We start from the raw sequence: 57,671 nt of genomic DNA on the forward strand, positions 1-57,671 counted from the left end.
AATTTGATTCACCATTCACCACTCACCACATTGCCATCGTTCACTACATTTGTCATGCTGAGCGTAGTCGAAGCATTGTGCGTTGCCCATCGTTTCCGCGGGCTGCCTGCTTCGTCGACATGACCATGTGGTTATACAAATTTGATTCACCATTCACCACTCACCATTCACCACACTACCATCGTTCACTACATTTGTCATGCTGCGCGTAGTCGAAGCATTGTGCGTTGCCCTTCGTCTCCGCGGGTTGTCTCCTTCGTCGACATGACCATGTGGTTATACAAATTTGATTCACCATTCACCATTCACGATTCACCGCTCACCACATTACCATCGTTCACTCGATATCTCCACCAGCGCTAAAGTACCTTTTACTTTGCCATTTTTATCCGTTTGCTCCGTCAAGGTAAAAGTGATCGTATAATTGTGTGTTCTGTTCATGTGTTCAATCCTTTTTTTCAGGTTCGAAAGCCCCAGCGACTCGTGTTGCGGATCAATGTGACTTGTGTTGTTTGACAGCCCTACGCCATTATCTTCGATCTCTATAAACAGTGATTTGTCTTTTTCATGCACCTTAACCGTTACCAGATTTGAGGTTGATTGTTTCGGCAGCAAACCGTGACGTATCGCGTTTTCCACCAGCGGCTGAATCAGCAATGGCGGGATGAATACATTGTCCAGGTCAAGATCCGGATCTACATCTACGATATAGTTTACAAACTCGTCGAAACGCAGTTTTTCCAATTTCAGATAGTTGACAACCAGGTTTAGCTCCTGTTCCAGCGAAATCGTGTCTTTCGTTACGTTCTGCATGTTTTGGCGGATCAGCCTTGAGAAGGTAACAAAGTATTCATCGGCCTTGTTCTGTTGGTTTTTAAACAGGTTCTGAATATTATTGAGCGTGTTGAAAATGAAGTGCGGATTCATCAGCGCATTGAGTGCTTTAAATTCCATCCGCTGGTATTTCATTTCCGCGTCGTATGCTCTTTGCTTTTTGCGTAGCAGATTACGTGCAAAAGAAAGTGTGATCCACCAGATGAGTGCTACCGCTGCAACGATAACCGTTAGTATAAACCACCAGGTTGCCCAGAATGGCTTCAGAATCGTAAGCTGAAACGTTGCGATGTCGGAATACACGTCAGACAAGGCTTTGGCACGGATGCGGATATTGTAGGTGCCGTAGTGTGACAGGTAAAGGTGGATGTTTGATTCATCGATTACGTGCCATTCATTGCTGCTGTCCTGCGAAATGGAATACTGGCATTGCAGATCGCCACCGCTGTAGGAGAGCGGCATGTAAGAAACCTGCACATCTCCGGTTTCACTGTACGGAATACTGATGGCATTCTGATTCGCTGCATAGAAGTGTTGCTTCGTCTGCAATGAAATAAAATAAACAACAGGTTTGATCAGTGGATTGAACAGACGTTTGCTGTCAAAGCGGGTAATGGTGCCGTTTTTAAAGAAATAACATACACCGGAATCTGCACAGATATATTCTGCCTGGGGTGGCAGAAAACGGGAGGCTACTGTCTGAATGCTGAATCCGCTTTTCTGGCCAGGCTGGGTGAGCGCTACCATGTAGTATTTATCGCTCGAGCTGATTACAATATGTGTACCGTCGATCTGGTAAAAATCATCGAGAATACTATTTGGGTTGATGGTTGTATCTGTGATTAGCTTTTTCTGTTGGTTGAGATGCGCAATCAGCAGTGTGTTGTTGTGCTTATAACCAATGATAAAACCATTCAGGAATGTGAATTTTCTCAGACCGATAGCGCCAAATTGCGGCTGCACGATCATTTTATCTTTGTCCAGTTTGTAAAGACTGTCTACAGTTGAGAACCAAACATCCCCGGCTGCGTCTTTTGCCCAGCCAAACAGCCTGTCATGTTTTCCCTGCTCCGCTTTCAATAAGCGTACCTGCTGGCAGTTTTGGGTTTCCATGGATGTTTTGGGAATGTACAGAATGTCCATGTACGCCTTTATGTAAATGGCATCTTTCGTTACGGCAATGTTTTTATAAGACCCGGAAAATGTAAATGGCAGGGCACGGGCAACATGTGCTTTGCCTGTTTGTAACTGGTCAAAGACTATATTGTCCCAGGATGTAAAATGATAAAAATGCAGACTGTCGTCCAGATAGGAAACATACGGGACTGCGCGGTTTTCTATTGCTCTTCGTCTTGTGCCGGTCATAGATATTCGCTGTTCCGGCATGAAATCAATATTGTAAATGTCAAACGAAGGGTGGTTTTTTATAAACTCGTCTTTATATTGAAACGCATCATGTAGTTTCCGGACGGTATCGTGTATCAGCGTATAAATATTCCCGTTTTCGGTAGTGAAATAAAGCTGATGATTGACAACGTGTGCATACCGGACACGGCCTTTCTCAGGATTGTTGAAGATGCCGAAATGCCGGTCGCCAGCTGCCATGCAGAATATACCCGCATTAGTGGTGGTGATCCAGTAATTACCAACGGTGTCTTTAGTGATAGAAGAAACCTCGCTGTTTCTAAAAAGAATGGTATCGCCGGGAAAAACAAAGAGGCCTCTGGAAGTGCCCATCATGACCCTGTTAAACGCGTTGTCTTCTAATACAGAGAAAACTTTCAGGCTGTCATGTCTGGGAATATGGCAAATGGGACTGTCATTGTGGTAAATTTCGTTTCCCGATATCAGATATCTCTGGCCATTACTGATAAAACCTGCCCAGAAATCCGTCATGGGTGTGGTGGCTGTTTTGCCGGCAGTATCCCAGATAACGCCCGTACTGTCGTAGTAAACATGGTACTTTGCCGGAGCTAGTTTTACAATCTGTTTGAGCCTTCTGGTATCTCGCTTGAATGGCGTTATATTGAGCGTAGTGATCCGTTCATTGTTGATATTCAGGAAATAATTAGATCCTGAAAAGCAGATGGTGACCGTGCCGTCATACTCGTTGTAAATGCTCGAGATCATGGCGTAGTTGACCGGGAGCTTTAAAAATGGTGTATTCGCAGCGGTATGAATGATACCATCTTTATAATAACAGAGGCTGCCGTTGAACGTAGACATCCAGAGCCGGTGATACTTGTCTTCGCAGAAGCCGAAGATTTCATTGTCCGGTAATCCGTCGGCAGTGGAAAATTTTTCGAAGCGCACACCGTTGTACCGGGCAATGCCTTTGTCGGAGCCAAACCAGAGTATGCCTCTGCTGTCTTTGAAAACGTAATAAATGGTGTTGGAAGGGAGCCCGTCAGCTGCGGTATAGTTTCGCATCGGGTACGACTGCGCGCCACCTTGCTGTACGGTGAAAAAAAACAGAAATAATAATAGATAGAGTAGCCGGTCGAGCTTAAGCGACATGCCACTCCTTCGTTTTTAGAAACTCCAGTAAATCCTGATAACGTCTTCTGCCCACGGGGATTTGTACCTTGTTTTTCAGAGATACGTACCAAAGATCGTCTTCTTTCAAGATTTTGTCAATAAAAGTGCAGTTTACAAGGAATGATTTATGCGTCCGGAAGAAAAGGTCGGAAGGAAATATCTCCTGATACTCAGCCACGGATTGCGATACGATGATGTTTTTTTCTACGTTGTCTTTATAAAAAACAACTTTTGAATAGCTGCGCATGGCTTCCACATAGACGATTTTCCGGAACGAAACGATCTCCACATCGCGGTTGTCACGCAGTACAATCTGTTGCTCTCCCGCAGGCGATTTCATTGTTTTCTGCATCTGGCCGAAAGCGATATTGGAATTGGCCTTATACTCCAGATATTCAAACTTTTCTGCCAATTTTTCGATGGCCTTTTTCAGGTCTTCGATATCGATCGGTTTCAGGATATAATCGATTGCATTCAGCTTAAAGGCACGGATCGCGTACTCATCGTAAGCAGTTACAAAAATGACTTCGAAAGGGAATGGTGCGATACGGTTCAGGAACTGGAAGCCGTTTTCGTTGGGCATGTCGATATCCATAAACACAACCTGAGGTTCCGTTCTGGATATCAGCGCTTCTGCTTCGCGTGTGTTATGGGCCACGCCTACAATCTCTGCATGCACGTCCGGGAGCGCCTGTAAAGCACTTTTCAGATTTTCGCAGGCGGTTTTTTCGTCATCAACGATAAGGGCTTTGAAGTGAAATGGCTTCATTTGCTAAAACTAATATGGATCGGTCGTTTTTATAAATATACATTGCCCGCTGCAATTTTCCGTTCCCGGCGGAAAGCCGGAATGGGCTGGAAAAACTGCGGCCGGGAAAGGCTTCTTTCAGAATGTAATGTTACGCCGTTCACCACGATTCTCCTGCACCGATGGTAAACAATGTCAGCCGCTGGTAAAAAAAATTAGAAAATGTTACCAACTCTTTAAATACTTGCATACGTCTTCTAGAAGTATACAACCGATAGCAGCATTTGTTACTATACATAGTCAAAAACTGCCTATTAAACCTTTAAAGAATGAGTATGAAAAAACTTTCATTACCTTATCTACTAACGGCCCTTTTATTTGCGTTCCTGTTGCCCGCTACGGTGAAGGCAACGCACTGCGCCGGTGGAGAACTTACTTATGCATGGCTTCACGACTCCACTTATCAGTTCACCCTCCATTTTTACCGTGATTGTTCCGGTTCGCCGGGCGCTGGTCCGTTCCCGCTTTGTTACTACAATGCGCAAGGCCAGAGTTTTTCTGCGGGCAACATGGCACAGGTGGGTCAGCCGGTGGAGGTATCTACCAGCTGTCCGGGTTATTCTACTACCTGTAGCACACCGGCAGGGGTGTATCCTGGCTATCAGGAGTACATTTATACCGCAACGGTAATACTGCCGTCCAAATCACAATGGACGTTCTATACTTACCTGGGCAACCGTAATACTTCGATCAATACCACCAATCAGCCTTATTTCTACATTGATTGTATGCTTGATAATCTGAATGCGCAGGGACAGTCGTCTCCGTATTTCTCGGTTCGTCCGGTACCTTATATGTGTATCAATCAGCCTTATTCTTATAATAATGGCGCCATTGATCCGAACAATGATTCGCTGGCGTATGAGATGATTGCGCCGAGAGAGATTTTAAATATCTCCTGTAACTCTAATCCGGGAGCCAACAGTATTTTGCTGGCTAATTTTAATCTGACGAATAATCCTTTCCCTACCGGCAATACGTTTGTGCTTTCTCCCACACTCGGACAGATGTCATTTACACCGAGCCAGGCAGGTGCCAGCACGGTTACCATAAAGGTGAAAAAATATAGAAATGGATTGCTTATTGGTACGGTGCTGCGCGATATTCAGCTGGTAGTATTGGGCAACTGTAATGCAGTACAACCGACACTCAGCACTATTTCAAGTACGGTGACAGGCGCCATCACAGATACGCTGGGACGTCTTCTGGGCTGCGCCGGACAACCGCTCCATTTCTGTTTTGATTCCAAATCAAGCGACACTAGCGCCCGTCTGGTTGTATCCAGCAACAATGCAGTCATCGCACCGGGATCAACACTTACTTATAATAATACTTATGCAGACTCTGTCAACACTTGTTTTGACTGGACGCCGGGCATTTTAGATACAGGTGTAAGAAACCTGATCGTTACTGTAAAAGATTCTGCCTGCCATAATCCTGGATTGCTGATGCAGCAAGCCTTCGTAATTCCTATTTACATTGCGCCGATCACGCAGATTTTGAAAGACACTACTATTTGTCCGTACGATTCCGTAAAACTTACAGCTGTGGGTGGATCTTCGTTTACATGGACTGTTTTACCCGGCGGATCTTCGTTGTCAACACTGAGCTGTACTAACTGTAAGAGTCCGGTGGCACGCCCGACAATGACGACACAGTACGTGGTGACTTCAAACAACCTGAGCTATTGTAACCGAAATAAAGATACCGTAACCATCACTGTAGTGACACCTGCAAACATTTCTGCAGGGCCTGATACCACAACCTGTATTAATAATTCGCTGCAGCTGAATATTAATCTGGTACCAAGTCCGGGTACGACGTATAATGTAAAATGGACGCCGTCGACTTATCTGGATAACGACTCCATTCCGAATCCGGTAACGACACCGAAGAACGATATGGTATACTATGTAAAAGTAGCACCAAACGGCCTGAGCGCTTGTGCTTCGTACGATACAATCAGTGTACGTGTGCTGCAGGGATATAAGCTGTACACACCTGATACTGCAATTTGTGCGGGCAGTACGCTGAACGTAAATCTGCTTGGGGATAACCGCTATAATTACAACTGGACACCAAACAACGGTGTGAGCAGCACAACTGATATGGCGCCGTCTATCACGCCTGATACTTCACACCTTTATACTGTGACTGCATCTTATCCTGGTTGCCGCGACAGTGTTTCAAAATTCTTCCTGGATCTGCAACCGATACCAACAGTATATGCTGGTCCTGATCAGACACTGTGTTACGGTGATACGATGACGCTGCGCTGGACAACCGTTTCTCCGTCTTCATATCCTAATTATATCTACGACTGGAACCCTGGTGGCGCATTGAACGATCCTGCTAAAATGTTCCCGCTGTTTACTGCTTATGCAGATGCAACGCTGACATTCACCGCAAGCACACCGGCAGGTTGTAAAGCTTCCGACGATATTAAACTGACTGTAAAACGACCAAAATTCATGACTGTGTCTGCAGATACATTGCTTTGTCCTGGTGATACTGCACAGCTGCATGTGACCGGTGATGCGGTATCCGTAATATGGAATCCAAAATCTTATATCAGCAACGATACTAGTTTTGATCCGACGGTTTATCCGACTGCAACTACAGACTACACTGTTGTGGGACGCGATAAAGATAATTGCGCTGATACGCTGGATGTAAACGTTACAGTGAAACCAATGGCGGTGATTAATCTGCCGGATTCAACAACGATCTTCCCTGGTGAATCTTATCAGATGGATCCCGGAGGTAACTGTTTATACTTCTCCTGGTTCCCGCCACTTGGCCTTTCTGCAACTAATATTCCGAACCCGCTTGCACTGCCTTCCGTAAATACGCGCTACTTCGTGAAAGGTACTACAGAGTATGGTTGTATCGTAAATGATTCAATTGATGTGTTTGTATCGCCAGAATCTTTTATAGATGTACCCAACGCTTTTGCCCCTGGCACCGGTCCTAATAATAAGATCATGCCAGTGCACAGAGGAAACGTAACACTGAAGTCTTTCATTATCTACAACCGCTGGGGTTCGAAGATGTTTGAAACAAACAGACTGGACGATGGATGGGATGGACGTTTTAATGGTCAGACACAACCGATGGGTGTATATGTTTACATGGTGGAAGCTGTAACACCTACCGGCAAAAGATTTTACAAACAAGGAAATATAACGTTGTTACGGTAGGCTCCTGCCGTAGCAACCCAAAACAAAAAACAAAACATAACAATGCCCGTCATCGGAGTGCTGCCCAGGCAATCCCGATTTCAACAAACCGTTTTTCATTCAACTTAAAGGAGACCAACTATGACCTTTAATTCTAGACTTATTACAAAGCTTCTGCTCTGCTTTGCATTTCTCTTCTGTGCCTTTGGCGTGGATAAAGCGCTGGCCTCTCACTTTGCTGCGGCTGACATGTATGTAACCTACATTGGTACTGGCCCTACAGATCTCAAGTACAAAGTGACGCTGGACGTCTACAAGGCTTGTGAGCAAGGCAACTCTGATCTCTACTATCCGGAGTACATCAGTTATCAATCCAATAAACTGGGCGTACTCGTTCAGCAGATTGTGGTGGATACAGTAGGTACTGGTCACCGTAGTGATACACTCGATCAGCTGTGTCCGAACTTCGCACCGATCAACTCCTGCCGTGTGCCCACGTCTATTTTTCCGGGTTTCGTAATGGCAGAGTACACGACGATCATTACTTTGCCGGATAGCAGCGATGACTGGGAAATCATCTGGACGGATGGTAGCCGTAACTCGGGTATTGCGAATCTTTGCGGCGCGGGTGGTATGAATATCACTATCCGTGTGGGCATCAACAACGCCTTCCGCTATAACAATAGTTCTCCGCGTTTTACGGTAAAACCAATTCCATATCTCTGCCAAAACCAACAGGCAGCGTTCTTCAACGGTCCGGTAGATCCGAACGGCGACTCGCTGCGTATAGAAAATAAACAACCTGAGGGTTGCCTCGGTTATCCAAACCCAACAAGCACTTGTCCTTGTGGACCGAATTCGGAAATTCCTTATCAGGGCGTTTATACGCTGGCGAATCCTGTTAACTCTACCAATGGTTATACCGTGAGTCCAACCAGTGGTGTGGCAAGTTTTATTCCACCTTTGACTGGTAAGTATGTAATGGCATTCCGTTGTTACGAGTATGATCGTACTACGGGAACAAGGCTTGGTTATATCACACGTGACGTACAGGTTTCCGTACTGGCTTGTAACTCGCCGGCCCCGGCCATCGATAGTATTCCATCGAATGTGGTCGGTGGAAAATTCAGCTCCACTTCGGGTAACGTAATACTTGGTTGTCCGGGTGCGAATTTCGGTTTTGATATGCAGGCGCATTCACAGTCTGCTACCAACACGGTTAGTTTATATGCTGATACCTCAGGCACTCCGGGTGCACAGTTTACTGTAACTAATAATGGTACAGGCAACCCGATTGGTCACTTCTCCTGGACGCCAACCAACAATGATATCGGCGATCATGTTTTCATTATCCAGGCCGTTGACTCTACTTGTACCAACCAACAGCCGATCGTATTCCGTAGCTACATGGTAGTACTCATCAAGGTCATTACCGGTGTAGACGCAGGACCTGATAAATTTGGTTATTGCGCACTCAATAATAAACCGATTCAATTAGAAGCTTCCGCTGGTATTTCCGGTCTTTCTTATGTTTGGACAGACATCTATGGTGGTCCGGCAATAGGCCTTAATAACCCGAATATTTACAATCCGCAGGCAATCGTGCATGCAACCACATCTTACAGGGTAGCGGTGATCAACAATCAACTGCCGGCCAACTGTAAGCAGATGGATACAATGACGATTCACGTGGATAGTTCCAATACCGTAACAATTAGTCCAGGTACGCCTGTGATCATGTGTCGCCCGGGCTATCAGCCATTCGAATTAAAAACTTCAGGCCCGAACCCACTGAGAAATCTGAGTTGTGGTACACTGGATACGGTAGGATGTATACATCCCGATTCATCAGATGTTGTTCCTGATGGCCTGCCACCGACAGCCAATCTGAACAATAGTAACACTACGCCATTCTACGGATACTATAATACAGCTAAACACCAATACCTGCTGCGCAAAGCAGACTTATTGTTCAGTGGTATTCACTCTGCCACACTGAAAAGCATAGCTTTCAAACTGAAACCAACTGCTTCCGGTCCGGCAACAGTCAACAACCTGAAAATTGCATTGAAATGTACAGGTGCATCAAGCGTGAGCGCAACAACAGGTATGCTTTCTGGTACCACACCGGTATACACGGCAACGGGTCCTGTAACGGTTCAGGCATCTGCAAACGGTTATGTGAAATTTGATTTCGATACGCCATACAGCTGGGATACAACACAGAACCTGATTGTAGAAGTTTGTTACGCAAACTCCAGCACGTTTACACCGATCTACACATACTATGTAAGCACGAGCTATCCGAGCACATTGCTGAACTATTACTATTCAGGTAATGTTTGCGGTAGCAACCCGACATTCTACGGTCCTAATGCTTATAACGAAATGCCACAAATGCGTTTCAACTATTGTGAAGCTGATACAGTTCCGTTTACTTTCACCTGGAGTCCTGGTACGTTCTTGTCCGATTCTACAGCCCGCAATACGGTAGCATATGTTCCGAAAAGCACGAGATATTATGTATCAACAGCAGGTCGCAGTGGTTGTAAAGTAGTTGACTCTGTAGATATCTATGTTCCGGTACACAACGTGATTACATGGCCAAAAGATACCGCAGTTTGTGTGGGTGAATCAGTAATCCTCCATGCACGCAACGGTCATACGTACCAATGGTTTGAAGACAAAAACTTCAATCCGGCAACGAGTCTGAGCTGTGATGATTGTGAAGATCCGCTTGCAACACCACCTGCAGATCGCGATTACTACCTTGTTACAACAGACAGCGTAAATTGTCGTGATACGTTTAAACTGCATGTAACTGCGAAACCATTGCCAAACGTCAACATTCTGAACAACGACACGATCATCAAATACGGACAAAGCGTTCAGCTCCTGGCTTCCGGCGCGTACCTCTACTACTGGTCACCGACAGCAAGTCTGAATAATCCGAGCGTCATTAATCCGATTGCTTCACCAACAGAGCCTACTGTTTATTATCTGACCGGTATTGCCAACAATGGTTGCCGCCAGATCGACAGTGTGAAAGTGAGCATTGACTATCGTGATCACCTGATGGTTCCATCGGCGTTCACTCCGAATGGCGACGGTCGCAACGATGTATTCAAAATCGTAAATCTCACATTCCAGAAAGTACTTGAGTTCCGCGTATTCAACCGCTGGGGTCAGGAAATCTTCAGCACTACAGATAATACCAAAGGCTGGGATGGTACCTGGAAAGGCGTGAATCAGGATATGGCTTCTTACAATTACATCATCCGCGTAGGTTATCCTGACGGTTATGTAGAAACTTACAAAGGCGATGTAACGCTGGTAAGATAAGCGTTAGATTAAGTCTTAAAACCGGCTGCTTTCGAAAGAAGGCAGCCGTTTTTTTTTGTCGCTAGCTTCTGGTCGCGAAATGCTTACGCTCGCTGTATTTTAAATAATCAAGAATTTTTTTTCGGAGAACGATTGCTCGTGTCGAGGCCATAGAACTACAATACGGATGATGCCTCAAAAAGCGACGAACCGTTTTCGGAATAATTTGCCAATCTAGTTTTGTTCATCTTCAAAATTTGATCTTAATTCGTGGTAGGATTTTAACAAAACCATAAGAATTTTCGATGCGTTTTTGATTTCAATCAAAGCAAATATTTAAAAGAATTTCCCCCCTTTCTTTTAAAAGGTCAGATGTTTTTCGACACTGACAATATTCAAACAAAAAAATAATTACACCGTGCAGGAGACTGTATGACTGTACTGTTGTTTTTGCAGTTAAATTTTTCACTGTTGCTACATCCGATGTAGCGACAACATGAGACGCGCTTTACCAAACCTCTAAAGTCTTTAAAACAGAGACCCGATGCGTCATGTCCTTACCTGCCTGGTAACCTTATTCATTGCATTGATGTTTGCTTCTGCTGCACGAGCCCAGGAAGAAGCGACCGGTGTTTATTATAGCAAACGCTATCTGGACCTAAATATCTGTTCGCTCAGTAAGTATCATAAACGACTGGAACGACAGCAGATAATGCTGCTCCATCAACTCAAAAAGGAAGAAGCAAAACTGCAGCGCAAACTAAAGCGTGCAGATTCGGCGGCCTATGCGCGTCTGCAAAATCAGCCTTTTACTTACGATTCTATAAGCAAGCTGTCTCGTGTAGATAGCAGTGCACTGATTACAAAAATCAGTCAGCGGCGTGATGCCGCTATAGACAGTCTGCAAGGCGTTTTAGGATTTATGCAAGACAAATCAGCACTACTTTCTGAAGGAGCGGTCAATAGCAGTCAATACAGCAGCGAATTACAATCCCTGCAGCAAAAAATCAATTATCGCAATTATCTCAACGAGCTCATCACACAGCGCATCAATAATCTGAAATCAATCGTAGGCAAAAACGATCTGAGCGTATTTAATGCACTTCAAAAGAATATACTGGTGGCTAAATCAAAAATGCAGATCTGGAAGCAGGTAGCGGACGATCCCAGTAAGGCTGAGGAAAAGGCGCTCGAATATCTACAAGGTTTTGATGGCTTTGATAAAACGCTTTCACAAAGCACGTCTGTTGGCAGTATGCAGTCAGGTATGAATGCCAGTGATCTCGAAAAAATGGGAATGCAAACCAAAGACCAGCTGAGTAAAGCCTTACAGCAAAAGTTTGGTAATAACATCGGTCAGGTGCAAAATATGATGGGCAGTCAGGTCGCTGAATGGCAAAACAAGGCCCATGATGTAACGAATAAGGTTAAAGAAACCAAACAACAGATAGCTGATGCCCAAAGCGGCTTAACTAAAGTAAAACCGGACCTCATTCATCCCGCAATAAAATTAAAGAACCCAATGCGTGGACTGCCATTCTGGAAACGATTAGAGAAGTCTTACAACTACGCAACATCGCGTGCTACTCCGGCTGGTCAACCCGCAATGCTGCAGGCGGCGGGTATGATCGGTTACAAACAAACGCCTAAAGTCAGTTATGGTATCGGTACTGCACTCAATGTCGGTATGGGCCAGGATTGGAACCACATCAAATTCACGTTCGAAGGGATCGGACTGCGTAGTTACGTGCAAGCTCAATTAGTTTTTGGTATTGCACTTTATGGCGGTTATGAGCGGACTTATAGACAGGCTGCCTTTACCGGACCGCGCACTATTTCGCCGCAAGAAACTTCACTCACTCCCAATAACCACAATACTGCAAAATACTACGAATCGGTGCTGCTTGGCATAGCTAAAACTTACAAAATGAACAGTAAATGGAATGGCCAGATACAGGTACTCTATGATGTATGGTGGCGGGACAAAGGACTGAATAGCCCGGTGGTGCTGCGTTTTGCAACGAGTTCGAAATAATTCACTAATCAAATAAAACAATACAAAACATGAAGAAAACTAAGTACCTAATGATTATCGCTCTTGGGGTTTGCCTTTACAAATCCTATGGGCAAGCCGCTATTCAAGTGCCGTGGCTTAACAATAATGTTGTTAATAAAGACGCACCTGCCGGAGATCTTATTCAAAAGAATTTATTTACAGGAATAGGCACCGTCAACATACCATTGTATTCGTACTCAAACTACAATATCTCAACTGGTGTGAGTTTGGAATATGCAACAGACGGCATTAAAGTCGACAGAATTTCATCAACAGTTGGTATTGGATGGGAACTTTTCACTGGTGGCGAAATAACCCGTCAAGTGGTCGGAGTTGAAGATGAAATAAATATTAATCATTGGTGCGGAACCGTGTTTTATGTGCCTTATTGGGAGCGACGTGGTTATTGGGTCAATAGCAAGGATACCGCTAAAACAGATAATGCGCCCGATATATTTTCTCTCAAATTATCTGACAGAAAAATCAATTTTCAGTTTTCAAAAACCGGAGAACTATTTACAATACCGAAGTCCAGTGTAAAAATCGAGAGATACGTTAATGGTAGTCTTTTATCAGGGCAACTTGATAGTACTACGGATTATACAGGTGATCTTACATTCAAAGTCACCGATGAAAGCGGCAATCAGTATTTCTTCAAAAAAGGCGATGTTGCTAATGATACGAATTCCGTCGATTTAAGCTTTGCATCTCTTCCGTCATGTCAGCAGATTTTTTTCCCTGCAGACAAATGGGTATTAGACAAGATTATCACCTATGACGGCCTTCAGATTGGATACTTCTATGATCAGATTTCATACACTGAGGTACAACATAAATCGCAGGTGCTGAGAGAAGTTAACAATGACTGGTCAAATGTAGAAGAGAAAATTATCAAGAACAGTTACACCGCGCAGCGGTTGACCAGGATAGAATACCCAAATAACATCAATGTTCAATTTTCGTACGATGTTAATTCGAGATGCGATTTAAAAAATTCGTTCAGATTGAAAGAGGTGCTGGTTACAGAGCGAACGCTGACGTATGGATTAGTTCCGCAAACCCAAAAATATGTTTTTAATCAAGCGTATTTCGTCTCTCCAGATTCCTCAATGTCGACACTTTTTAGCAGTTATGGTGAATATCCTATTTCTACCAATTGCAATCAATTTGATGACAAACGTTTTCGTCTCAAGCTAAAGTCGATCGACATGATTGCGCAAAGTCAATCCAGAAATCTTTTCAATTTTGAATATGCAGGGACCGATATCCCTCAAAGAGTTTGCGGAGGGCGTGATCTTTATGGGTATCCGAGTACAGCCGTGCCAATTCTTCAAACCTGCAATAATGGGACATTCAGTTTAATGGTGCCGGTACACCATTGGCCTGATGCTAGTCATTACGCCGGTATGAGTTTGGCTCCCGAGATAGCGACAAAGTTTATTCAAGCGGGCGCTCTTAAAAAGATCATCACGGGGTCCGGTGCCGAATACAAATTGGGTTACGGGCTTAATGCTGTTTCAATTTCCGGACTATCAGGCCTTAGGCTAGATACATTATCTGTTTACGATGGCTACAATCATGACAATGATCTTTACACAACTTTTACCTACGAAGGCCCCGAAGTTTTTGTTCCTGAAAAAGCGATCAACTACACATATTATCAAGAAGGGGGAGAATTTAATCAGCCGGGACATCCTTATTATTTGAATAACGTATGGAGCAGCAGTTCCTGCCTTGTGAATAATAGTCTTGACGGTGCTAACTATGGCTATAAAAAAGTAACAGAATGCAACTGGAACTCGAACGGGCAACAATTAAATAAAACAATTACACAGTTTTCCGGAAGTGGTGCCACAACAGCCGTCAATCAGGGCACGGACAACAATTTGATGGCACCGGCAAATGTCTTTAACGATAACAATTTTTATGTTGGGTTTAGTTTGCCTCCTTATTCAAATAAACAATACCTGCGTAGTTGGGGAATAGGATTACCTATCAGAAGAGAATATTATGACTATAATAATCAGTTGGTGAAAACGGAAGACCTTTCTTACACCGTAACTACTTTGCCAAAGCAGGATGTCAATTTCCGGGCAATTGTAAAGCTACCAAGCAAAAAGAAAAACACCGATGAGCCTCTGGAATTTTACCGTGACGTTTATTATCCCACGACAGGTCTTTCCTATCTCAATTCGATTTTAACAAGGAACTATACTACGGCTACAAGTTATTCAGAATCGAATGTTGCCTATGCCTATGACAGCCACAATAATCTTCAAAATACAATTTTACAAAACAGCCTTTCCCAAAATATCAAAGAGGTCAAATATTACAACTACAATTGGAATGGTAATACACCCAATCCCGGAACTGCAATTAACAAAATGAATCAGGATGGTATAGAAAAATTGATCTATACCGAGACGTGGAAAAGTAATATTGATCTTAGTGGATCTGGTCAATACTCTTTAATTAATTTGGCGACTCCTGCTTTCTCTGTAAATAACAATATTATCCGTCCCCAATACGAATATAGATTAGCAGTCTCCGATCCGTTGCCAAGCTCCATATATACCGGAAATAGTTCGCTTGACATGAACAGTTTGGCTTTAGGAAATACACCGGCAACGAACTTTATCAAAACGGGTGAAAATTCTCTGTTTGACGACAAGGGAAATGTTTTGGAAACAAAGGAGCCGAGATCTAATTTATATTCTGCATCAATATGGGATAATGAAGCAGGTTTCAAATTGGCGGCGGTAAAAAATGCACGTTACAATGAAATTGCCTATTGTGGTTTTGAGTCCAACTATATCCCGGGAACTGATTATCGTAAAGGCAACTGGGATTTTAATATTTCAGGGCTAGCCGGCCAATCTGCCATGTTAGGTAGAGGTTCTTTTCAATTAGGCGCCGGAGGACTTTGGACTACAACAAACTTAACCATCGGCAAGCGTTATGTTGTCTCATTCTGGGTATATCAAGGAGGCTCAGCAGACGCGAATGATGGCGTAACACCATTGAACATTCAACCTTCCGGTGTCTCTTATAACGGATGGAATCTGTATGAAAAGGAATTTACGGCGCAGTCTGCAGGCATAGGTGTCTGGGGTAGTGGATATATAGATGAGGTTCGTCTTTATCCCGCCAATAGTCAGATGATCAACTATAATTTCCTGCCGTTGATCGGTAAAACTGCTGTCGTTGATCCCAATGACAGGATAACTACTTATGAGCACGATGGTTTTGGTCGGGAAACATTAATTCGTGATCAAAACAGGAATATTCTCAACAAGGTCGTTAATGCCGAAAAAGGAAATGATTAATTAATCCAAATCAAAACAACTTATGAATAATAAATATTTTTTAGCCTTTTGCTTGCTTTGGGCATGCATATACAACGCAACTGCTCAGAATCTACCCAATCTTTCCATAACCGGTGTTCCTGGTACAAGTACTCCAATTGTAATTCCGTCGGCCTATAATCAAAATGGTAATAGTCAACCTTATTTATTTAACTATAAAAGGGTTTTCTCACCGCAGGTGCCTTTAACCAATGACGCGGCAATTGACAAGAATACATCAACAAGTCAAGTGTTGATGTCTACCCAATATTATGATGGACTGGGTAGAACGATACAGACGGTTAGCCGCAATAAGAATATCCCTCAAAAAAATTACGTAGAGATAATTGATAACCGTCAATCGAGCACGGAATATAGTTTTCTGCCTTATGGAACAGGGGGGACAGGTGGCTTTCAGATGAGTCCTTTTCAGGATCAGAAAGCATTCTATGATCAGCTTTACACTCAGGAGCAATCAACATCTTACTCCGTGAAGCAACACATTTCGTCCAATAGTACTCGCTCTTTATCGGTGTTTAGCCCGGGAAAATCGACGGCCGGTCAAAGCCGCGGTTTGGTGACTTCATCCACATTGAATAGTGCAAATGATATTGTTATCTGGGCGATTGATCCTGCGACACAATACCCGGCTAAAGTTGGTTTTTATAATGCCGGACAGCTGGCGCGAAGAGTAACAACAGGTAGCGATGGTTCAAACATTGAAGAATTTACTGACAAGGAAGGAAAATTGATTTGTAAAAGGATTCTTGTAAGAATTGATTCCACAAACGTGAGTGGTGTTCCCCCTGTCGACAACGGTGGCTTGTCAATAAACTTATTGGCAGGAGGCGTTGCACAATGGATATACACTCGCTATTATAATACGACCTACTACGTTTACGATAGACTTGGAGGATTAAGATTTACACTTTCTCCGAAAGCAACCGAAAAATTAAAAGCCGCAAACTGGCAGGTGTCTGCGGATATCATCGAAAATCTTTCCGATTATGTAGTATATGACAACAATAATAGGATTAACCTAAAGCATTTCGCCGGCGAGAATGGTGGTGAAGAATTTGTCTATGATCAAAAGAACCGGAAGGTTTTAAGTCGGAACCCTAAGTTATTATCAGCGGGGAAATGGGCATTTGTACTTTATGATGCATTAGATCGACCTACAATTTCCGGTTATGTCACCAACAGTAATTCCAGAGCCGCATGGCAGCAATTAATTGATAACGGTATAGGTTTCTATACCCCGAATGACCTGGAAAACTATATTGTGTTTGGCAATGGCGAAGGCACCTATCCGCAGACGCTATATAACTGCGATATTCAAAGTTATGTATACTACGACAACTATAATTTCAGCGACCCCGTTTTAGCTGCCCTGCCTTATAACGCAAGTTTTTTTAATGGCAATCTGGTGAGCTCGGTTTACTCAGTGGTGCCGACACAATCAAACAGAACCCGGGGATTTCAAACAGGTGCAAAAATCAAAGTGATCAAACCGTCTACCGCGCCGACTATTCCAAACGTAAACGATTGGATATATGCCGTTACTTATTATGATGACTTTGGTCACGTGATTCAAACGGCATCTAAAAATTTTGTATCGGGCAAAGATTATGTTTCATCTCAGTATAATTTCAAAGGTCAGCTTCTTAGAAATATTGTTTACAGTGAAAACCCACTGTGTACAGCCAAACCTTCAACTACCATTGTCAAAGACTATCTGTACGCAAATTACAGTTTTAAGTTATCGGGTGTAAGACAAAAAATTGACAATGGTGATTGGGTTCAGATTTCCGGATACGCATATGATGATCTTGGCAGGGTTATTAGAAAAGCCCTAAATGCGGTAGAAAGTCAGAGTTATGACTACGATATCGCAGGACGGTTGACCGGAATTAATAAAAGCTATGCTGAAACCGGATCAACCGGCAGCAATACAACGTTTGGTGAGTCGATTAAGTATGATTATGGATTCACTAATCCCTTGTACAACGGTAATATTTCCGGCATAGTATGGAAAGGCCCGGGCGCCGCTCCGCAAAAAGCCTACGGATATCAATATGATCTTTCCGGCCGCATGGTTCAGGCCGATTACAGTGAATACAATTCACCAAATGCATATTCATTGGCTTATTGGAATAATGTTAAGAGTGATTATTCAGAGAAAGGGATTCAATACGATGCAAACGGAAACATTACCGCGCTTAAACGTTATGGTCAAGTCGCCGTAAACAACGTGATACAACCGCAGTTAATTGACGATCTTAATTTCCATTACCGTCTTGGGGATCTATCCAATCAATTTGACTATACAACAGACAATGTGACCAACCAAACGCTTACTGACTATGATTTTAAAGACAAAGGAAGCAGTGCGGTAGATTATGTCTATGATCCAAATGGAAATCTGATTTCGGATGACAATAAGAAGATTAACATAGGTTATAATGTGCTTAATAAAGCAGAGCAAATCAATTTTGTCAACACAGGCGATTATATCCGGTACGTATACGATGCAAGCGGAAACAAACTCATGGAATTGTACTATATCGCCGGTGCAAAATATGACTTTAAGTATCTGCCTTCGCTAGTCTATAAAAGCGATGCACTGCAGATGCTCCGCCACGATGAAGGTTACTGTTTGCTGAATGCCAATAATAATTTCGATTACTACTACTATGTCCGTGATCATCTGGGTAACACGAGAAATGTTTTGCAAGCATACCAGGCCCCGATTTCAAGGCAGTATTTGGCGGACCATGAAATAGCTTCTGCAAATCTGGAGAACGTTATTTTTAGCAATATCGATTTAGTACGCGGCGACAAGCCGGGCAGTACTGATCCGAATGATACAAAGGCGGTGATCTTAGACGCAAATGATCCTAACAAAAGAGTAGGCACTGCTATTCTCTTGCAGGTAATGGCCGGAGATCAGTTTAACCTTGCTGCCGACGCCTATTATGAAAAAGCAAATAATGGGAATCCGATTCCGCCGGATCAGGTATTAAGTTCTCTGATAGGTACACTAACAGCAGGGAGTGGCGGAATAGGTGCTACAGAAGCCGGTCAAAGCGAGCGTTTAATTAATCAGATGTTTACTCCGGAAAATTATCTGGGGGTTTATAGTGATCTTGTTCAGTCAGTCACAGATCCGGCATTGCCTCAGGCATATTTAAACTATATAGCGTTTGATGAGAATTTTAAGATAATTCCGGAACAAAGCGGTGCCATTCAACTCAGCGGCGACCCGGGTGCATGGCATACTATCGGTACGCCGGCTCCTTTAACTGCAAGCCGCAATGGCTATCTTTCCGTGTTTCTATCGTCTCAGAGTCCTGTGATTCAACCGGTGTTCGATAAATTCAGAGTTACCCTAACCCGTGGTAATCTTGTAGATGAAAACCATTACTATCCGTTTGGACTAACGGTTAACCTCGCATCCCAAAGCTCGATCTATAACAGGTATTTGTTTTTAGGGAACATGCTAGATAAGACGAACGGGCTCCACTTATACGACTTTAATGCACGACAGTATGATCCTCAGGTTGGTCGTTTCCTTTCAATTGATCCATTGCATGAATACAACAATGGTTATATCTATAGCAAAAACAACCCGGTAGTTTTTCAGGATAAAACGGGATTGAAAGGTAGTGAAAGTGTTTGGAACTCCGGTGTGGGACTTACTTATTGTTGGGGTGCGTCAGGAGTATATGGTGGCGGTGCTGCAGGATTTTCGCTTGATGCAGACCAGCGCAGAGCCGGTAATAACGCGTTTTGGACAACAGTTGGACATGTGGCAATGGGGGTTGGCGGCGCCATACTTACCGGTGGGCTCACGGAAGGGGAAGCAGCTTATGTAGCAGCTCAAAATGAAGCGAGAGCAGCTGCAGAGGCGGCAGCTTTTAGAGAAGGAGCAGAGTCTGTCGCTTCTAGTGTAGCTCGGTTAGGTGGCCTGCCTGGTGGCGCACTTAGAGGGCAGGCGGAAAGAATCATGGCAACTAACGCATTGGGACCTATCGAAACGGCTTTAAGTGATTATAGCGGCACAGCCAGCGGGAAGTTTTTAACCGAATACAGCGCCGTTATGAATACTGCGTCTGCAACGGGAGATGCGGTAAAACCGGTAGCGGCGATTGAGACAAAATCTATGAGTCTCCTTAATGATGATTACACAGCATTCAATGAGGCACTAAAAACAGGGCATAAACAAGCTGGTGCAATACAAAATTTATCGTCATCTTCGATGGTTAGTTTTGAAAGTGGGAGGAGTAATCTCGCATTTGGTATAGGAGATGATCTCTTTAAATTTGCTGAAAGTAAAGGGTTTGACACCTATAGAAATTTCTCTGTGGGATTTCAACAAGATAAGATTTTGGAAGCGATGGAATCATATGATAATATTCATTTTAACACTACAGGGTTTAGCAGGTATAAATTTTCTAAATTTGACCCGGGTGGAATTCTCAATTATAGAAATTATACAAATTGGGAAATGCATACGATAATGAACGATCCATTTTTATTAAATAAGACTACTTTTTATAAAAGTGTTGATGATAGTTACCAAATAATTTCAGATTACAATCCTTATTTTAAATAAATAAAATGATTTATCAATCCAACCGGAAATTTAGACTTTGGGCATACACGGTTAGCCATAGCTCTTTGTTGCTAAGAAGTGAGATGAAATTTGTGGATCAAGAAGACTATTCGGAGAATGTATCGTGGAACATTGATATAGAATTTTGGGCTGTTTCCTATATTGACACTGCGCATGTTTTGCCAGGATTAATTATGTCTGAAATTACGGGAACAATACTGCCTCAACGAATTCGACAGAAAACGACCACTGGGCAAAAAGTATACGAAATCGAATCGGGTGGTGTAAAATATTATATTATTGCAGGGGGAGTGCTAGTTGGTGAAAATAAATGGGAAAATGAAGATCGTATATTTAACTACAGTATGAACCTGAAACATGACAATATTTTAGCGATTGGATAATGTAAAAAGAACCTTTATCCTTTTAATTTTTTTCAAGTAATTGACATGTGAACATTTTGGGAATTCTTTAGAGAAATTTCTGACTAAAAGAAATAGTGTTTATTGGAATGGAGAAAATTTTCTGAAATAATGACCATATATACCGAAATAAGAGAAGCTAACAATATTCTAAAAAAATATTTAGGCGCAAAAGTCCAGGTTTGGATTTTTGACGTAAGTCATAAACGTTTAGCGTTAAAAATTTCTTTACCTACACCGTCAACAGGATATCCTTTGACGGTGTATATCGTTGCGATCACATGTGAACATATTACGGGGGCCTTTTCTTGGAAGAATGGGAATCTCGTAATTAATGAGTGTGTTGATAATAACTTTGGGGAAGTGATAAAGTTAACGGATAGTTCAGCGCATTTTGAATTAATTGCGTCAGGAGGATTTGTTGTCGCCGAAGGAATGGAAGAGGAATTTGGCACTTCCTTTGATAATCTTTTAGGCGGTCATGTGGAATGAACCACATAATTATCTTGTGCCTGGTCCATATAATTTGGGTATTAGCAATAGGATTGTAAATACTGTGCGTACTTTTTTTAATAAGAAAACAAAAAGTTAGTATAGAAGAGGTTTTCGTTAAAAAGCTATGGGATGAAGAAGATATTTTGTTCTATATACATTTTCAAAACGGGCGGGCGATAGAACAAATTGAAGTGAATTCTCAGGGTGCAGTTTTTCTTTCAGAAGATCAACTAAGCAAGGGCGAATCTAAATTGTTTGAACATAGCCTGTCAGATTTGGAATTAGATAGAAATGACTTTATCACCAAAGATGAATTTTATTTGGTTTGGAATAATCAATAAGAGATTGCCCTTTAAAGGGCAATCTCTATTCTTTGAAATTTTCAACTATGACTAAGTTTATTTTTGGATAATTACTTGCGACAAGCTCTATTATAGTTTTTACATTGACCCAGTTTAGACCTCCAAGTCCTGCTCCGATTTTAGGTAATGCAATTTTATTGATTTCTTGTTCGGTAGCGAGATGTAACATGGTTTCAAACGATTTTTCTATGGCCGCAATGTCTGCTGAGGTTCGCCAAGATTTTTGAGTTGCGAGATTAAAAATATTGACGTTTTCTTGATTGTATTCAAAAACGTCCCCCAAAATAAATTTGCCTTCTTTGCAGCGTTTTTTGTATTCAAGATACATGTTGGGGTAACGCTCTTTGAATTGCAGCGCAATTCCTTTTCCCATAGCACCCTGACAATTGCATCCATGCGCATAGCTGGTTACACCGGAAATCTTAAAGATGTCGCCATATTTGACATATGTGATTATGGCTTTTTTTATAAGCAACAAAATAGTAGTAAATAAATATGCTGGACAGATTTAATGAAAATTCCATGCAATTTAGATCATTAATTGCTTCGGCAATGATTACGATTTCTTTATCATCTCACGCCAAAACATGGGAGTCCGCTGCCAAACAAAAAGCAGCCAAGCAAATCTCCCAAAAGTATCCTCATTCAATTTTATGATATGATAATCTTCTCAGATTTAGATAACGATTTTCGAATACTCGACTATTGTATTTCGCACAGCCAGCTATTGATACGTAGTTTACGGAATAAAGATCGAAACTATAACATCGATATTCACTTTAAAGCAGTAGATTTTTTGCATATTCAATCTAGGATAACAGGAATAGAGATATCGCGACTCGATGCAGAAAAATCCGACCAAGTTGGCAAAGAATATACTCTGACTCTTAGAAAAGGTGATTGTGTTTTTTGCTTAAAAGAAGCTTCTGGAAGAAGCTTCTTTATTGTGGCAATGGCCGTGGGCGCGTTCCACAGTGACGTCGACATTTTGGAAACAACCATCGGTCGATTTGGTTATAATTCACCAGGAGAAGGAGTCTTGTGGTATTCAGACAGGGAACCAGGGGATTTTAAAGATTAAATGAATAGGCGTGACAATATTCTTAGATTTAAATAGCGATTTTCGAATACTCGACTATTGTATTTCGACAGCCAGCTATCGATACGCAGCCTGCGAAATAAAGATCGAAACTATAACATAGATATTCACTTTAAAGCAGTATCCTTTTTGCATATTCCATCTAGGATCACAGGAATAGAGATATCACGGCTGGACGAAGAAAAGTCAGCGCATATTCGTAGATAATACGCGCTGACTTTCAGGACGGGAGATTGCCTTTTTTCCGTAAAAGAAGCATCCGGAAGAAGCTTTTTCATTGTAGCAATGGCTATGGGTGTGTACTATAGTGACCTTGATATTTTGGAAACCTCTGCGCTATCGCCAACACATTACCCCGTCAGGACACAACGACGAATGCAAGAATTAATCTATGACATACGAGCAAATGGGGTTCAAGATCCATTGCAGTATGTAATACATGAAGGGCAAAACTATATCGTCGGCGGAAATCATAGATATTTCGTAGCACCCAGATTAGGCATTACAGAAGTTCCTGTTCAACAAGTACAATTACCATTCGAAGGATATAATACTCCGGCCGACCTTCAGATGAGCGGTCATATGCCGACCTATTGGAGATATTTGAAATGGCCGAAATAGAAAAAACATTTAATTTGGTTTCTTGTAGAAAAATCATTTAATGAGATCCGATATTGATGCTATAAATGCCAGCTCTTTTTCTGCAAGAAACCACTAACTATAAAAGTAACTAAAATGGCACTTTGGCAATACGATTTTTATGTTTTACCACGGGCTGCATTTTCAGATAAGCCTGCTGATTTTCGTTTCGATTGGGCAGAAGGTTTTGATACGGCTTCTTATTGGTCAAACCCATCTTACACGCGAAGCTGCTTTGCTGATGTAGCAAGAATTTTGCGCCCAGGGAAATCCTGGAGTAAAAACACAGATCTTTATGGTGATCAGGAATCTAATTCCTTCGAGGTACTTTTTAACGAGGAGGTAATCGAAGACGTTTCTTTGAGGATTGATTTCCGGGCTGACTATAGCAATATTTTGGAAGCGTTTATCGAGTTCTTCTTTACGAATGGTATGGTGATTACCGATTGTGAATTGATGCAAATACCCTTGAACTTAACAAGTATCAGGCATATTATTGAATCCTCGTCCCGATACCGGAATTACGGGATACTTGGTGGATTTCCACCGGGTACTAAATTTTAAAATAAATCAATATGGCACTTTGGCAATACCAATTTTATGTTTACCTCGGGCACCGCTTTGCAACAGACCATCTAATTTTCATTTTGAATGGGAAGAGGGTGTTGACGATAGTTACCAAATAATTTCAGATTACAATCCTTATTTTAAATAAATAAAATGATTTATCAATCCAACCGGAAGTTTAGACTTTGGGCATACATGGTTAGCCATAGCTCTTTGTTGCTAAGGAGGTGGTAACAAAATTGACCTGTTTTGCGACAGCGATTGAGCACTTGGAATAGCGTTTAAAAATTTCCAGCCGCCCCCAAAAAACAAATGGACGACGCATGGTCATCCATTTATTGATAGGCTTTACGGAGCTGAGCTCGGATTGGCTTTTTAACGAACTGATAGTTGGGTCCGGTTATATTTGTTCGTTGACTGTACGAATTAAATACATTGTTTTTGTTCAGTAGTCGATTAGTTGACCAACGGTATATTCAGTTTACCAACGGGCGCTGGAAATCTCTATACTTGCCAAAGTCCCCTTTACACGGCCGTTTTCGCCTTTCAGCTCTACGAGATTAAAAGTGATCACTTCCCGGTGCGTCCGGTTCATGTGTTCAATTCTTTTGCGCAGATTAGAAAGACCCAGCGATTCATGCTGTGGATCAATATGACTCGATTTGCCCTTCAGGCCTATGCCATTGTCTTCAACTTCCACAAAGAGTGACTGGCCTTTTTCGTAAACACGAACCGTCACCTGATTTTGCGGTGATTCTTTTGGCAGGAGTCCGTGGCGGATTGAATTTTCTACAAGCGGCTGAATGAGCAACGGCGGAATAAACACATTGTCGAGATCAAGCTCCGGATCTACATCCATCGTATAGTTGACAAATTCTGCGAAGCGCAGTTTTTCCAGTTTCAGATAATTGGCCACCAGATTTAGTTCCTGCTCCAGCGAGATGGTGTCTTTGGTCACATTCTGCATGTTCTGGCGGATCAGCCTGGAGAAGGTTACAAAATATTCGTCCGCCTTGTTTTGCTGATTTTTAAACAGGTTTTGGATATTGTTGAGTGTATTGAAAATGAAGTGCGGGTTCATCAGCGCATTCAGCGCTTTAAATTCCATTTTCTGGTATTTCATGTCCGCCTCGTAATCTTTCTGTCTTCTTCTCAGTACCCGGCGGGTAATGAAAATAATAATCATCCAGGCCAAAATAAGAGCGGCGATAATGACAAGTGTGATGAACCACCAGGTAGCCCAGAATGGCTTGAGAATATTCAGTTGAAAGGTTACAGTATCGGAATAGCTATCAGCAGCTTCTTTGGCACGGACACGGATATAATAGGTGCCATAATGGGCGAGATAAAGATGGATCGTTGTTTCGTCAATGGTGTGCCAGTCGTTGCTCTCGTTTTGAGAAATGGAGTATTCGCATTGAAGATCGCCTCCTCCGAATGACAACGGCAGATAGGAAATTTGTAAGTCGCCAGTCTCCCGGTAAGGAATGTCTATCGTATTCTGATTAGCAGCGTAGATACTGTCTTTTGTGCGCAGCGAAACAAAATAGACAACTGGTTTGCTCGAAACATCAAAGAGGTGTTTGGTGTCGAGCCGGACGATAGTTCCGTTTTTAAAGAAATAGCTGGACGTGGAATCTGCACAGATATATTCCGTTTGCGGCGGAATAAAACGGGATGCTATCGGTTGTATATGAAAACCATTTTTCGCTCCCGGTTTTGTAAGCGCCACCATGTAGTATTTGTCGCTTGAGCTGATAATAATGTGGCTGCTGTCGATCTGATAAAATCCATCCCAGATGCTGGCGCTGTGAATGATTGTATCTGTTACCGGGTTTTGTTGTTCAAGATGGGAGATCAGTAAGGTGTTGTCATGTTTGTAGCCAATTAAAAATCCGTTGAGCAGACTGAATTTTCTCAGGCCGATAGCTCCATATTCTGGTTGTACAATGATTTTGTCTTTTTCAATTTTATAAAGACTATCTACTGTTGAGACCCATACATTTCCTTCTGAATCTTTTGCCCAGCCAAAAAAGCGTTCATGTTTTTCCGGATTTGATTTGAGCAGACGAACCTGGCTGAAATCGTGACTCTTGATGACCGTTTTGGGGAGGTAAACAATATCGTTGAATCCCTGCAGATAGACAGCACTATCAGTGACCGCCATATTTTTAAAACAGCCAGCGGTATACATCGGCAGCTGCTCGGCTACACGTGCTTTATTCGTTTGCAGCTGGTCCAATATCAGACAATCCCAGGAAGAAAAATGATAGAACTGCAGATTGGTGTCCAGATAAGAAGCTGCGGGCAAGTCTCTGTATTCTAACCTGCGACGCGCGGCCGTCGGCATCGTTTCATAATGACCAAAATCTATGTAGTATAAATAGGGATTGGGCGTGCGGAGCATGATTTCATCTTTGAAAGCATATCCGTCAAACAATTTTTTTACAGTGTCATTTTTTAAGGTGTATATATTGTTGTTCTGTGTAGTAAAATATAGTTGGTTATGGATGATCCGCGCATAGATGATCCGGGTTTTGTCCGGATTATTGAAAATGCCGAAATGCTCATAACCCGCATTTAAACAAAATATCCCTTCGTCGGTCGTAGTCACCCAATAATTTCCAGACGCATCCTTTGTTGCAGAAGATACTACATGGCCCGGAAACAAAAACTTGTTCTGAGGCAGAATCAGCAGCCCTTTCGAAGTACACATCATTATCTGATGCCGCTCTTTGTCTTCCAACATGCCTTGCGTTTTCATGCCACCGCTAGCGGGTGGAATTTTGCATATGGCGGTGTCATTTCTGATGATCTCGTGGTCAGAAATCAGATAGCGCTGATCATTACTGATATAGCCGACCGCCAGCGAATCCGGTATTGTTTTATGAATGCTTTTGCCAGAAGTATCCCAGAGATAGGCGAAGCTTTTATAGAGGATTTCGTATTGAGCGGGCGATCTTTTTACGATTTGCCGCATGCGCCAGGAGTCTTCTTTCAGCGAGGCAATATTGTAGAGATGCACTTTTTCGCCAATGATATTCAGGAAATAAGTGGAGTTGGAAAAACATATGGTGACGCTTCCGTCATACTCATTGAAAATGCTGAAAATAAAAGGGTATTTAGCTGGTAATTTCAGGAAGGGTGTATTAACTGCCGTATGGATAATCCCATCTTTATAATAACAGAGACTTCCGTTGAAAGTACCCATCCAGAGGCGATTGTATTTATCTTCTCCAAAACAGAAGATTTCATTGTCAGGAAGACCGTCGGCAGTGGAGAATTTTTCAAAACGTACGCCATTATACCTGGCAATGCCTTTATCTGTGCCAAACCATAGTGCTCCTTTAGAATCCTTATAAACGCAATAAACAGTATTGGAAGGCAGTCCGTCCTGGATCGTATAATTGCGGATAGGGTACACCTGCGCATTAGCTTGTACAAATACCAGAGTCAACAACAAGAACAGAAGATAGGGGAGCCTGCTGAGTTTGAGCGCCATGCTGCAATGTACAAAAAAGCCTGTAGAGACGTTGCATGCAACGTCTTTAGGAAAGGTGCGTTGTTGCGAGCTGCCGTTCACTGGATAAAATACAGGGGCAGCATTCAAAGCGCTACTATGGAAAGGTAACGCGGGCATGGATTTATTTATTGGTGCGCTAATGGTTTGCCTTGTTTGTGCGGTAATGATCATGGCGACCTAAGTTGAGGGCTTAAGCGTTGAACCGGAAACCTTCAGGCTTTGAGCGTTCGGCGCGTTGATCAGCGGAATATTTTCTCTGCAAACAGATTCAGCACTTCCACCAAAATCAGGATAATGATGATCCATTCCAGCAATGTGCTTTTGCGGTATTGCATGATGTCTTTAAACAATTCCAGGTTTTCCTTCACGATCTGCAGACTTTCCTCAATGCTTTTGAAACGTTCCTGCAAATCAAAAGTCCGTTTCAAGCCGAGGTCGATGCGGTTGAGTTCTTCATCCTCCCAGGTTTCCGGAGGTGAATCCAGGATGTACAGATTTTCGGAGATTCTGTTTTTCAGATTGAGCGTTTTACCGATGAATTTCTGCAGCTTTTTACCAGATACATTTAAAGTGCCTTTCTGTTCCAATGTGCGGGTATGCGCGTTGGTTTCTTCGAGCAGTTTAGCTGTTTGTTCAGAATAATAATCCAGCGCCACTGACTGCGATACATTCAGCATTACCAGTCGCAGTGCATCCACATTCGGATCGATGAGTTCAATAGTATTGTAACCTACTTTATTGGTCTTCGCATAAGGCGCGATCTCAAATTCTTCACTGAGTTCCTTTACGAAGAAAAAGTTTTTGCAGAATGGTGCAACGACCTGGAGAAAAGCGCCTATTTCGTGTTCTGTATGATTGAGGAAACAGACGACGCCATATTTGAACACATAGATAAACTGATGTTCCTGCACCTGAAAAAATAGCTCGTCGGCATCAGCTTTCAGCAATTTCATTTTCACCAATTCCTTTACGCCCCTGATATCGATGCTGTCGGCAACCTGGTATGATAAAACCTGCATCATGGTGTTTTAAGTTAATGAAAATATGGGAGTAAATCAATTCTGTTTTGCCGGATTAAGACTATAGATGAAGGTGTAATGGGTTTGATAGAGTTTTAGTTTTTTGAGTGAACCGCGGCATTCATCGAAATTATTGCACCGGTAATACTGCATATAAGTCATAATGGGCAAGCCGGAAGCTTTTTCAACGATTTCTTTTTTGATCAATCGATCAATTGGCCCTTCTCCAGATAGGATCATGTCGTAATAAAATTGGTAGCAATCAATTTTTCGTCCTTTCCAGGTAATAGTCGTATCGCCGAGCCCAGTCAAAATATTTTGGACGGCGTATGCGCTGTCTTCTCCCCAATAGCCCTGCATTAGCTCACCAGGATGGTTTGTGTACATAAAGACATTAAAGTACTGGTCTTTATACCAAACGCTGTCGTTTTTGATTATAATGTTTTGAGTTGTTGGTGATGGTAATTCCTTTTTGTCTGTATACATTAATTCGGGTAAATGTTCCTTCGTGTATTTTTCGCGTTCTTCGGTAGACGAGAATATTTTGTCTTTCAGCAAATCTGCCTGCACAGAATCCCGCCACTGACTCCATATCAAAAACTTATAATCGCCGCAGCCAATGATTTTTTGGCTGTTAAAATTAGTATCGCAGATAGTGTCCGTCACACAGTATTGCACAAGGTCTATATTGTATCCGTGTGTCACTGCTGAATCTGCAAAGCGGAATTTGGTGTAGCAACCTATTCCTTTCTCTAACTCCGGATTGGTAATGACCTCGGCATATTTTATTTCATTCTTGTAAAAGATAGAATTGGTTTGCGCATTGCTTTTTAAAGAAAACAAGGCAATGATAATGGAAAATAGCAGGGCGAAAAGTTTCATCGTGTTTCTGGAATGGTCTCTCAAGATAACGTTTATATAGACGATTGTAACTTTACAAACCAGCAATTAAAATGAGGTTTTGTACGTTACATTTATACCAAACCTTTATCGAAGATGAGCCGCCTTCGTTTTTATTTGGTGCTGATGTACCTGAGTTTGTTTATCGCTGCCTGCAATGGTCGGCGGGTAAAGGAGCAGATGATTTTTGCGCCAGTTGGAGACTCCCTTGTGAGGCAGCACCTCAATATACTATTTGATGCATCGGGCAATTATTGCATTAACGCGGAAAAAAATGGACTTCACTATTTTTATACAGCGCATGATACATTTGGCGGGTTTAAAACGATTGAATCAATTAGCGGCAGAGGATCGATTCAATGGAATTCGGATTCTTCTGAGCAAGAAAAGGTCTATTTTAAAAATGGAAAAGGAGTAGAAATTTACGGACCAATAAAAGGGAAAATTACCAACTGGACAGATGGGAGCACCACACAGCATCTGGCCGTTATTTCGGTATACAAGGACAGTATATTCTATTATGTGGATAGCTGCCTTGTCGCAGTTAAGAAACTTACTCCCGATATAAACGTAAACCCTTATGATCCCTGGTGCGATTTTTCAGAGAACGGACATAATATCTACTATGTAAAAAGAAGTGCATTATACTATCTGTTTGTCGATAATAAAATGATAGATTCTTCAGTGAAAGAATATGGAAGTCTTGCTGTCAATAACAATGGTAACTATTTTTTTGTTGGCTGCAAACGTAAGCCGGTAGCGAATGATGCATATATGATCCACACATCAGATGGTACAACTGGTCCCGTAATTTCATCGTTCGCAAACCAGTCTGGCCTGATGGAAAATAACGCTTCTTATTTTTTCAATCTCAGTGGTGACGATGACGATGTGGTTTTCAATAATTGTATGGTGAGGGGAACTAAAAACGCAGGAAATTTTACACTCGCGGACAGCAAGAATTTTCTGTTTACCTACACCAATGCAGGGAAATCAATAGTGAAAGTGAATGGTCGCAAGTATGAGTATGATTTTGAGAATATTTACTATCCGAATGTAGATGCAAAGGGCAATTTTTCTTTTTACGGACTAAAGGATTACTACTTGTATAAGTATGTAAACGGTAAAATGCAGTCGGCACCTATTTCAAAATATGGGGTGCGTGCCGAACCATTGTATATTACGGCAACCGGCAGTTCGCTCCATTATTTTAAAACGGATGATTCTGTTTATTTCTACCAGGATGAAATTTTACTGATGTCGGCAAAATATCATAGGGGAAATATTACGGTAACGCCGTTTGAGGACCTGCTTATGATGCCTGGCAACAGCAACGTTTCTGACGGCAGTAGTATCTGGTATCTCAAAATAGACACGGTTGGTTATATGGTGTGCAATGGTCAATTTTCAAAACCATTTTCCGCTTTTGATCGAGATTCAGTCATGGAAGCCCAATCTTCTGGCAGCCATTATTTCCTGGTGCTGAATGCGGGTCCCAAACGATATCGTATTCTGATGAATAACAAAATCGATGCAGTGATTGATAAGGTGGAACGGCTTATTTATAATCCTTACTTTTTTGACGGGAAACATCTGACGTTTTACGGAATTAAAAACCATGCTTATTACCAATTTTATCTTTAGTATGAAAACGCGCATATTACTCACGGTCTTATTTCTATTTGCGCTTCACTCAATCCACGCGCAAAAAATGCCTTCGGATTATTTTGATGAGGGTACTAAAGCCTTTAAGTCAAACCGGTTTGATGCCGCATTACAATCTTTCCGTTATTTGGTGAATCATCATCCCAAAAACGACCTTTATCCCGAAGCACTTTATAATTACGGTGTCTGCTTTTATGAGCTAAAACTGAACGACAGCGCAATCGGGGTATTTAATCAGATATTGAAAAGCAATGTAAATGACAAACAGAAAATGCCAGGAGGTATTGTGGCCGACCCTTACGCAAATTATAAGAATCGGTCCTCGTCAATGCTGAGCCTTATTTACGAAGACAAAAAAATGTACGAGAAAGCAATTTACTATCATTCGTTGTCAGATACCGTATATCGCTATCAGCATTTTTGTGGTAACGAAATATCAGAAAACCAGGTGCATAATGCGTTACGTTACGAATCTTTGTACAAAAAACTTGGCAGAAGGGATGATGCAATCGCTTCACTGTTGCCGGCTGTTTTTATTTATTTTGCCAATAACGATGCAATCATAAAAGAATTAAAAGGCTTGTTGACCGGCAGAAATGGACTTAAAGCCAAACTCGATGCTTCGATTGTGGCGATGTATCCTAAATCAGTTGGCGATTGTGGCGATCATTATAAAAGATACTATTTTAAATTTCTCAACGTTGAGATAACAGTCCCCGCAGGGTTTGACACCGCAACGCACCCATTTGACCGTAAATATTCCATTGGTGAAATCCACGACAGCAACTTCTACAAAATGATTGCTTCCTTGTAGGATAAGATTGTAGGCTAAGATTGATGGATAAGTTCTGATGGCTAAAGGGATTTTTGCATTGGATTGCTTCGATAGGTATTACGCAACGCAACCGGCCAAAGGTAACGCAGGCGTTAAGAAATGAAATGCAGACTGCGTAAAGCAATTATGGTGGTTGTAAAAGTTGTTACGGCTGGCTATAGATTTGATCGGCACCGCAAACAGCTTAATAGTAAGCTTTAATAATTGTAGCTGTATGCCTTTTCATTTTAGCCGTAGTTTCCTTAAGCCTTGAATTTTTGGTTACTTTTTTTTCAAGAAAAAAGTGACAGATAACATTCCTATTTTTAATCCTCCAATAAAAACAGGAATCTATGAAAATTGCCACCTATAATGTCAATGGAATTAACAGCCGTCTGCCAGTATTACTGCGCTGGCTGGAAGAAGCGAAACCAGATGTGGCTTGTCTGCAGGAATTAAAAACACCGCAAGAAAAATTTCCGGAGGAAGCTATTTTAAATGCGGGTTACAAAGCAATCTGGCATGGACAAAAGAGCTGGAATGGTGTAGCGATTCTTACGCGCAATTTGGAAATACAAGAAGTAAGACGTGCATTGCCTGGAGATTCGGAAGATCTGCACAGCCGCTATATTGAAGCGATCGTCAACGGTATCACCATCGGTTGTTTGTATTTGCCGAATGGCAATCCTGCGCCTGGTCCGAAATTCGATTATAAGCTCCAGTGGTTTGACCGGCTCATCGCGCATGCAGGTGAATTATATAAATCGGGAGCGCCAGTGGTACTTACCGGCGATTATAACGTAATGCCCACCGATATTGATGCATACAAACCAGAGCGCTGGGTAAAGGATGCATTATTTCTTCCCGAAACACGTGCTGCTTTTCATAAATTGATTGATCAGGGTTGGATGGATGCCGTTCGTACTTTGCATCCCAACGAAGTTATTTACACGTTCTGGGATTATTTCCGGGATGCTTACGGCCGCAATGCAGGCATCCGTATCGATCATTTCCTGCTGAGTGAACCATTAAAAAGCAAGCTGAAATCCTGCGGTGTAAACCGTGATGTTCGCGGTTGGGAAAAGACCAGCGATCATGCACCGGTGTGGATTGAGTTGAATCTCTGATTTTCTGATCGCTGACGTCTGATTTGACGTTCTCACAAGGATGCAAAGCCGTCACGCTCAGTGAATGCGTGAGGGCTCGTAACGGCGCAAAGGAGTTATCAATATAAAAGTCAGGTAAAAGCCAGTTCGCGTTTTTCATTCCCGGCGGAGTCGAAAGATTGCTTTAATGGTCGGACGACTCCAAGTCGTCTGACCATTTTTCTGCGAGAAACCTTATTTAATGAGCCAAGCTTTGGGCCTTCTGCGTTGAGCTTTAGGCTTACCTATAGACGCAGATATTATCATACAAGGTATCTGTCCCAATGACTGTATATAATTTGTAAAAACCATTCGGAAGGCTGTCAGTTCTTACTTCAACATTGGTGTATGTAGTGCCGGTAAGCGTAACTATTTTGTCAACGACCGGATTTGGCTGACCGTACAAAGACTGGTTTTCTACTTTGACAACAGCCTTGGTGTACGGAATTGTATCCGGATGATTACTATAGGCAGCGGCCACCAGCCAGATTTTTGCCGTGGTGCCGTTTGTTCCGTGAATTTCCGTCATCAACAGATCGCTGCAAGGATTCGGGTAGCATAAGATCTCATTGCCATTGAGGCTGGTCAATACATTCGGTGTACCCATCGGCCCCATCGGTTGCGCGTTGATATTCCGCATGTTTATCCCTGTAATTGCCGGAGCATGCGAAGTGTTGTCGTCTGATTTTTTACAGGCGGTAAAGCATAAGATACCTAATGCGGCAGCAATCAATAATCGGGTCATGGGGGTAATTTATGCGAACAAAAATAGGTGAATTTTTAAGTTAAGGGCAGAGAAGCAAAGACGCAAGAAGAAGTAATTAACTGGAACATATCCAACGCCTTTGCCGCAATGTAGCTTTGAAGAAAACTGTAGCTAAATCCTTGAATCAGTAATCCTTCGACTTCACTCAGGATGATGGAAAATCTGATATAGCGATTTTAGAAATCGAAAAGAGTGCCGGAATTCCGCGGCCGCGGAATCATTTCTATCGCAAATTCAAAATGGAGATCGGCTTCGCGCATTAGCTCTTCGATACTTTTTACGGCCTTGATTTTTTTGCTGACCGCAATTTTGTTTTCACTGAACTGAATCAGTTTGTACTGCATTTTTTTTGCAGACATGGTCATTGGTGTTTTCATAGTAGCGTTTTGGGTAATGCAATATTAGTCAAAATTCAAACAAGCGTAAGGCGCAAGGCTGAAATCTGAAAGCGTATTTTTATCTGCGATAAAGAGTGGAGCGCTTCAGCGTTGACAACGGAAAGTTGACTTAAAAATTGCGTTTTGGTTTAAAATGTGGTTGGATTTCTACGGGTTGTTTTGGGGTGCTTTGGACGCTCGGCGTTGCGCATTCAACGGTGTAAAAAAGTTTTAACAAATAAAATATTTCCAGTTGTCTGATTTCATTCTACATTTGCTGCGTTGTTCCCTTTTGTAAATAGTTGTTATAGAATAATATAGCATATTTTTTTAAGGTTTATGCCGTTAAGTGTGATATCCTTTTTGCTATTGCTTTTCCAGATCTTCCATTCCGGAGGAGAGAAAAGTATTGTGCATAAAGCCAATCCGCTCGTAACTGCACACCATGGATTCACCTTCCGGAAGTCCTGCATTACCAGAAATTTTGTCTACGCAATCGGTACCGATGAGTTGGAAGACGCCGAAAACAGAGGCGTTGAAGTTTCTGATGTGGGTTATTTGGATAAGGTGAATACAGATGCAATGTTCACTTCGTTTGAGATTGTTCCGAATACGGCTCGATATCAGGAAGTTCTGAAACTTCAGAGCCGGCGGCTGTTTCTTTTCCATTGTAATTTCAGAGTCTGATCGATCAGATTTCGTGGTATATCGATAATTATCACGCCTACGTTTTTTAATTCCGGAATTTTTACCCGCGCTTAACTTTCTTATATAAACCAAAGCCAGCCGCTTTAGTCTATATAGCCGATCAAAAACTATTACAATCAAAATGCAATCTGCCTTAACCAGAATGGTGTGTGTGCTTGGTGTACTGCTGCTGACCTTCAGCAATGTACTGGGCGCAGACGTGCAGGTATTGCATCGCTGGACGAATAGTGAAGACAGCGAGGTGCAGCAGGGTAGTACGGATGGTATTTATGCGGGTTTCTTTGCGCATCTTTCTGCGCATGATCAGAACAATGATAGCGTAGGCTGGTGTGTAGCGCCAAAAACGCCGGGTAAAAAGGTCAGAATTGTCTCCCGTAATCCGTTCCGTAAATACGCCAGACTCCGCGCTTGCCGTTATCATGATTGTGTGCGGTATGCGCCGACAAAAATGCCTTCGGGATGGAAAGTAGTGCATTGTGCAACCGTGCAGGATTTCATTGAGCGGGGAATTAATTTTGCCCGTTCCAATACAAACGGCGATGGCTGCAAGTTTGAACTTTCGGATTGTGACGACGAAGACGACGATCTCGTTTCTTTCAAAAAATATGATAACAGCCAGATTTTCGCGCTGTTCGCTGCAGCACCCGCTGTAATTTATCTCCACCGCATTGCCAAGGCATCCCTGCCTTTCTGCAATCATCTTGCATCCTCCGCTTCCGATAAGTGCATTGTTTTGCGTGTTATGCGCATCTGATTCTAATGCATTCGCAGCAGGCTTTTGATGAAGCCTGCATTTTTCATTTCATTTTTTACGGCTCAGAATGTGTGGTGCTATCAGCGCGGCATTTTTCGGGTACGTTTTACAAATTGATCAAGTTAATCTGAATCAATCTATCAGTTATATTTTATGAACAAAGTGCTCATGCTTGCAGGTTTGTGTGGTATCCTCACATATGCAAGCTGCAAAACCGAAACACAGGAAAAAGAAGTTGAATCAAAACTTCAAGTAACCAGTCCGCTGAAAAAGGACACCTCCATTATTAAAGAATACGTGTCGCAGGTGCGAGCGATTCGCCACATTGAATTGCGTGCGCAGGAAAAAGGTTATCTGCAGAAGATCTATGTAGACGAAGGTCAATTCGTAAAGCAAGGCCAGCTGCTGTTCCAGATTATGCCGACCGTTTACCAGGCTGAACTGCAGAAAGCAGAGGCGGAAGTAAAATTCGAAGAAATTGAATATCAGAATACGAAGAAACTTTCTGACGGTAACGTAGTTTCTCCAAACGAAACTGCAATGGCGAAAGCTAAGCTGGATAAGGCGAAAGCGGAAGTTGCGCTGATGCAGGTACATCTTCAGTTTACCGAAATCAAAGCACCGTTTGATGGTATCATCGATCAGTTTATGGTAAAACAGGGTAGCCTTGTAGACGAAGGTGCGCTGTTGAGCAATCTTTCAGATAACAGCAAAATGTGGGTATACTTCAATGTGCCGGAAGCTGAATACCTGAACTATAAAGCAAAAGCGGAAGGCAAAGAAGATGTGCCGGTGAAGCTGATGATGGCCAACAAAGAATTGTTCCCTTATCCTGGTGTGGTAGAAACCATCGAAGCTGATTTCGATAATGCAACGGGTAATATCCCATTCCGTGCAACATTCCCGAATCCTAAAGGATTGCTGCGCCATGGTGAAACAGGTAATATCGAAATGGAAGTGCCGATGAAAAATGCGCTGATTATTCCGCAGAAAGCAACTTTCGAAATTCTCGACAAGAAATATGTGTTTATCGTAGACAAAGACAATAAAGTAAGATCAAGAGAAATTACGATTGCTGCGGACATGCCGGATCTCTATATCGTTTCTGCGGGTATTACCGAAAACGATAAAATATTGCTGGAAGGCTTGCGTAAGGTAAAAGACAATGATCATATCAGCTACGATTTCAAAGATCCGAAAGCTGTGATCGCGTCGCTTACATTGCCTGCAGAATAATTCAAGAATTAAAAAACAAGAACAATGTTTAATAAGTTTATAAAAAGGCCGGTGCTTGCCATAGTATTATCTGTGGTGATCATCTTTTTGGGGATACTGGCTATCGAAACCCTGCCGGTTTCGCAGTTTCCTTCTATTGCGCCGCCAATGGTTGTGGTAACCATTGCGTATCCGGGTGCAAGTGCCAACGTACTCGTTGAGTCTACGCTGATTCCGATGGAAAAAGCGATCAACGGTTGTCCGGGCATGAAATACATGACTTCCGATGCCACCAGTGCCGGTGAGGCCACTATCCAGGTTGTATTTGACCTTGATACGGATCCGAACCAGGCGGTAGTAAACGTGAAAAACCGTATCGAGCAGGTGACCAACCGTTTGCCGGTGCTCGTACAACGTGAAGGTATCGTAGTAAGCTATACCTCACCAAACATGCTGATGTATGTGAACTTGTATAGTAAAGATCCTAAAGCGGATGAAAAATTTCTGTACAACTTCGCGAGTGTAAACATCATTCCTGAAATTAGCCGTCTGCACGGTGTGGGTAGTGCGAAAATCCTCGGTAGCCGTCAGTATGCGATGCGTGTATGGCTGAAACCTGACCGTATGCGCGCTTACAATGTATCTACTGAGGAAGTGATGCAGGCATTGTCTGAACAAAGTATCATTGGTTCGCCGGGTCGTTTGGGGCAAAGCTCTGGTAAGCGATCGCAGGCACTCGAATATGTACTGACTTACGAAGGGCGTTTCAACAAACCAGAACAATATGATAATGTAATCATCCGCTCCAATCCGAATGGTGAATTGCTGCGGCTGAAGGATATTGCCGATGTAGAGTTGGGTAGTGAGTTCTATGATATCTACTCCAATATGGATGGTCACCCGTCTGCGGCGATCACATTGAAACAAACTTATGGTAGTAATGCGAGTGATGTAATCAAAGAAGTAAAAGAGAAACTCGAGGAGATCAAGAAAAGTTCTTTCCCTCCGGGAATGGAATACCAGATCAGCTATGACGTATCTAGCTTCCTTGATGCCTCTATCGAAAAAGTAATACACACACTTGCCGAGGCATTTATTCTCGTGGCAGTCGTGGTATTCCTCTTCCTCGGTGACTGGCGCTCTACGCTTATCCCAACATTGGCGGTACCGGTATCATTGATCGGTGCGTTTATGTTCATGAAGCTATTAGGTCTTACGATCAACCTCATCACATTGTTCGCCCTCGTATTGGCCATCGGTATCGTGGTGGATAATGCGATCGTCGTCGTGGAGGCTGTGCATACAAAAATGGCAGAAGAACATCTCTCGCCGTATGCCGCGGTTAAAAAAGTACTCGCAGAAATCAGTGGTGCGATCATCGCCATCACCTTATTGATGACAGCGGTATTCGTACCGGTTGCGTTCATGACGGGTCCGGTGGGTATCTTCTATCGCCAGTTCTCCATTACCATGGCGACTTCCATCGTTATCTCCGGTTTCGTAGCCTTGACATTGACACCGGTGCTTTGTGCGATGATCCTGAAAAATACACATGGTCAACCGCGTAAGAAAACACCGATCAACATGTTGATTGATGGTTTCAACAAGCAATTTGATAAACTGACAGGTAGCTATGTGAAATTGCTGCGTCTGATTGTAAATCGTCGTGTGATCACATTCGGTCTACTGATTGCATTCTGTGCGGGTATCTGGGCTACTTCCAAAACACTTCCGGAAGGCTTCATTCCAGCGGAAGATCAAGGACAGATCTATGCGATTGTGCAGACACCTCCGGGTTCTACACTGGAAAGAACGAATGATATCGCGAAGCAATTGCAGAAAATCGCAGAGCACGTGGATGGCGTTCAGTCTGTATCCGCATTGGCTGGTTACGAGGTATTGACAGAAGGTCGTGGTTCTAACGCCGGTACTTGTATGATCAACCTGAAGAGCTGGTCGGAACGTAAGCACACCGCAGAACAGATCATTCAGGAACTTGAAGAAAAAGCAAAAGCGATTCCGGGTGCAACGATCGAATTCTTCCAGCCACCAGCCGTTCCTGGTTATGGTGCCGCAGGTGGTTTCTCGCTGCGTTTGCTCGATAAAACAAACTCCAGTGATTATAAGGCATTCGGAAAAGTGAATGACGACTTTATGGCTGCGTTGAAAAAACGTAAAGAGCTGACAGGTCTGTTTACCTTCTTCGCTGCCAACTATCCGCAGTATGAATTGAAAATCGATAACCAGGCTGCGATGCAGAAAGGTGTTTCGATTGGTAAAGCAATGGACAACCTCGGTATCCTGATTGGTAGTACGTACGAACTTGGTTTCATCCGCTTCGGTATGTTCTATAAAGTGTTCGTACAGTCAGGTCCGGAATACCGTGCATTGCCGGAAGATCTGCTGAAACTGTATGTGAAAAATGATCGTGGTGAAATGGTGCCTTATTCGGCGTTCATGAGCATTCACAAAACACAGGGTCTGAATGAAATTACCCGCTATAACATGTATCCTTCATCGGCCATCAATGGTGCGCCGGCTCCGGGTTACAGTAGTGGTGAGGCGATTAAAGTTATCCAGGAAGTAGCGAATCAAACGCTGCCGCGCGGTTACGGTATTGACTGGCTGGGTCTTTCGAAAGATGAGGCAAGCCGTGGTAACGAGGCCTTGTACATCTTCCTGATTGTATTGTTGTTCGTGTACATGGTACTCGCAGCGCAGTATGAAAGCTTCATTCTTCCTTTGGCGGTTGTGCTTTCACTGCCGGTCGGTGTATTTGGTGCGTTCCTGCTCCTGAAATTAATGGGCTTGTCGAATGATATCTATGCACAGGTTGGTCTGGTAATGCTTGTCGGTCTCCTCGGTAAAAACGCCGTATTGATTGTAGAGTTTGCCGTTCAGAAAACACAGCAGGGTGCCACCATTTTTGATGCGGCAATTGAAGGTGCGAAAACACGTTTCCGTCCGATCCTGATGACATCCTTCGCGTTTATCGCTGGTCTGATTCCATTGCTGTTTGCAACTGGTCCGGGTGCGTTGGGTAACCGCACGATCGGTGCGTCGTCTGCAGGTGGTATGTTGCTCGGTACAATACTCGGTGTTATCGTAGTTCCAGGTTTGTATTATGTCTTCGCGAAAATGGCTGCTGGTCGCAAACTGATCAGAGATGAAGACGAAGTGCCGTTGACAGAAGACTTTACCGGCAACACAGGCAAAAAGAAAAAGAAAAAACGGAAGTGGAAATGGCGCAGTGATGAAAATGAGATTGGGAATGGAATTTCACACATCGAAAAAAATGAACACTAATGTTGAAACACAGTAAATATATCTGTCTTGGGATGGCCAGCATGGCGCTGAGTTTTACAGCCTGTAAGCTGCCGACTCCCATAACCAGAACAGAAAATAGTACCGTTCCTGCGAGTTTTAATAACTCGCAGGATTCTACCAACACCGCGAGGGTGAAGTGGAAGGAATATTTTACAGATCCATATCTCGTAGCACTGATTGATACAGCACTGAAAAACAACCAGGAGCTGAATATCATGACGCAGGAAATTGCGATTTCTAAAAATGAAATCAGAGCGAGAAAAGGGGAGTACTTGCCGTTTGTAGGTGTAAGAGCCGGAGCGGGTGTAGATAAAACAGCGCGCTATACAAACATCGGCGCGATGGAAGAAAACACGGAAATTGAACCAGGTAAGAAAATGCCTGATCCTCTGCCGGATTATCTCGTAGCTGCTTATGCAAGCTGGGAGATCGACGTTTGGCATAAACTGCACAATGCGAAAAAAGCAGCAGTTGCCAGATTTCTTTCTTCGGTAGAAGGCCGGAATTTCGCCATCACAAATATGGTAGCGGAAATCGCGGATTCTTATTATGAATTGCTGGCGCTGGATAATCAGCTCGCGATCATCAATCAGAACATCGATATTCAGACGAACGCGCTGAAGATCGTGAAAATGCAAAAAGATGCGGCACGTGTTACAGAGCTGGCGGTTCGCCGTTTTGAAGCGCAGGTATTGAGCACGCAAAGTATGCAGTACGGTATTCAGCAGAAAATTACGGAAACCGAAAACCGTCTCAACTTCTTGTTAGGTCGTTATCCGCAGCACGTAGATCGTAATGATCAGACGTTTACTGCTACAGCTACACCGGATATTCATTCTGGTTTACCATCGCAATTGCTGGCCAATCGTCCGGATATCAGAGCCGCAGAACAAGATCTTGCCGCTGCGAAACTGGATGTGAAAGTAGCGAAAGCGCGTTTCTATCCGTCTTTGGGAATTTCTGCATCGATCGGTTATCAGGCATTTAATCCGTCGTTCCTGCTGAAAACACCAGAGTCTATTTTGTATTCACTGGCGGGTGAACTGGTAGCACCATTGGTAAACAGAAATGCGATTAAAGCAACCTACTATACCGCCAGCGCCAAACAAGTGCAGGCTGTTTACAACTACGAGCGTACTATTCTGAATGCTTATGTAGAGGTGGCGAATCAACTCGCGAAGATCAATAATCTCAGTAAGAGCTATGATCTGAAATCGCAGCAGGTAGATGCGCTCACACAGTCCATCACTATTTCTAATGATCTCTTTCGTTCGGCGAGAGCAGATTACATGGAGGTATTGCTGACGCAGAAAGACGCACTGGAATCTAAATTTGAACTTGTAGAAACCAAGAAAGAACAGATGAATGCAGTGGTAAATGTTTACCGTGCATTAGGTGGCGGCTGGAATTAGGGCTGCCGGAGTTAAGATTTTTTACCTTTCATCATTTAAACCGAGAACCTCTGGCTGGCGCCAGGGGTTTTTTCGTTGCTTATTAATTCAAAAGTAAAAATTCAAAAGTCAAAACATTTGCGCGTTATCATGGTGAGCGTAGCCGAATCATAAAATCGCTGATCGCTGATGTCTGATTTTTCGCGCAGCGTTTGTCATGGTGAGCGGAGTCGAACCATTGTGTTTAGGGGCACTTATTTGACGATCTGACTTAAAACAACGAGCGGTACGCTAAACAGCATACCGCTCTCTTTTTTTTGGTTGTAACGAAACTATGAGTAAATCCGGCCCCTTATTGAAAGTTATGTTTGTAAACATCGGATGTTTTAAACATCAGATGTTTTAGGTTGTTGACGTGTCAACCTATTGACCTATCAACCAGTTATCCTTTCGCAGGTGCCATTTTTGTGAGCTGTGCCAATGTATACGCTCCGATAGCCATTACCAGATCACGGACGGCTACATCGAGGTAATGCCCCATAAGGATCAGTTGCAGCGCAATGCATATCAACCAGATCATTACGATATAAGCACCGATCAATGGTCTGATCAATACCAGCAGTCCTGCAATAATTTCAACAACGCCCACAATTTTCATAAATAGCATAGCATCAATAGGAATCAGGCTTTTGTTGAGATAGTCCGCCCAGTTCGTCAGCAGATTGGTGTATTTATCTAGTCCCGCGATGATGGGGACTAGTCCGAATGTCAGCTTCAACGTAGATTGGAGCTGTTTAATAGTTGCCATGAGTCGTCATTTTGATATACCAGTTAGAGCGAAGACAGGCAAGAAAGGTTACAAATTTTTTTATAAAAAGCAGAAGACATAAAAGCTTGCGATGCGATGATCTGATTTCGGGAAGTATGCAAAACACTGGTTTGCAGGCATTGCTTTTGGGTGATATAGACTATCCGCGTTGCTTGTTACGGGCAGTTATGCCATTCGTTTTATTCGTTCAAAAAGAGGTAAAGGTGAGCCGTGCTATAAGAGTTGCTTTTCTCTAAACTGTTGTGGTGTGAGGCCGTATTCTAAACTGAAAGCCTTTACAAAGCTTGCTGTCGTGTGGTAGCCGAATGTTGCGGCAATGTCTTCGATTTCAATCTGAGGATGTTGCAGCATTTTTTTCGCTCTGTTTAATCTAAGCTCTTTATAATATCTGTAGTAGGACTTGTCAAATATTTTCTTGAACAGCTCTTTAAACCTGCTTGGGCATAAAGCGACTTCTTTCGCTGCGTCGTCTATTGATGGCAGATCATCGAGGCGCTCTTCCTGAATAATTCTATCTAGTATCACAATCTTCTTTTCGGGATCTGTAATTTGTGGATCGTTTAATTGGCGTTCGCAAATTATGTGACTGAGAAATAAATGAAGTAATTGATAGATGTTAGCCTTCAAAAAAACATTGTCAAACGAGTTCAATTCTATTCCTCTGTTATAATCCGTTGCCTCTTTAAAAATTCGGAACATTTTTTTATTAATAGTAGTATAACCTTCAAACTTGTCGGTAGCGAGCATTTTGAGCTTGTCACAATTACGAATAGTTTCTTGAAAAAAATCTTTTTGTATGAGGATGTTTATACCCTGAATGTGTATGCGTTTCGCTATTTGCAGCAAGGAACCGCGTTGTGGAGATAAGCATCCGTAACTGACGTAATGATGGTCTCTGCTTTTGAAGAAAGGAGCCAGACATGCGATGGCCGGCCCTTCGCTAAAATCAAAATAGAATCCGTAAAGTTGGCTGTGGCTGGCTATGTTAAGTTTAATATCTGATTTTAACGTGCAATCGATCAGCATCACCGACAGCGCGTCTTTTTGCAGTACGGTATGATCAATAACTCCAGAACCAAATTGCGGTGAAAATTTCAATAAAGACCCATTGTCGCATGTCATACCAAATTGTCGCATCTCGGGGGCATTGCACCAGTTTCGCAGCCATTGTCCCGATAAATCCCATTTAAGCTTTGTTTCGAACATTATTGTTTGTGTTGTGATCGTAATAAAATGAATAAATAAGAATAGGGTTCCGCTTGAAAAGCCGAAAGAATTACAATAGGAAATATAGCATCGTGGTGTGGTGACGCGCGATTTATAACTCATTTTTAGCGGAATGAGTCAGCAAATAAAATTGGTAAAGAATATTGGTGAAGACTTTGGGTAGAAAAAATTAAGCAGACAGCTGGTGCTTTTGTCTGAATTGCTGTGGTGAAACCCCATTCTTTGAATGGAACGCTTTAGAAAATGCGTTTGTCGTTTGGTAGCCCAGTGCTATTGCAACCTCCTTAATGTTGTATCGGTGATCTTGTAGCATTTCTGTAGCTTTATTTAACCTGATTTCCTTGTAATATTGGTAATAGGGCTTGCAGAATATTTTTTTAAAAAGTTCCTTAAACTTGCTGGGACATACCGCCACTTCCTTCGCTGCATTGTCTATAGAGGGTAGGTCATCGAGCCTTTCCCCCCGTATCTTTTTGTCCAGCTTCATGAGTCGTTCTTCTGTTTCCGTTACTTTCGGACATCGCTCTTGTAGCAGATTACTAAGAAAAAAGTAGAGCAGCCGGTAAGTGTTTGCTTTTAGAAAGAAAACATCTGATGTTCCGAGATCTTTTTTAGGAGGAGCATCTTTTGTTTCCTGAAAGATGCGAAACATTCGTTTGTCGATTGCTGTGTATCCCCAGAAGTTACCGCGTATAAACAGTTCCCGTGCGCTACTCGTCCATTGCTGAGCCATCTCTTCGAAAAATTTTTCTTCAATCAGTACATTGATTGCATTCACGCGAACACCGGCTTCCGTCTGAAATTGATAACCTGCAATGGGAATATCCGGAGGAGGAAGGCAGTCATAGCTGGTGAAGTATCGTTCCTTATTTTGCGAGGGGGCTCCGAAATGTGCAAAAGCAACCCCTTTGCTAAAGTCAAAGTAAATGCAGTAAATCCGTTTGTCTGTCGTCCAGTTGAGAACACCATCGAAATTTAATTTACAATCGTAGAGAACAACGGCTAGTCTGCTCCTCTGTAATTCCACATGTTCTATAGTTCCGGTGCCGAGTGCCGAAGGCAAATGCAGTAATGAGCCAACGGTCGGTTTTAGTCCAAATTGCTTTATCTCGGGAGCATTACACCAACCTCTCTTCCAATCCCCGGATAAGTCCCAGTTTAATTTCGTTTCGAGCATCGTTTTCGCTTGTTGGAATGCTCAAATGTAGTATAATCAGTCATATGGCCTGTATAATGCATTTTTATAAAACATAATATGATGGTGTGCCCGGTCAGCTATATTTTTTTTATATCTGGCTAATATGGCTAGACTTGATGAAATAGTAAACTTTGAAAAAAAGTTGAAAAAAAGTTTTAAAAAAGCAAATTGAGCCTAAAAAATGAGGGGTTAATGGCTGGTTATTCGCGTTAAGGCCTCCATTGGTAGCATGTCATTTTGTAAGCAGAAATGACTAACATGTAGTACTGTTTTATTCTCTCTTTTTTCATGCCTTTTTTAAATCAGAAATAGACGAAATATACTTTCTCTGTTTTGAATATTTTCTTTTAAATGCTTGGGGTATGGCTGTTGTTGTTATTCACGTAAATGGTCTTTTCTTTTAAATACGCTTAGGTGTTCGTTGGCCCACTCAAATTTTATGGAATGAATTTTCATTTTTTTGTATTTGTCATATTGGTGGTTGGATAATCTGTTTTCTACTTGTTAATGTCTTTTTAGATGAAATGAAAAACCTTTTTTGCCCCGTCGGCGGAAGGGGACGGTCTTAATTTCGTTTTGTTATTAATCGATATGCTTTCGTTTTTGTGTTTTTTATTACCTATCGTTGTTTTTATGTATTCAATTGTTTCAAAGGTTAAAGCCGGTCTTTCCAGACTGGCTTTCTTATTTTGCTTAGAGAATGATAGATGCCATTTTGGATGAATAGAAATATCTTTTTAAGTCGGAGATGTTGAAGTTAATGCCTCATTTTTGAACTGTTCAAAAGTTATGAGGTTTGCACACTGTGGTTCTGCCCCTCGGGGCCACTTTTATAGCCAGTCTTAAAAAGGCTGGCTTTTTGATTTTATATGATTGGTGTAACCTGCAGGGTGTCAAGACCTGTGCGTAAGCCTGCCATCAGGCCTCTCCAGAGTTATTTTGAGAGATGATAGGTGGAAAAGGATGTATGCGTTTCAATTGCTATTTTTATATAGACTCCAAACAAACACCATCATGGTTGATCATTTTCCTTTTTACCTGGCACTGGTCCTTGCAATAGTATTGCTGATTATGGTAGCTAATAAAATTAGAGTGGCTTATCCTGTGCTGTTAGTGGTGGCTGGTCTGGCGATTAGTTTTATCCCTGGTATCCCAGAGTTGCATATTGATCCTGAATTGGTCTTTGTCATTTTCTTACCGCCTCTTCTTTATGATGCAGCGTGGGCAATATCCTGGAAAGAGCTCTGGCGTTGGCGCCGTATCATTAGCAGTTTTGCATTTGTGGTCGTTTTTCTCACAGCTATGTCTGTGGCTTTTGTGGCTAATGCTTTTATCCCGGGCTTTACGCTTGCATTGGGTTTTTTGCTTGGAGGCATTGTATCGCCGCCCGATGCGGTGAGTGCGAGTGCTATTCTCAGATTTGTAAATGTGCCTAAACGTGTTTCATCCATCCTGGAAGGAGAAAGTTTGTTGAATGACGCATCGTCTCTGATCATTTTTCGCTTTGCATTGATTGCTATCGCCACGGGGCAGTTTATCTGGTATCATGCGGCACTGAATTTTGGCTGGATGCTGATCGGCGGTGTGGGCGCGGGTTTGCTAATTGGTCTGGTGTTTATGGAAATACACAAATATTTGCCTACCGATGCCAATATGGATATCATTCTTACAATTGTTACACCTTATTTTATGTACATAGGTGCAGAAGAAATTCATGGGTCGGGTGTACTTGCAGTAGTAAGCGGCGGACTTTTACTTTCTAATCGACGACATCATTTTTTGCGCAGCGCGTCCAGGTTGCGTGGCGTCAACGTTTGGGGCAGTCTGGTTTTTGTGCTTAATGGCATTGTGTTTTTGATGATTGGGCTTGACTTGCCTGAGATTATGGAGGGCCTCAGACAAGAAGGGATTAGTTTTTCGGGCGCAGTAGGTTATGGTCTTTTGATTACAGTTGTGCTGATCGTTGTAAGGATTTTATCAGGTTATGGTGCTGTGATTACCACATTGATTGCCCGAAATTTTATTGCGGTAGCAGATGCCAGACACCCAGGTTATAAAGCACCATTTATCATTGGCTGGACGGGCATGCGTGGGGTAGTATCGCTGGCAGCAGCGTTATCTATACCACTTGAGATAAGCAAGGGTGTTGCCTTTCCACATCGCAATCTTGTTTTGTTTATCACCTTTGTGGTTATACTTGTTACACTATTATTGCAGGGATTGACTTTGCCATGGTTGATTCGTAAAGTGAACCTGCCAACATACGATGATTTCCCGCCGGAAGAAGAAGCAGAAAATTTTCTCCGGAAAGAATTAGCCAAACAATCTTTGGAACATCTGAATACAAACTATGCGGGTGTGTTAGACAAGCATTTGTTTTTGCAACAGATGGCTGACAAATGGACCGTGAAAAGTAGTGATGGCGTCGATCCCGCAATGCCTGAAGCAACTAAAACAATTTACCTTGAAATCCTGAACAGACAACGGCAATGGTTGCTCGATAAAAATCACAAGGATGCCCATTTTGATGAAGATATTATTCGAAAGTATTTATACGAAATCGATATTGAGGAAGAGAAGTTGCGTTTGCTATAGTTGGTTCAAAGATTAATCGTCGTCGCCGGAGGCTAATTCCAGCCGATCGTTAAAAAGAAAAATATAATCCCGGTTGCGCGAAAGCAACCGGGATTTTTTGTTTATAAAGATCCCGCAAGACGTTAACGGTTCTGCCCACGGCGACGCAAATGTCTCCCGCAAAGACGCATAAGGGACAAAGGCGCTAAAGCTTTTACCCGCGGCGATGCAAAATGAGAACCACTGTCAATTGGCAACTGCCCACTGTTCATTGAAAAGAAATACGTAATTTAAATTTACTTATACGTGTCCATATGAAAACTCATTTTAACTACAGCCGATCCTTTGTCATCCGTTTATTGTTTTTCATCTGCTTTATATCGGGGTTAAGCCTCAAAACACCTGCAAATGCACAAGCCGATCAGGATGCAGGCTGGCCGCGGCAATTTACCAGCAATGGCGCTACTTTAATATTGTATCAGCCGCAGGTAGAAAAATGGGAAAATTATAAACAGCTGGATGGTGCTGCAGCTTTTGCATTGACGCCAAAAGGAGGAAAGGAAACTCATGGTGTACTGTCTTTTGACGCAACAACAAGTGTAGATAAAGAAAAACGGCTGGCTTATCTTGATGTGATCAAATATCCAAGTGTGCGTTTCCCAACGTTAGATGCAAGCGAAGCTGCGAAAATGGAAACACTTACCACTAGCATGCTTCCCAAAACTGCCGATCCGATTTCGATAGATCTGATCATGGCTGATCTGGACAAAAGTAGTGCTCCGGCTCCTAAAGTGGCCGTGAAGAATGACCCGCCTGCCATATTTTATAATAATGCACCGGCTATTCTGGTAATCATTCCCGGTGACTCTGCAGTGTTGGCGCCCGTTTCAAAGACAGATCTTTCATTTGTAGTGAATGCCAACTGGGATGTTTTCTACGAAAAATCCAAGCACCAGTATTTTTTATTGACGGATAAAACCTGGATGAATGCTGGTGACTTAAAAGGCCCATGGACAGCAACAAAGCAGCTCCCGAAGGATATGTCGAAACTGCCTTCTGGTGAAAATTTTGATGAGGTTAAGAAGATGGTGCCGCCGCCAGCTACTTCAGGAACCGCGCCCAAGGTGTTTTTTAGCGCAGTGCCTGCCGAGCTGATTTTATTGAAAGGTGCACCTGTGTATTCCAAAATAAAAGGTACCCAGCTTCTGTACATTACCAATACCGATAATGATGTATTTCTCGACGATGCTAATAAAGAATATTATGTATTGCTTTCCGGTCGCTGGTTTTCGTCTAAGGATTTAAATGGCGGCTGGGTTTATGCAGGCGATAAATTACCCGCTGATTTTTCGAAGATACCCGAAAATTCGACTAAGTCACATGTGCTGGCATCCGTTCCGGGAACAATTGAAGCCTCTGATGCGGTAATGCTGGCGCAAATTCCAACAACAGAAAGAATTAATAAAAAGGAAGCCGCGGCTGGCGTAAAAGTAACTTATGACGGCACTCCGCAGTTTAAAAAGATAGACGGCACCAGTCTGGATTATGCGACTAATACGCAGGATAAAGTCATAAAGGATGGTAACCAATACTATGTTTGTTATCAGGCAGTGTGGTTTGTATCCTCGTCTCCAAGCGGTCCGTGGACTACCTGCGATATGATACCTGCAGAGATTTACAAGATTCCACCGAGCTCACCGGTTTATAATGTAACCTATGTAACACAAACCAATGTAGACGAAACTTACGTGGAAAGCAGTGCTGCGGCTGGTTACTTCGGCGCATTTATTATTGGCGTTGGTGTCGGCGCTTGTATTGCTTACGGCACCGGCTGGTTTTATCCGCCGTATATTTTTTATCCGCCGGGAATGATGTACCCGATTTATCGCCCATGGCCTTGTACTTATGGCGCCGGGTTTACTTATAATCCCTGGACGGGTGGCTTTGCCGGCGGGCAGCGGGTTTACGGACCTTACGGTGCAGCAGGTACATCTGCATGGTATAATCCTGCAACAGGCCGCTACGGACGCGCAGCGAGTGTGCAGACACCTTATGGCGGACGTACAGCAGCGCATGCTTACAATCCGTGGACTGGCGGAAATATGGCTACTGCACAAGGGCACAATCCGTATGGACAGTGGGGTACTTCAGTGGCAACCAGAAACGGAAATGCGATACAGACAGGACATGTAACCAATGCAAATGGAACAACTGCGGGCTACCGAACAAACACCGGGCAACATGGTGTGGTTCATACAGGGGCGAATGGCACGATCAGTAAAGGGACCAATGGTACGTATGCCGGGCATGACGGAAATGTTTACCGGAAGAATTCTAATGGCGAATGGAGTCAATACACTAAAAACGGTTGGCAATCTCAAGTGGGAGGACAAGGTGGCACACAGCATCAGAATCTGGAAAATGCAGCGCAGAACCGTGAGCGTGGACAGATGCAGAATCAGCGCTTTCAGCAATTCCGTCAGAGCGGTGGTTTTAATAGAGGAGGTATGGGTGGTGGCAGAATGGGCGGTGGCGGATTTAGAAGAAGGTAGATCAAAGGACAGTTGACAGTGAACAGTTGGCAGTTACTTTTGTTTGCCATCTTGAGAAACGTCAATTTACTCGCGTTAGTCGCGCTGAGGAACAAAGCGTCCCGCGTAACAGGTATCGTTCCTCGCATCAATGTAAAGAATAAAGCAAAAATCCCGGTTGTTTGATACCCGGGATTTTCATTTTTTGTTTAGATAAGACATCAGATGTTTTATCTGAACAAATCAAAATATGCGAACCTTATTTTTTGATGAATGTGATCGTTTTTGATTCGCCAAAACTATTCGTTGCTTTTAAATAATAGTTGCCCGGAGTTAGTCTTGAACAATCCAGATGGGCATTTTCAGGACTGGTTAGTACTTCGCTGTACACTTCGCGACCTAGCGTGTTGTATACCTGCAAATACAATCCATCATCTGAACGGATAGCGAGATTCATCACGTTATCCACTGGATTTGGTGAAGCCGAAATGGTAAACGTTTTTCCTTCCGTTGCAATGATGCTGACAATTTTGCTGTACGTACCAGTGCCATCGGCATCGACCATTTTTAGACGGTAATAATTCCGGTTGCGGGTCATGCGTTCATCTACATATTGATAATTGTGACCGCCATTGCCCATCGCTTTTACTTCGCTGATTTTTTCAAAATCATGTCCGTTGTTACTGTATTCTACGTCAAAGTGGTCCGTATTCTTTTCGTTCGCTGTTTCCCAGGCCAGTTGTGCACGGCCGTTTTGAAGGTTGCCTCTGAAGTTAATTAATTCCAGTGGCAGCGGTACTACAAAAGGTAACGCATAATCTTCCACTTCGCCATCTTTAAATGCACCGCCAACATCTGATGTGGTAATCGCTTCCGTAGTCACTCTAATTCTTGCATAGGTATTACCCACACCGCTTGCACCGGAAAGCGTAGCATTTGCCCAGGTAAACGTTACTGTGCCGGTAGTGGTAGCCGCAGGACTGGTAGCAGTTTGCGCTTCAGAAGCTTCAAATGTTCCGTTATTATTCCAGTCGATCCAGGCTACATAGTTGGCAGCTAAACCGGTGTTGTTGGTGAAGCTTGTCGTCAGCGTATAGTTTGAAATTGTTTGCGTCAACAGGTTGGTATTTACCACAAGTGGTACCGTAGAAAGACCATCATCATCAGGATCGAGATTAGCAAGTGCACTAGGTTGGCCATCAGCTTTTGGACTATTAAGAATACCGAGTGCCAACGTTCCTACCACATCGTGAGACGGACCGCCAGAAGCTAACAGCGTTTTGTAGCTGTCGGGATCATCGCCAAAATCAGGACTTACAGTTACCACAATCGGGCTAAAGCCAGAGGTCTGATTATTGATTCCGGCAGGTGTCTGCCATAATCCCCAAAGGCCGAAAAAGTTTGTCACCGGAGCGTTTGGATCCGTTGGATTAAAGAGTACCTGGTTTACGATATCATTTGGATTGGCACCGCCACCAGTTGCACGTTGAATAGAAAGCGTTGTTGGAATATTCGTAGCAGCTGTTGCAGAAATAGTATTCGTTGCTAGTGTACGCCAGGTGTTATTTGTAGTAATGCTTTGCGTTACCAGTAGCGTGCCTGCTGAAGTTGTCTGCGTATAAGGAACAAAAGCGTCAGCGTTGAAAGCCATGGACGAAACCCATTCTGCATTACCCGGGTTCGTATTAAACCCGTCACAGTCTAAAGCCAGAAAACTAATATCGAGCGTTGGCCGGTCAAAATAAACTCTGAAACCAATACTATTAGCGCAGTTGTTGCCTGTGCCGCCCGCAATGGTATTTGTGTTGGCTGTTTCAATAACCGTAAAAGTGGTTGGAGTAGTGTTACCCACATACCCCGTCATTGTTGTTCCGCTGAACGTGCCGCCCATATTGGTGGTAGAGCCCGCAGTGCCGCTTACCGCATCGTGCGCACCTGTACCCGTTGCTATGGTTGCCGCTCGTACGATAGTACCGTTAGGAAGCCGCATACCGTTTGGCATTGAGTTGATAATGCTGTAAATCGGAAAACTGTAATTGGTCTGCGCTTGTACATTGAAGGTCCATAAAAGAGTGAAGAGGAGAATGGTTTTTTTCATAGTCGTTTATTTATGGTGAACAAATACTAACGTGATGGGAGCATGTAAATATAATATAATAAATATAAATATATCTTATAGGTCGCGCGCGATGATGGAGTTCGCCGGTTTTGCGTCATAGAATTCTGGCATTAAGTCTGTTGACGTGAAGCCTGATTGTTCAGAATTGAGGAGAAACCACGGGACGATATCATAAAGGTGTTATCTTTTCGGGCCGAAATAATCAGTAAACTCAGTATGAAATTCAGACTTTGCATTTTTATTCTTTTGTCGTTTTTATGTGCTTGCCATAATGCGGAGCCGCAACCATCCGATGAGGCCGTTTTAACCGTTGTTTCAAAACAGGGAGATCACTATTTAAAACAATCGGCAGGCCCGGATGGCAAACTGAAATGGGAAACCCAAATGGTTGCGCTTGAGAATGGTAAGATGATTGTGAATGGGTACATGAAGGAATTTTTTAAAAATGGCAACGTTAAAAAACTCAGCTTTTTTAAAAAGGGTATTCAGGATAGTATCTGTATAGCGTATTTTGAGAATGGCGCAAAACAAGTGTTGTATTGGTATGCTGATGGTCGGGAAGTTGGAGCGAGAATTTATTATGATAGTCTTGGAAACAGGCGGAAAAATGAGCAATACTAGCACAACACACAATTTGTTTCATGCAATATGCTTCATTCCTTTATTGAAGCGGATGTAATTCCTTATTGCGTTTTATACCAAATAATCATCAAAAGAAGTCACTGTTAAATGAAGTCAATCTATTTGGCATTTGATTGTTTAAACATGGAATTACGCAACATCTCTGGCCTAAGGAAACGGAGGCGTTAAGAAGTGAAATGCCTTAGTTGAATGAGCGGAAATTTTTAATGCCGTTTTCGAGGCTAATGGGTATTATTTCTTCGCGCAAAATAAAAATGTGGACGATAATTGTCAATCACCAATCGCAAATAAAGAAATCATCAATAAAAAAACGGCCTGCATCATACAGGCCGTTTTGAATTTTACTTTTGAATTTTGATTTTTTAAGCGTTTTCCAGTTTCTGATGAAACGGACAACCCTTCACTGATTTTTCTTCTTTTTTCGCAGCTACAGGCGTTGATACTGGTCTTCTGCGGTGTTGGTCCTGAATTACAGGGAACACTGAAGTGAAGAAATTACTCCAACCACCCGTACGTACGCGCAGTAAATTGAATTGTTCTGGTGAACTCACAGCCTGACTGAACGTATTTGGATTAGCAACGGTGATTGTGAGGATATTTGATGATTTTCCATGAGCAAATTGTTGCATCACATGCACCAGTTTTTCAGCAGGGAAATTTTCATCGATATTATAATCTGTAGGTGCTCCGTCTGACATCATTTCCGCGCCTTTACCGTCAAAGCCCGCCAGTGATTCCTCAAAGCCCGCGTACTGATGATCAATCGGCAGATCCGCCGGACTCGGAGCTGCACTAAGATCGGAGGCTACAGTGGTGCCGAGACGACGACCATCTGCGCTCGCGCCATTCCACGCACCCATCTCTACGTGGTTTTCAAACGTGCCTACACCCGGTTGCAACTGCAGACCAAATGGAAACTCTTCTGTACCAAAACGGTTCGCCATATTTTTCAGCGTATCCATCAGCTGCGGCCAAGGCTTTGTAAATGTTTCCATCGCAATGCGTGCAATTCCTTCTACGATAGTGTTGCCAAATACATCAATATCTTCATGACCGCGACCATAGCGCGGCAATGACAACGCAATTTCACGCAGACGTTTAAAACGATCTGAACGACCTGCAATACGTGATTCGCCGGCAAGCGTGCTGATAAACGGTTCCGTCATTTTATGACCCCAGTCGCAGCACAGACATTCCAGCAATTCAGACAAAGTAGTCACCGCATTTTTCTCATCGAATACCATTGTCTTAATGGCGTAAAGCGAATTAATTGCAGAGCTCAGCGCGATATAACAAGGTCCGTAAATGCTGTATTTAGTACCACCGCTATAGAAGTCCAGTCCTTTTGCCAGACAGTCATCCATCAATACATTCAAAATCGGCGAAGGGCAGAAGCGTGTATTGGCGCCATATCCCATCAGCTGACCGTTAAATGCTTTTCTGTTGAGCAGTTCAAAATGTTCGAAGTAGATAGTAACCAGTTCATCGAAACTTTTAATCTGATCAGCAGGTTTCGTATTCAACGAAACGGTTTGTCCGAACAAATAAGACTGTCCTGCAGAAGAATAAGTACGACCCTGATTCAGCGCGCATTCCAGCGGTTGCAGGGTAGAGAAGCCGCCGAGCGAAAACCAGTTTTCACCAGGGAATTGCGGTTCATAACAACCATCACAAGCATAGTTTTGTGCAGATTGCATGCTCACCGCAGAATTCCATTTCTTGTTTTCGTTGCCCAGTTCACCACCAATGCCGTCACCACTGTGATACAGGCCCGTGATGATTTTCTCATCGTGCAGCAAAATCGGATGCGCACCGCCGGAAAGCAATGCGTGTGCCGCCTCTTCTAATATTTCTTTTGGAATGTCTTTACGTACACGGAGCGATAAACATGGCGCATTTAATGGTAAGCGGCCGGAAGCACGGATGAAGATCTTGGTGAGATCGTTGTATGCTGGTTTAGAATCTTCAAAATCCAGTGTGCCATCTGCTACAGTACCACCAACAGTGATCTGCTGAATCCATTGACCCAGAGAAGCGCCTTGAGGGTAAGGGCCAGAACTGCCGCCCATGGCCAGATTGCCAAATGGCTGGTGATCTTCCATGAAGATACGGTTCTGTTGCACTTTCTCATCCAGCTTAATGTAGAATGCGTCGATGATTTCCTGTGCTTCTGCTTCAGTGATATCGTCTTTTTCGTAGAATGGTTGCAGCAGCTGATCCATACGGCCAATTGCCGTAGGCTCGCCATTCAGATGGAGACAATTGTGCAGCGTGAAAATAAACTGTACAGCTTCCACAAAGGTATCAGGCTTTTCTGAAGCCAGTTTCGTCATCCGGTAAGCAATCGATTCCAGATTTTGTTTTTCCCAAAGCTGACCCGGACTCATTTTCGCTGCCATTGTTCTAGCCAGTTGTGCGTAGTTCAGGCAGTATTCTGAAATACCTTCCAGCGCCAGATACGCAGAACGGTACAAATCTTTTTGTTCTTGTGTAGCTGCTTTTTGTTCGTAAGCAAGCACTTCTTCTTTCATCACTTTCAGGCCTTTCTGCATTGCTTTTTCAAAATGCGGAATGACGTGACCGACACCAGAAGCTTCACTCAGATTGTTTAAGAATGCATCGCGACGTTCTGCTTCTGATAAATATTTCATCACATAACGACCCTCACCAAGCGATAGATTTGGCATGGCACCTACGATAATTTCTTCTGGTGCAATGCGGAATGTATCAGAGCCGTAAACCACTTCGCCCCGGTCTTCATAGAAAGAAGAATAAGGAATCAGAGTACCATCTTCCATTCTGATTTTGCGGCCTCTAAAGCCATAATCGGCAGAACTGAACAATTGCAGGCTCAAACGGATTGCCCAGCCGCTGCGCACCATGATCGATTCTTTCATGATGTCGGCAGGTTTATCGTCGCCGTTATACTTCGCGATATAATCGCGGATATCACCTTTAATTTCTTCCTGTTTGCGGTTGAAGTACCAGTTGTCCTGCCACAGGGAGAAGATGTTTTCCAGCAGGCTCAGAATACGATTGGACGGCGGTGCGAAATAATGATTCGTGCGATTAATGCCGGTTGCCATTGTAAACAAGAAGTTCTGATGGTTGTAATACATCAGACCATTGTCGGAAGCATTGCGGAAGTGACGATCGAGACGTGTCCAGTCAACGCCTGGGAAACGTGTCCAGTCGCCATTTTCAAGGAAGGAGAAATTATTAGAATACGCTTTTAATTCATTTAGTTCCAGATCTTCTACACTTGGAATATAGAACATGCCACCGAGATCCGACTTCAGGTGATTGAACAGGCGATCGTTCATAAAGCCTTTATCCGGGCCGATCTGATTGCTCATGATATTTTCCAGGATGCCTGCTTCTTTACAAAATCCTGCGAAATAAATTCCTTCTTCGTCAGAAACAGTTACTGATTTTGGTGAACGGAAACCGTTGCCTGTTTGTTTCGCCTTACCGAATGGAAGTCCCAAACGCAGTACCGGCGTGGTGTTGCCGTTCTCATCCTGAATACGCGCTGTTTTAATATGGCTGCGCGAATCACGGTCGGGAATGATGGTGTCGTTTGTTTTACGTCCGATCAAATCTTCGATCTGATCTTCTGTCATCATATTGAGCTGGTTCCAGTTAATCAGGAAACGCTGTGCCAATACAAATGAGCCACCGAAGTGTTCCATGTCTTCCGCGCCAATCAGCGTATGTTTGGCAATTGTGATCGGGTCCGCCGGATTATTAAGGTTTTCGGAAAAACGACAGCCAAGGACTTTACCGTTGTTGCCATTTTCTTCACTGGATTTAGAAGCTGCGGCTTGTGCATAATACTTCTTAGTATTTTCGCACAGAGCTTCTACAACCATTTCCAGTACCAGGGTACAGGCGTTTTCGTCGTCGCTTTTAATGTGAAACCAGAGATCGCCATGAGCGTTGTCAAACACACCTTTCGATGCGTCGAAAACATCTGATGTATACGGATCATTTGGCGCCGGGAAGTTTAGTTTCATCCCTTTTGGTACCGACATTTTTTCCTGTGTACAGATGTCTGCCCAGTTTTTAAATGATACCCCGAGAATAACCGATGTGTTCCTGTTGGCGAGTTCTTCTGTCTGAGTGATCTTGTGGCGGACAGATGCCATGAGTTGTGCCAGCTCTGATTTGCCGACTGGTTTGTTTGTCCAGAATGTGGCGAAGATTGCGAATGGAGAAGGATATACTAATCCTCGTTGACAATGCTTCCAAACCTCTTCGAAGCGTTCTTCGAACTTGAGTGTTTTCATGCCGATAAATTTGGTGATTATGAAATAATGTTTGCTCTCCTGCGCGGTTGCGCGAAGCCAAAGTAAAAATTAAAAAATCAAAAGTCAAAAGGTTTCTTGCAACGAGCAAGTTTCTCGCAAAGTAGGGAAGGTGCAAAGAAGGGAAGACTAAAATAATTTTCTCGTGGCGGACACGAAGGCGCAGCGCAGCTGCAAAGCTATTAAATGGATATTTCACGGTCATCCCGACAACGGAGGGATCCCACGAGAACGCAAGTTCTACATTCCGCGGGACTTCTCCTTCGTCGAAGTGACATGCGCGAGTATATAATCACTGGTCATCCCGGGCAACGAGGGATCCCACGAGAACGCAAGTCCTACATTCCGCGGGACTTCTCCT

Annotated in this window: 33 protein-coding genes; 19 read left to right on the top strand and 14 right to left on the bottom strand. The window is 43.0% G+C overall.

The genetic code is table 11. From position 1 onward, the window contains the following. Positions 1–327 precede the first annotated feature (327 nt). Both DN068_RS01010 and DN068_RS01015 read right to left on the bottom strand, forming a co-directional pair. Complete coding sequence (locus DN068_RS01010; protein ID WP_110997013.1) at positions 328–3,351, bottom strand: sensor histidine kinase; 3,024 nt, start codon at positions 3,349–3,351, stop codon at positions 328–330. After that, the gene (locus DN068_RS01015; protein WP_110997014.1) at positions 3,341–4,141 is read right to left on the bottom strand and encodes a LytR/AlgR family response regulator transcription factor; all 801 of its coding nucleotides are present in this window, start codon (positions 4,139–4,141) and stop codon (positions 3,341–3,343) included. The genes DN068_RS01010 and DN068_RS01015 overlap by 11 nt, the downstream gene beginning before the upstream one ends. 314 nt (positions 4,142–4,455) lie before the next feature. Here DN068_RS01015 and DN068_RS01020 point away from each other — a divergent pair, with 314 nt between their 5' ends. The 7 genes from DN068_RS01020 (at position 4,456) to DN068_RS01050 (ending at position 21,609) form a co-directional block, all read left to right on the top strand. Continuing rightward, positions 4,456–7,380, top strand: a complete 2,925-nt coding sequence (locus DN068_RS01020; RefSeq protein ID WP_165836241.1) for a T9SS type B sorting domain-containing protein — start codon at positions 4,456–4,458, stop codon at positions 7,378–7,380. 120 nt (positions 7,381–7,500) lie between these two features. After that, entirely contained in the window at positions 7,501–10,701 is a 3,201-nt protein-coding gene (locus DN068_RS01025) for a T9SS type B sorting domain-containing protein (RefSeq protein ID WP_110997016.1), read from the top strand. Positions 10,702–11,224: 523 nt separating this feature from the next. After that, positions 11,225–12,715: a hypothetical protein gene (locus DN068_RS01030; protein ID WP_123985185.1), complete on the top strand. Its 1,491-nt coding sequence runs from the start codon at positions 11,225–11,227 to the stop codon at positions 12,713–12,715. A 29-nt stretch (positions 12,716–12,744) separates the two neighbouring features. Beyond that, positions 12,745–16,062, top strand: coding sequence for a hypothetical protein (locus DN068_RS01035; RefSeq protein WP_123985186.1), 3,318 nt, complete (start codon positions 12,745–12,747; stop codon positions 16,060–16,062). Between the two features lie 22 nt (positions 16,063–16,084). Then, the gene (locus DN068_RS01040) at positions 16,085–20,695 is read left to right on the top strand and encodes an RHS repeat-associated core domain-containing protein (RefSeq protein WP_110997019.1); all 4,611 of its coding nucleotides are present in this window, start codon (positions 16,085–16,087) and stop codon (positions 20,693–20,695) included. A gap of 5 nt (positions 20,696–20,700) precedes the next feature. Beyond that, positions 20,701–21,099, top strand: coding sequence for a hypothetical protein (locus DN068_RS01045; protein ID WP_123985187.1), 399 nt, complete (start codon positions 20,701–20,703; stop codon positions 21,097–21,099). A 129-nt stretch (positions 21,100–21,228) separates the two neighbouring features. Next, a complete protein-coding gene (locus DN068_RS01050; protein ID WP_110997021.1) occupies positions 21,229–21,609 on the top strand; it encodes a hypothetical protein in 381 nt (126 codons plus the stop codon). A 369-nt stretch (positions 21,610–21,978) separates the two neighbouring features. Here DN068_RS01050 and DN068_RS01060 read toward each other — a convergent pair whose 3' ends face one another. Further along, the gene (locus DN068_RS01060) at positions 21,979–22,452 is read right to left on the bottom strand and encodes a macro domain-containing protein (protein WP_317047126.1); all 474 of its coding nucleotides are present in this window, start codon (positions 22,450–22,452) and stop codon (positions 21,979–21,981) included. Between the two features lie 180 nt (positions 22,453–22,632). On the opposite strand from DN068_RS01060, the gene DN068_RS01065 reads away from it, so the two are divergent. Then, positions 22,633–23,055: a hypothetical protein gene (locus DN068_RS01065; RefSeq protein WP_110997023.1), complete on the top strand. Its 423-nt coding sequence runs from the start codon at positions 22,633–22,635 to the stop codon at positions 23,053–23,055. A 753-nt stretch (positions 23,056–23,808) separates the two neighbouring features. Beyond that, positions 23,809–24,276 carry a hypothetical protein gene (locus DN068_RS01075; RefSeq protein WP_110997025.1) on the top strand — a complete coding sequence of 156 codons (468 nt, stop codon included), beginning with the start codon at positions 23,809–23,811 and terminating at the stop codon, positions 24,274–24,276. A 484-nt stretch (positions 24,277–24,760) separates the two neighbouring features. On the opposite strand, the gene DN068_RS01080 is transcribed toward DN068_RS01075, so the two are convergent. The 3 genes from DN068_RS01080 to DN068_RS01090 all read right to left on the bottom strand — a co-directional run bounded on the left by DN068_RS01080 (position 24,761) and on the right by DN068_RS01090 (position 29,703). After that, a complete protein-coding gene (locus tag DN068_RS01080; protein WP_165836243.1) occupies positions 24,761–27,919 on the bottom strand; it encodes a sensor histidine kinase in 3,159 nt (1,052 codons plus the stop codon). Between the two features lie 122 nt (positions 27,920–28,041). Continuing rightward, positions 28,042–28,824 (bottom strand): RMD1 family protein, encoded by a 783-nt coding sequence (locus DN068_RS01085; RefSeq protein ID WP_110997027.1) that lies wholly within the window; start codon positions 28,822–28,824, stop codon positions 28,042–28,044. A 33-nt stretch (positions 28,825–28,857) separates the two neighbouring features. Continuing rightward, positions 28,858–29,703 carry a hypothetical protein gene (locus DN068_RS01090; protein WP_123985188.1) on the bottom strand — a complete coding sequence of 282 codons (846 nt, stop codon included), beginning with the start codon at positions 29,701–29,703 and terminating at the stop codon, positions 28,858–28,860. Between the two features lie 114 nt (positions 29,704–29,817). Between DN068_RS01090 and DN068_RS01095 the strand changes: the two genes are divergently transcribed. The 3 genes from DN068_RS01095 (at position 29,818) to xth (ending at position 33,327) form a co-directional block, all read left to right on the top strand. Then, positions 29,818–31,365 carry a hypothetical protein gene (locus tag DN068_RS01095; protein WP_110997029.1) on the top strand — a complete coding sequence of 516 codons (1,548 nt, stop codon included), beginning with the start codon at positions 29,818–29,820 and terminating at the stop codon, positions 31,363–31,365. A gap of 1 nt (position 31,366) precedes the next feature. Next, complete coding sequence (locus DN068_RS01100; protein WP_123985189.1) at positions 31,367–32,200, top strand: tetratricopeptide repeat protein; 834 nt, start codon at positions 31,367–31,369, stop codon at positions 32,198–32,200. Between the two features lie 353 nt (positions 32,201–32,553). Then, a complete protein-coding gene (xth, locus tag DN068_RS01105; RefSeq protein WP_110997031.1) occupies positions 32,554–33,327 on the top strand; it encodes an exodeoxyribonuclease III in 774 nt (257 codons plus the stop codon). Positions 33,328–33,586: 259 nt separating this feature from the next. On the opposite strand, the gene DN068_RS01110 is transcribed toward xth, so the two are convergent. The 3 genes from DN068_RS01110 to DN068_RS21915 form a co-directional block, all read right to left on the bottom strand. Beyond that, positions 33,587–34,090 (bottom strand): hypothetical protein, encoded by a 504-nt coding sequence (locus DN068_RS01110; protein ID WP_110997032.1) that lies wholly within the window; start codon positions 34,088–34,090, stop codon positions 33,587–33,589. Between the two features lie 197 nt (positions 34,091–34,287). After that, positions 34,288–34,488 (bottom strand): hypothetical protein, encoded by a 201-nt coding sequence (locus DN068_RS01115; RefSeq protein WP_110997033.1) that lies wholly within the window; start codon positions 34,486–34,488, stop codon positions 34,288–34,290. Positions 34,489–34,854: 366 nt separating this feature from the next. Then, on the bottom strand, positions 34,855–35,157 hold the full coding sequence (locus DN068_RS21915; protein ID WP_123985191.1) for a hypothetical protein: 303 nt from the start codon (positions 35,155–35,157) through the stop codon (positions 34,855–34,857). A gap of 160 nt (positions 35,158–35,317) precedes the next feature. Here DN068_RS21915 and DN068_RS01125 point away from each other — a divergent pair, with 160 nt between their 5' ends. From DN068_RS01125 to DN068_RS01140, 4 genes are all read left to right on the top strand, one after another. Beyond that, positions 35,318–35,950: a hypothetical protein gene (locus DN068_RS01125; RefSeq protein ID WP_123985192.1), complete on the top strand. Its 633-nt coding sequence runs from the start codon at positions 35,318–35,320 to the stop codon at positions 35,948–35,950. A gap of 153 nt (positions 35,951–36,103) precedes the next feature. Then, positions 36,104–37,186 carry an efflux RND transporter periplasmic adaptor subunit gene (locus tag DN068_RS01130; protein WP_110997036.1) on the top strand — a complete coding sequence of 361 codons (1,083 nt, stop codon included), beginning with the start codon at positions 36,104–36,106 and terminating at the stop codon, positions 37,184–37,186. 24 nt (positions 37,187–37,210) lie between these two features. Then, positions 37,211–40,471 (top strand): efflux RND transporter permease subunit, encoded by a 3,261-nt coding sequence (locus DN068_RS01135; RefSeq protein WP_110997037.1) that lies wholly within the window; start codon positions 37,211–37,213, stop codon positions 40,469–40,471. Beyond that, positions 40,471–41,904 (top strand): TolC family protein, encoded by a 1,434-nt coding sequence (locus DN068_RS01140; RefSeq protein WP_207798827.1) that lies wholly within the window; start codon positions 40,471–40,473, stop codon positions 41,902–41,904. The genes DN068_RS01135 and DN068_RS01140 overlap by 1 nt, the downstream gene beginning before the upstream one ends. A gap of 421 nt (positions 41,905–42,325) precedes the next feature. Here DN068_RS01140 and DN068_RS01145 read toward each other — a convergent pair whose 3' ends face one another. From DN068_RS01145 to DN068_RS01155, 3 genes are all read right to left on the bottom strand, one after another. Then, entirely contained in the window at positions 42,326–42,691 is a 366-nt protein-coding gene (locus DN068_RS01145; RefSeq protein WP_110997038.1) for a hypothetical protein, read from the bottom strand. 234 nt (positions 42,692–42,925) lie between these two features. Continuing rightward, entirely contained in the window at positions 42,926–43,918 is a 993-nt protein-coding gene (locus tag DN068_RS01150; protein ID WP_165836244.1) for a helix-turn-helix domain-containing protein, read from the bottom strand. Between the two features lie 190 nt (positions 43,919–44,108). Then, complete coding sequence (locus tag DN068_RS01155) at positions 44,109–45,116, bottom strand: helix-turn-helix domain-containing protein (protein WP_110997040.1); 1,008 nt, start codon at positions 45,114–45,116, stop codon at positions 44,109–44,111. 1,035 nt (positions 45,117–46,151) lie between these two features. Here DN068_RS01155 and DN068_RS01160 point away from each other — a divergent pair. Together DN068_RS01160 and DN068_RS01165 are read left to right on the top strand one after the other, a co-directional pair. Beyond that, positions 46,152–47,732 (top strand): Na+/H+ antiporter, encoded by a 1,581-nt coding sequence (locus DN068_RS01160; protein ID WP_110997041.1) that lies wholly within the window; start codon positions 46,152–46,154, stop codon positions 47,730–47,732. Between the two features lie 293 nt (positions 47,733–48,025). After that, positions 48,026–50,263: a hypothetical protein gene (locus tag DN068_RS01165; protein ID WP_110997042.1), complete on the top strand. Its 2,238-nt coding sequence runs from the start codon at positions 48,026–48,028 to the stop codon at positions 50,261–50,263. Positions 50,264–50,501: 238 nt separating this feature from the next. Here the strand turns inward: DN068_RS01165 and DN068_RS01170 are convergent, their stop codons facing one another. Continuing rightward, positions 50,502–52,340, bottom strand: a complete 1,839-nt coding sequence (locus tag DN068_RS01170) for a GEVED domain-containing protein (RefSeq protein ID WP_110997043.1) — start codon at positions 52,338–52,340, stop codon at positions 50,502–50,504. Between the two features lie 237 nt (positions 52,341–52,577). Between DN068_RS01170 and DN068_RS01175 the strand changes: the two genes are divergently transcribed. Then, positions 52,578–52,982 carry a toxin-antitoxin system YwqK family antitoxin gene (locus DN068_RS01175; RefSeq protein WP_110997044.1) on the top strand — a complete coding sequence of 135 codons (405 nt, stop codon included), beginning with the start codon at positions 52,578–52,580 and terminating at the stop codon, positions 52,980–52,982. 383 nt (positions 52,983–53,365) lie between these two features. Here DN068_RS01175 and DN068_RS01180 read toward each other — a convergent pair whose 3' ends face one another. Next, entirely contained in the window at positions 53,366–57,292 is a 3,927-nt protein-coding gene (locus DN068_RS01180; protein WP_110997045.1) for a Dyp-type peroxidase, read from the bottom strand. Between the last annotated feature and the right edge of the window lie 379 nt (positions 57,293–57,671).

The sequence above is a fragment of the Taibaiella soli genome, from assembly GCF_003236175.1.
GTDB lineage: Bacteria > Bacteroidota > Bacteroidia > Chitinophagales > Chitinophagaceae > QKTW01.

Bases quoted from the DNA above. Each gene is read 5' to 3' on its own strand.
- DN068_RS01010 (WP_110997013.1), bottom strand. From the start codon at position 3,351: ATGTCGCTTAAGCTCGACCGGCTACTCTATCTATTATTATTTCTGTTT.
- DN068_RS01015 (WP_110997014.1), bottom strand. From the start codon at position 4,141: ATGAAGCCATTTCACTTCAAAGCCCTTATCGTTGATGACGAAAAAACC.
- DN068_RS01020 (WP_165836241.1), top strand. From the start codon at position 4,456: ATGAAAAAACTTTCATTACCTTATCTACTAACGGCCCTTTTATTTGCG.
- DN068_RS01025 (WP_110997016.1), top strand. From the start codon at position 7,501: ATGACCTTTAATTCTAGACTTATTACAAAGCTTCTGCTCTGCTTTGCA.
- DN068_RS01030 (WP_123985185.1), top strand. From the start codon at position 11,225: ATGCGTCATGTCCTTACCTGCCTGGTAACCTTATTCATTGCATTGATG.
- DN068_RS01035 (WP_123985186.1), top strand. From the start codon at position 12,745: ATGAAGAAAACTAAGTACCTAATGATTATCGCTCTTGGGGTTTGCCTT.
- DN068_RS01040 (WP_110997019.1), top strand. From the start codon at position 16,085: ATGAATAATAAATATTTTTTAGCCTTTTGCTTGCTTTGGGCATGCATA.
- DN068_RS01045 (WP_123985187.1), top strand. From the start codon at position 20,701: ATGATTTATCAATCCAACCGGAAATTTAGACTTTGGGCATACACGGTT.
- DN068_RS01050 (WP_110997021.1), top strand. From the start codon at position 21,229: ATGACCATATATACCGAAATAAGAGAAGCTAACAATATTCTAAAAAAA.
- DN068_RS01065 (WP_110997023.1), top strand. From the start codon at position 22,633: ATGATAATCTTCTCAGATTTAGATAACGATTTTCGAATACTCGACTAT.
- DN068_RS01075 (WP_110997025.1), top strand. From the start codon at position 23,809: ATGGCACTTTGGCAATACGATTTTTATGTTTTACCACGGGCTGCATTT.
- DN068_RS01080 (WP_165836243.1), bottom strand. From the start codon at position 27,919: ATGCCCGCGTTACCTTTCCATAGTAGCGCTTTGAATGCTGCCCCTGTA.
- DN068_RS01085 (WP_110997027.1), bottom strand. From the start codon at position 28,824: ATGATGCAGGTTTTATCATACCAGGTTGCCGACAGCATCGATATCAGG.
- DN068_RS01090 (WP_123985188.1), bottom strand. From the start codon at position 29,703: ATGAAACTTTTCGCCCTGCTATTTTCCATTATCATTGCCTTGTTTTCT.
- DN068_RS01095 (WP_110997029.1), top strand. From the start codon at position 29,818: ATGAGCCGCCTTCGTTTTTATTTGGTGCTGATGTACCTGAGTTTGTTT.
- DN068_RS01100 (WP_123985189.1), top strand. From the start codon at position 31,367: ATGAAAACGCGCATATTACTCACGGTCTTATTTCTATTTGCGCTTCAC.
- xth (WP_110997031.1), top strand. From the start codon at position 32,554: ATGAAAATTGCCACCTATAATGTCAATGGAATTAACAGCCGTCTGCCA.
- DN068_RS01110 (WP_110997032.1), bottom strand. From the start codon at position 34,090: ATGACCCGATTATTGATTGCTGCCGCATTAGGTATCTTATGCTTTACC.
- DN068_RS01115 (WP_110997033.1), bottom strand. From the start codon at position 34,488: ATGAAAACACCAATGACCATGTCTGCAAAAAAAATGCAGTACAAACTG.
- DN068_RS21915 (WP_123985191.1), bottom strand. From the start codon at position 35,157: ATGGAAAAGAAACAGCCGCCGGCTCTGAAGTTTCAGAACTTCCTGATA.
- DN068_RS01125 (WP_123985192.1), top strand. From the start codon at position 35,318: ATGCAATCTGCCTTAACCAGAATGGTGTGTGTGCTTGGTGTACTGCTG.
- DN068_RS01130 (WP_110997036.1), top strand. From the start codon at position 36,104: ATGAACAAAGTGCTCATGCTTGCAGGTTTGTGTGGTATCCTCACATAT.
- DN068_RS01135 (WP_110997037.1), top strand. From the start codon at position 37,211: ATGTTTAATAAGTTTATAAAAAGGCCGGTGCTTGCCATAGTATTATCT.
- DN068_RS01140 (WP_207798827.1), top strand. From the start codon at position 40,471: ATGTTGAAACACAGTAAATATATCTGTCTTGGGATGGCCAGCATGGCG.
- DN068_RS01145 (WP_110997038.1), bottom strand. From the start codon at position 42,691: ATGGCAACTATTAAACAGCTCCAATCTACGTTGAAGCTGACATTCGGA.
- DN068_RS01150 (WP_165836244.1), bottom strand. From the start codon at position 43,918: ATGTTCGAAACAAAGCTTAAATGGGATTTATCGGGACAATGGCTGCGA.
- DN068_RS01155 (WP_110997040.1), bottom strand. From the start codon at position 45,116: ATGCTCGAAACGAAATTAAACTGGGACTTATCCGGGGATTGGAAGAGA.
- DN068_RS01160 (WP_110997041.1), top strand. From the start codon at position 46,152: ATGGTTGATCATTTTCCTTTTTACCTGGCACTGGTCCTTGCAATAGTA.
- DN068_RS01165 (WP_110997042.1), top strand. From the start codon at position 48,026: ATGAAAACTCATTTTAACTACAGCCGATCCTTTGTCATCCGTTTATTG.
- DN068_RS01170 (WP_110997043.1), bottom strand. From the start codon at position 52,340: ATGAAAAAAACCATTCTCCTCTTCACTCTTTTATGGACCTTCAATGTA.
- DN068_RS01175 (WP_110997044.1), top strand. From the start codon at position 52,578: ATGAAATTCAGACTTTGCATTTTTATTCTTTTGTCGTTTTTATGTGCT.
- DN068_RS01180 (WP_110997045.1), bottom strand. From the start codon at position 57,292: ATGAAAACACTCAAGTTCGAAGAACGCTTCGAAGAGGTTTGGAAGCAT.